This window comes from Brevundimonas sp. ALps5 (assembly GCF_058681645.1).
This window is the reverse complement of the sequence record NZ_CM178744.1, coordinates 1973916-2028274: the sequence shown is the minus strand read 5'-3', so window position 1 is coordinate 2028274 and position 54359 is coordinate 1973916. Positions and strand designations below refer to the sequence as shown.

Here is a 54359-nt window from a genome sequence, read left to right as displayed (position 1 = left end):
ACATCTAAGCGGGGCGCGCTAGCGCTCGTGACGCGGTCACTCGCTGCTTGAGCGCGAGGGCCGCGTTATTGCTTTTGAATGCTCCGCCGGCTTCCGGCGGACACATATCCACCCCGCGCACGGCTCCCCAGTCAGCGCGGGCTCTGGGCGGGGCTGCGGTTATCCGGGTTGACGCAGCCCCATCGCCCCCTTTCAGGCGGGCGCATAGGTCAACAGGACCACATCATCCCCGACCAGCTCGCTCGACACGAGATCCAGCGGCGGCGGCGATTGCGTGAAGAAGAGCACCCCCTTCGCCCCGAGACTGGGGCCCGCCACCACCGGATGCAGATAGATCCGGTATTCGTCGATCATGTCCGGCGCCATCAGCTGGTTCGCCAGACCGGGGCCGGCGATTTCAATCTCGCCCTCCAGCCGGTCCTTCAGCCCGCGCATCGCCGCCCCGAGGTCGCCTTCGACCAGGGTCGCATTGGGTCCGACTTCCTTCAGCGTGCGGGACACGACCCATTTCGGCGTCGCTCTCCAGGCCTCGGCATACTCCCGCTCCGGAGCGTCCCAGCCCTCCTGGTCCTCGTCCCAGTAGCGCATGATCTCGTACATCCGCCCGCCGTAGACGCTCGCCGTCACCCCGCGCATATGGTCGATGAAATGCCGGAACAGCGTCGGACCGGGCCCGAAGGCGTCGTGGTTCACATAGCCGTCGAGCGACTGGTTCAACCCGTAGACAAGCTTCGCCATCGCGACCTCCGTGGGAAACGGAGTTCTACCATCGGTAGGGACCTGACGCAGCCCCGTGCGGCCTGCGGCCTCAGGCGGGCGTCCTGACCTGCCGCCTCAAGCCGCGGTGGCGGGGACGTTGTCGGTGACGAACAGGGCGTGAGCGGCGTCGACCGTATGGGCCCGGCGCAGGCTTTCGCGCAGCTCGGGCGAACGCATGGCGCGCGACACGGCGGCCAGGGCGCGCAGATGGTCGGCGCCGTCACGCGGCGGAGCGAACAGGGCGAACATCAGATCGACGGGGCGATCGTCGACCGAGCCATAGGCCACAGGCGTATCCAGACGCACGAAGACGCCGAAGACGCGCGCCAGACCGTCGATCCGGGCATGCGGAACCGCCACGCCCGAGCCGAGGCCGGTGGCGCCCAGGGCCTCGCGTTCCAGCAGGGCGTCCATGACGCGCGCGGAATCCAGCCCCATGGCCGAGGCGGCGGTTTCGGCGACGACCTGAAGAGCCTGCCGTTTCGAAGACGCGCCGCTGCGCAGGACGATCCCGTCCTCCGCCAGCAATTCAGCGATGTCCATAAACTATCCCCGACTCGATACTCTCTCGTCCCCGATGGGGCGGGCGGGCTTTAGCCGCTCCGCCGCATCAAGGAAAGCCTTCAACTGACAGCTAGCACTAAGGGCTTACGGAAGCGTGCCCATTGGTCTTGGCCTTTCCGTTCAGACCGGGAGAGGTCCGCTCGGGGTCGATCCAGCCCACATTCCCGTCCGGCCGGCGATAGACGACCGACAGGCCGCCGTGGGCCGCATTGCGGAACAGCACCATCGGATAGCCGGTCATGTCGAGTTCCAGCACCGCGCGGCCGACCGTGATGGTGCGGATCTCGGCCTCGGTCTCGGCGATGACCATGCCGACCGGCGGCGGTTCGTCAGAAGTTCCGGTATCGCCGAAGACGTCGTCCTCGACGCTGTCGGGGTTGCGCAGCACGATCGAGCGGGCGACCGAGGCCGCGGCCATTTCGGTCTTTTCGGGCGACAGGCCCTTGGGCCCGATGTGGTGATCCTTGAGACGGCGCTTGTAGCGGCGAACCCGCTTCTCAAGCTTGTCGAGGCTGTCGGTGAATGCCGAATGCGCGTCTCCGCCGTGACCGGTGGTGACCAGCGACTGGCCGGAGGCGAGGCGGACCCAACAGTCCACCTTGAACCCATAGCCGTCCTTGGAGACCACGACCTCGGCGTCCTGACCGCCGCGTTCGAAGTATTTACCGACTCCCTCTTCGAGTTCCTGGGAGATGCGCGAGCCTAACGCTTCGCCGACATCCACTTGCTTGCCGCTGACTTGGACTTGCATACGGATAGAACGCTCCCGACTGATTTTGGTGTCAATCGGGATCACCGTTTTGTGGTCGGATTCCAGACGCCGGTCAGGCGAACTTGAGCATCCTGCGACGCTGGACCGAGGACGGAATCCTCAAGGCTTCCCGATACTTGGCGACCGTTCGCCTGGCGATGTCGATGCCCGCCTCGTTCAGCAGTTCGACGATCCGGTCGTCGGACAAAACGTCGCCCTCCCGCGCCTCGTGGTCGATCATGGATTTGATCCGGTGCCGGACGGCCTCGGCCGAGTGGGCGGCGCCGTCGCCCGTCGAGGCGATGGAGGCGGTGAAGAAGAATTTCAGTTCGAAGACGCCGCGCGGGGTCGAGACATATTTGTTCGAGGTGACCCGGCTGACGGTCGATTCATGCATGCTGATGGCGTCGGCGACGGTCTTCAGATTGAGCGGGCGCAGGAATTCGACGCCGAAGGCAAGGAAGGCATCCTGCTGGCGCACGATTTCGGAGGCGACCTTCAGAATGGTCTTGGCGCGCTGGTCCAGCGACTTGACCAGCCAGTTGGCCTGGGCCGCGCAGTCGGCGACGAAGGCCTTCTCCGTCTCGGTCCGGGCGCCCGCCGAGACCGAGGCGTGATAGCGTTTGTCGACTAGAAGCTTGGGCAGGGTGTCGGTGTTCAGCTCCACCTTCCAGCCGCCGGCCGGGTCGGGGCGGACGTGGACGTCGGGAATGACCGTCTGGGCCGGTTCGCCGCCGAAGCCGGCGCCGGGACGCGGCGTCAGGGCCTTCAGCTCGGAAATCATCTCGGCCAGATCTTCCGCATCGACGCCGCAGGCCTGACGCAGCCCCTGCAGGTCGCGCCGCGCCAGCATCTCCAGATTGTCGAGCAGGGCCGCCATGGCCGGATCGAAGCGGTTGCGCTCGATCAGCTGCAGCTTCAGGCATTCCGGCACCGAACGGGCCATGATCCCGGTCGGCTCGAAGCCGTGGCAGACGGTCAGGACCGCCTCGACCCGCTCCAGGCCGCAGCCCAGACGGTCGGCGATCTCGGCCAGTTCGCCGCGCAGATAACCGCCCTCGTCGACCGCATCGATCAGGCTCAGCGCGATGGCATGGTCGGTGGCGTCCAGGCCGGCGGAGGACGCCTGGGCCTGCAGATGCTCCCACAGGGTGGCTTCGCGCTGGTCCGGGCGCTCGCCGCCCTCGCCGTCATAGGCGGAACCGCCCTTGCCGGCGGTCGACCAGTCGGAGATGCCCGGCTGGGCCGCCTCGTCCGACAGACGGTCGACGGTGCGCTCGCCGGGCGTCGCATCGCCATAGACGTCGTTCTCGCCCGCATCGACGGTCGAACTGCGCTCGGAGGCCCCGGCGTCGGAGAAACTCAGTTCGGAGGTATCGCTGGAAGACGCGGCCGCCGGCTCGGCGTCACCCGCCTCGCGGGCCGGACCGGCCTCGGTCTCGTCGCGCTGGAGCAGCGGGTTCTTCTCGAGCTCGGCCTCGACGTATTCGTCCAGCTCCTGGTTCGACAGTTGCAGCAGCTTGATCGCCTGCTGCAGCTGGGGCGTGATGACGAGCCCCTGCCCCTGCCTGATCTCCAGCCTCTGACCGACCACCGCCGTTCGTCTCCCCTTGGGCGTCTGGCCCGGAACTTGCTGTGCCCAGAATGCAGGCAAGGGGTTAACGCGGGGCGAACGCGGGAAACCGTGGCCGTTTACCCTCTCCGTTTTTCCGGATTTCATCGTTCTGTCCGAAACTGGGCCTCATCCCCCACGGCTCCGGACGCCCGAGATGCTGCTCTTCCGCCCGCTGATGCGCTACGCCGACTTCAAGGGTCGCGCCAGCCGTACAGAATACTGGCTGTTCGCCGTCCTGCAGGGCCTCTGGTACGCCCTGCTGATGGGTCTGGCCGTCGGCGCCATGGGACAGTCCGGCGCGGGCGAGGCGACGACCGGCGTCCTGACCGCCTTCGGCCTGATCGTCGCCAGCCTTCTGGGCCTGATCATTCCAAACTATGCGGTGCTGGTGCGCCGCCTGCACGACAGCGGACGCGGCGCGGTCTGGCTGTGCCTGATGCTGCCCTCGCTGTTAAGCAGCGTCATGGCGGTCGGCACGATCGCGACGGCGATCGGGTCGGTCGGCCTGGGCGCCAGCCGCGAGGCCTTCGTCGGCACGGCCCTGGTGGGGCTTGGCGCGGCCGGTCTGCTGGGCATGCTCGGCTATGTCGGCCAGCTGATCATGTTCATCCTGACCCTGCTGCCCGGAACGCGGGGCGAGAACAGGTTCGGTCCCGATCCGCGCGACCCGAGCCAGCGTTACGGCGGCGGCGGGGAACAGAGGCTGGACGAGGACCGCTGGGACGCCCTGATCGCCGAGGCCAGGCGTGGCGATCCGGATGTGCCCTACAAACCCATCTTCGACTTCGGTCCGGGCCCGATCCAGCCCGAACCGGTTCGCCGTGAAGAGCCCGCGCCCTTCCCGGCCCAGCCGCAACCGTGGAGCAATCCCGCCTGGGATCCCGGCGTCGCCCCCTCACGCCCCTTCGGCCGCAGAGGGTCCTGAAGCGGATCAGCCCCGGCCGGAGCCGTAGAGATCGCCCAGATAGACGCGGCGCACTTCCGGATCGTGGATCACCTGATCGGCGGTGCCCTCGAACAGCACCTCGCCGCCCGACATGATCGAGGCGCGGTCGATGATGTCCAGGGTCTCGCGGACGTTGTGGTCGGTGATCAGCACCCCGATGCCCTCGCCCGCCAGATAGCGGATCACCTGACGGATGTCGGCGATGGCCAGGGGGTCGATGCCCGCGAAGGGTTCGTCCAGCAGCATGAAGCTGGGTCGACCGGCAAGCGACCGGGCGATCTCGACCCGACGCCGCTCGCCGCCCGACAGGCTGGCGGCGGGAGCGTGGCGCAGATGGCCGATGTGCAGCTCTTCCAGCAGGCGGGTCGTCTCCACCTCGATGCCCTTGCCGCTCTCGCGCAGCTCGACCACCGCCTTGACGTTCTGCTCGACCGTCATGCCGCGGAAGATCGAGGCCTCCTGCGCCAGATAGCCCAGCCCCATGCGGGCGCGCTGGTACATCGGCTGTTTGGTGATGTCCTCGCCGTCCAGCCAGATCGAGCCGGTGTCGGCCGGGATCAGGCCGGTGATCATATAGAAGCAGGTGGTCTTGCCGGCGCCGTTGGGGCCCAGCAGACCCGCGACCTCGCCGCGCTGCACGGTCAGGGAGACGTCGCGCACTACCTGGCGGGCGCCGAAGGCCCGGGCGATGTTCTTGACCCGAAGCCCGCGCGCCGCCTCCGGCTCGGGGGCGAGCGTCGGCGCGACCCCGGCTGTGGGGTCGTTGACGTTGAGAGCGGAGAGTTCCTTGCGCGCCAAACCGGGCCTTTCAGTCGAACACGAACCGACGGTTCAGTTCGAACCTTGCGGATAGAAGACGCCCTGAACGCGGCCGCCGCCCATCTCGGCCGTCTCGGTGCGGACGTTATAGGTCAGGCGCGACCCCGTCATGACGCTCTTGCCCTGGGTCAGGATCACGTCGCCGGTCAGGATGATGGTGTCGTTCGACGCCGTATAGACGGCGTGGTCGGCGCGGATCGTCTCGTTCGGCGTCACATAGTAGACGTTGCCCGAGGCCTCGATGCGGGTCAGCTGGTTGCTGTCCGTGGTCGCGGCCGTGACGCTGTCGGCGCGCATCCGGTTGCCGCCCTGGGTCAGCTCGGCCCGGCCGCGCATGCTCAGGCCCGCCGGGGTGCGGGCGATCTGGTCCGCACCATAGGCGATCGGGGCGTCGGCGACATTGCCGCGAGACTGCGCGTGCACCGCCTGGGTGGCGAGGGCGAGACCGGCTGCGGCTACCGCGCCGGCGATCCAGGTGATTTTCGTCTTGGTCATCGTGTCATCCAGCCGACCGGGCGGGCATCAGGGTCCCGCGTACCTTGTTTTCGCCGGCGCCGTTGAAGGTCACCCGCTCGCCCTGATCATAGATGGCATAGGACGAAGCGGAAATCGTTCCAAGGGGTCCCTGCCCCTGAACGCCCTTGTTACCGGTCACCACCCCGGTCGCCGTGTCGACCACGGCCTCGGGCGTGGTCAGGGTGAAGCCCGAACCGCCGTCGGTGATCTTCACGTTCGGACCGATGGTCACCGAGCGTTTGACCTCGTCATAGATGCCCGCGTCGGCGGTCATCTGGGTCACCTTGCGGCCACCGAGGTTCAGCCTCAGGACCGGGCCGTTCAGGCGGAAATGGCCGGTGTTCGGATCGCGCACGGCCCCGGCCGCCCCGATCAGGAACGAGCGCCCCTGCGCGTCCTGGCCGTGGAACATCGGATTGTCGAGCCGGACCTCGCGGCTCTGGGCCGCCTTGCGCTCGACGCCCGAGATGACGGTGCGGAAGACCGTCCAGGTGAAGGCGCCGCCGGCCAGGACGACGATCAGGATCGGCAGCAGACGGCGATAGAGCTGGACCCGGCGCGAGCGCGCGCGCCATTTGGCGCCGGCCTCGGCCAGACGCGCCTCGTCGGCGTCGCGGCGCGCCTCCACGGCGGCCTGATCCTGCCCTTCCGCCTCAGGCATGGGCGAAGATGTCCATCTCTTCCCAGCCTTCGAGGTCCAGACGCGAGCGGACCGGCAGGAAGTCGAAACAGGCCTGGGCCAGTTCGGTACGGCCCTCGCGGGCCAGCATCATGTCCAGCTTGTCCTTGACCGCATGCAGATAGAGGACGTCCGAGGCCGCATAGTCGAGCTGGGCCTGGGTCAGGACGTCGGCGCCCCAGTCGGATGACTGCTGGGCCTTGGACAGGTCCACGCCCGCCAGTTCGCGGGTGACGTCCTTCAGCCCGTGCCGGTCCGTATAGGTGCGGGCCAGCTTGGAGGCGATCTTGGTGCAATAGACCGGCCCGGTGTCCACCTCGAGATAGAGCTGCATCATGGCGATGTCGAAGCGGCCGAAGTGGAAGATCTTGAGCACGCCGCGGTCGGCCATCAGGGCCTTCAGGTTCGGACAGTCATAGGCGGGGCGGCGCAGACGCACGACATGGGCGTCCCCGTCCCCGGCCGACAGCTGGACCACGCAAAGCGGGTCGCGGTGATAGCGCAGCCCCATGGTCTCGGAATCGACCGCCACCGAGGGGCCGAGGTCGAGATCGTCGGGCAGGTCGCCTTCGTGGAAATAAACGGTCATGCACAGCCTCTAGCCCAGCGGGGGCCGCGATGCGAGTAGCGGGCCGGCCCGGAAAGCAAAACGGCGCCGCATCTGTCGATGCGACGCCGTTTCGAGAATTGGTGCCCAGGAGAGGACTCGAACCTCCACGACCTTTCGATCACTGGCACCTGAAGCCAGCGCGTCTACCAATTCCGCCACCTGGGCCCCCTGTCGGTCGCGCCGTGAAGGCGTTTCCGTCGGGAAGGCGCGGACCTCTATGGGAGTTGGACGGGCGGGTCAATATGCTTTTGCGACAAGTTTTGCACATCGCGTTCAAACCCTTTGTGCGCCGCGTTGCGATGCAGCGAGACCTGGTCTATCCCGCCAGTCTGAGATTTCGATTGGAGCTTCCCATGTCCGCGTTCAGCCCGGGTCTGGTCACTGTGTTCGGAGGCTCCGGCTTCGTCGGCGCCCAAGCCGTCCGCGCCCTGGCGAAAGCCGGCTGGCGAGTGCGGGTCGCCGTTCGTGCGCCCAACACCTCCTATGACCTGCGCCCGCTGGGCGATGTCGGCCAGATCCAGCCGGTGCGCTGCGACATCACCTCGCCGGAAGACGTGGCGGCGGCCCTGAAGGGCGCGAACGCGGCGGTCAATCTGGTCGGGGTCCTGCACGAGAGCGGCAAGCGCACCTTCCAGGCCCTGCACGTCGACGGCGCCCGCAATGTCGCCGAAGCCTGCAAGGCGGCCGGGATCGCCCGTCTCGTCCAGATCTCGGCCATCGGCGCCGACGCGAACAGCGCCAGCGCCTACGCCCGCTCCAAGGCCGAGGGCGAGGCCGCCGTGCGCGCCGTCCTGCCCGAGGCGGTCATCGTCCGCCCCTCGATCGTCTTCGGCGCCGGCGACGGCTTCCTGAACCGCTTTGCGTCGCTCGCCGTCATGGCCCCCGCCCTGCCCCTGATCGGCGGCGGCGAGACGAAGCTGCAGCCCGTCTATGTCGGCGACGTCGCCGAGGCCATCGCCCGCGCCACGACCCGCGCCGAGGCCGCCGGCCGCACCTTCGAACTGGGCGGCCCCGCTGTCTGGACCTTCGGCGATGTGCTCAAATACATCGTGCGCGAGACCAAGCGCGAACGCCCCCTGGTCCCCCTGCCCTTCGGCCCGGCCCGGATCATCGGCTCCCTGCTCCAGATCACCGCCGCCTTCGGCATCACGCCCCTCCTCACCAAGGACCAGGTCGTCTCGCTGGAGAGCGACAACGTCGTCGCCCCGGGCGCCGAAGGTCTGGAAGCCCTGGGCGTCGAGGCCACCGGCATGGAAGCCATCGCCCCGGCCTACCTCTGGCGCTACCGCAAGGGCGGCCAGTTCGCCGAAAGCCCGGCGGCGGAGACGCTGGTCCCGGCCTGACCACTCTACCCTCTCCCGGCGGGCGAGGGCTTGAGCGCACGGCGGCGCAGCCGTTGTCCTTGCACGAAAGGGTGAGCGGTTACCGCTCAACCCGGCACGCCTTCGCCAAAAAGCGCGCGCTCAATCAACGTCTTGGCGCTTTCTGACTCCAATCGACCGCGCATGCTCCCGCGCGCGCGTACACTCGCGTCCGCCGGTCTTTGACATCGCAAATCCAGACAGCCGCCGAGTACCTCGCCCTGCACTCGCGTGCACTGAGAGTGCAATTTTCAGCCGCACAAAAAGCCGTTCAGAGTCCGGGCTCTACGCCTAAAACCTGCCGCCCGACTTTCAGCCTTGCACTTTTTGCACCCGCTCTTTTTCGAGTGCAAAACCCCTCAGCTCACGAAGCCCATGGTCAGCAGGAACAGGCCCGTCGCGCCGATGGCGATCCGCCACCAGGCGAAGGGGGCGAAGCCGTGTTTCGACACGAAGCTGAGCATCCATTTGATGACGATCAGTCCACTGACGAACGACACGATAAAGCCGATGGCGATGATCCAGGCGAAGTGAAGGTCGATAGAGTCCTTGGACTTGATCAGGTCGAGACCGAAGGCCGCGACCATGGTCGGGATGGCCAGGAAGAAGGAGAACTCCGCCGCAGCAGGCTTCTCCAGCCCCAGCACCAGACCGCCCGAGATGGTGGCGCCCGACCGGGACACGCCGGGGACCAGGGCCAGACACTGGAACAGGCCGATCAGGAAGGACTGGCGCCAGCTCAGGGCCATGGCGTCGCCGGTGTGCGGCTTGGGCGCCCAGCGCTCCAGCACCAGCAGGATGACCCCGCCGACGATCAGGGCCCAGCAGATGGTCCGCAGGTCCTCGAACAGGACCTTGGTGATGAAGTCGTGCAGGAACAGGCCGGCGATGGCCGAGGGAATGAAGGCGATCAGGACGCTGATGGCGAAGCGCCGCGCCGACGGATCGGTGGGCAGCCGGATCAGCACGCCCCACAGCCGCTGGAAGTAGAGAGCCACCACCGCCAGGATCGCGCCCAGCTGGATCAGCACCACGAAGGCGTTCCAGCGCAGGTCGGTCAGGCCCAGCAGGTGCTGGGTCAGCAAGAGGTGTCCGGTCGAGGAGACGGGCAGGAACTCGGTCAGTCCCTCCACCAGCCCAAGGATGATCGCCGCAATCCAGTCCGCCATATGTATCCCCATTGGCCCGGTGGGAGAGCCTGATCAGGCGCCGGGTCTGGGACCCACATAGCGCAGTCGGGCGGCGATAGGCGAGCCGTCCGTCGCCTGATCCAGCGCATGACCGAGCAGACCGACCAGACGGCCGATCAGAAGCATGTCCGAGGCGCCGTCGCGGGGCAGGTCCAGACGCCGCGCCACGAGGGCCAAAGCCAGGCCCACATTGGCCTTGACGCCCGAAGCGGCCTCGCCCTCGCGCACGATGGCGGCCAGATCGGGCGGCAGGTGGGCGGCCTCCAGCAGGGCCGCCGCGCGCGGATCGCCATCGGGCCAGGCCGCGTCGCCGAAGCCGGGCACCCGGCCGTCGGCCTCCATCCGGCGCTGGGCCGCGCCTCTGGCGTCGCGCCGGGCCTCGATGACCCAGGCGATGGTCCGGGCCAGTTCGAAGGCCTTGGGCGAGGCGGTGAAGGTGGCCAGCCCCGCCAGCGCCGCCCCCGCCGGGGAGGCGCCGCCCCCCGCCGCCGCCCGCGTGGCGATGACCGAGGCGTTCATGGCGTGGTCCATGATCAGGACCAGGGCCTGACGGATGATGACGCTGTCGCGCTCCAGCACCTTCCAGCCGCGCCCCAGACGCTGGTGGAAGAACAGCCGCGGCCCGGGGCCGGCGACGGCGTCGACCACCTCATTGAGGACCGAGGCGGCCTGGGCCTTGACCTGATCGGGCGTCTTGCCGGCGGTGGAGGCGTCCTCCTCGGCCCGGCGGGCCAGGGAGGCGAACAGCCGCGTCCGGGCCGTGACCCCGCCGGCGCTGTCCAGCCGGGGCCCCAGCCCCGCGAAGGGGTTGTGACCGGGCGAGTCCCACAGCAGCCGCGCCGCATCCTCGACCGTCGCCGTCTTCGACAGCTCGACCACGTCCTGCCCGCGATAGAAGAGCCGCCCCTGCGACACCAGGCTCAGCGACGACCGGATCAGGGCCTCGCCCCGCGCCGGGGCGTGTTCGAAGGGCACGAAGGGCGGCGGGGTCTCGCCGGGCGCCAGCGGCGCGCTGAGCCGGGCGATATCCCCGGCGTCGTACTGGCTGCGGCGGGGATTGTCCGGGTCCGGACGCGCGGCGATCCGGCCGCGGCTGACATAGGCGTACAGCGTCTGGGTCTTGACCCCCAGCCGCTCCAGAGCCTCGCTCCGGCCGATCCAGCGTTCCGCCGCCGGTCCTGTCGCCGCCCCAACCCCTGCCATGCGCGATCCACGTCCTGCCTGTGGATGAATGCAGCGCTCACCATGCGGCCATTTCGTGACCGGAGCAATATGGCCAAGCTTGCTGAAACATAAGCCCGCTCTGGATTTGCGGCTCATGATCGGCGACAAGGCGGGATGAGCGAAACGGACGGCGTCACGCCCCAGTCAACTGTGGACAAGGCGGCGGTCACGCGCCGGATCACCCGCCTCTCGGTCGGGGTCGCCGTGGCCCTGATCGCGCTCAAGGCCTTCGCCCTCGGCGCGTCCGGGTCGGTGTCGATCCTGGCCTCCCTGACCGACTCCGTGCTGGACCTGGTCGCGTCCCTGGCCACCTTCTACGCCGTGCGCTGGGCCGCCGCCCCGCCGGACGCGGAGCACCGCTACGGCCACGGCAAGGGCGAGGCCATGGCCGCCCTGGTCCAGGCCGGTCTGATCTTCGCCTCGGCCGTCTTCATCGGCTGGGAGGCGCTGCAGCGGATGGTCGATCCGCGCCCGGTCGGCGCGGGCGGCTGGGCCGTCGCCGTCATCCTCGTCTCCATCGCCCTGACCGCCGGTCTGGTCTGGCTGCAGGGCAGGGCGCTCAAGGAGACCGGGTCCCTCGCCGTCGCCGGCGACCGCAGCCACTACGCCGCCGACCTGGCCGCCAACGGGGTGGTGCTGATCGGCGTGGTCTCCGGCGCCTGGCTCCACGCCCCGGGACTGGACGCCGCCGCCGGCCTGATCGTCGCCATCTGGCTCTTCTGGGGGGCGTTCGGCCTGCTCAAGGAGGCCTCGGGCCATCTGCTCGACCAGTCGGCGGGCGAGGCGGAGCAGCAGGCGGTGACCACGGCCGTCCTCGCCGACCCGCGCATCACCGGCATCCACGCCCTGCGCACCCGCATGGCCGGCTCGACCCTGATGGTCCAGATGCATGTCGACATGGACCCCCACCTGACGCTGGAGGCCGCCCACGCCATCGTGGAGGAAGCCGAAGCCCGCATCCGCGCCGTCCTGCCCGACAGCGACATCCTGATCCACGCCGACCCGGCGGGCCTGCGGCCGACGCAGGCCTCGACGGAACTCCAGGCCCCGGAGGCGGTTGAGACCCCGCCGGCGTCGGGCCAGACCGTCCCCCATACCGGACCCTGGTCATAGTCGGCGGCTGAACCGGGCGCGGTAAACGCCGTCTTAAGATCGAGGGGGGCATGGAGTCGCGCATGACGGCCGTTCTCTTCCACTTCCCCTTCGACCCCGGCTCGCGTTCGGCGCGGCTGGCGCTCGGCGAGGCCCGGATCGAGGTCGAGGAGACCCCGGTCCGCCCGTGGGAGGCCGACTGCCCGGTCCGCGCCCTCAATCCGTCGGGCATGCCCCCCGTGCTGCAGACCGTCCAGCAGGGCCGCCCCCTGACCCTGTGCGAGGCCAATGCCATCCTGGGCTGGGTCGAGGACCAGCAGAAGACGCCGCTGCTGATGCCCGCCGACGCCGGCGAACGCGCCGAGGTGCGCCGCCTGACTACCTGGTTCGACCGCCGCTTCACCGACGAGGTCAACGCCGTCCTGCTGCACGAGCGGATGGAGAAGCCCCTGCTCCGCCTCGGCCCGCCCGAGGCTCAAGGGTTGCGCGAAGGCCGCGCGGCCCTGCGCGAGCATCTGATCATGCTGGAAGGTCTGCTGGGCGAGCGCGACTGGCTGGCCGGCCGCCGCATGAGCCAGGCCGATCTGGTCGCCGCCGCCCATATCTCGGTGCTGGACTACTTCGGCGAGGTGGCCTGGAAGTCCTGGCCCCTGCTCAAGACCTGGTACATGCGGCTCAAGTCCCGCCCCTGCTTCCGCCCACTTCTGGCCGACAAGTTCCAGGGCCTGGCCCCCGCGCCGCACTACGCGGATCTGGACTTCTGACCCCGCTTTGATCGCAGGCCGGTCTGTGAGAGAGCAGGCCGCGATGCCCGATCCCCGCGACATCATCCGCAGCCAGGCCTTGGCCCTGGGCTTCGACGTCTGCCGCTTCGCCTCGGCCAGCGATCCCTGGAGCGCGGGCGAGCGGCTGGCCCACTTCGTCGAGGCCGGACGCCACGGCGAGATGGGCTGGATGGAGACGACGCTCGAGCGCCGCGCCCACCCCACCGCCATGTGGGATGGCGCCCGGACCGCCGTGGTCCTGGGCATGAACTACGGCCCCCGCACCGATCCCCTGCCCGAGATGGCCGACCGATCGGCGGGCTACATCTCGGTCTACGCCCGGGGCGACGACTATCATGAGGTCATCAAGGGCCGGCTGAAGACCCTGGCGGGCCAGATAGCGGCGAAGACGGGTCAGGACGTCAAGGTCTTCGTCGACACCGCCCCCCTGATGGAGAAGCCGCTGGCCCAGCGCGCCGGGCTCGGCTGGCAGGGCAAGCACACCAATCTGCTCAGCCGCGACCACGGCAACTGGCTGTTCCTCGGCGTCATCCTGTCGGCGGCGGAGCTGGAGCCCGACGCGGCCGAGACCGAGCACTGCGGCTCCTGCACCGCCTGTCTGGACGCCTGCCCGACCCGGGCCTTCCCCGCCCCGTTCCAGCTCGACGCCCGCCGCTGCCTCTCCTACCTGACCATCGAGTTCCCGGGGCCATGGCCGGTCGAGTTCCGCACGGCGACGGGCTCGCGCATCTACGGCTGCGACGACTGTCTGGCGGTCTGTCCCTGGAACAAGTTCGCCGCCGCCTCGAAGGAGGCCCGGCTGCAGGCCCGGGGCGCGCTGGAACAGCCGCCCCTGGCCGAACTGGCCGCGCTCGACGACCCCGCCTTCCGCGCCCTGTTCTCCAAGAGCCCGATCAAGCGGATCGGGCGCGACCGGTTCCTGAGGAACGTCCTCTACGCCGTCGGCAACAGCGCGGACGCCTCGCTGGTCGCGACGGCCGAGCGGCTGCTGGACGACGCGTCGCCTCTGGTGCGCGGCGCGGCGGTCTGGGCGCTCGGACGGCTGGACGCCGAGGCCTTCGGACGCGCGAAGGCAGTCCGGCTGACTGGCGAAGAGGACGAAGCGGTCAGATCAGAATGGAGCCGGGTCTAACCCTGCGCCGAGCCGATCGCGCGGCCGGCGCCCGGCACCGGGGCGACGTCCTCGAGCTTGACCCGGAACACCAGCACCGAGTTCGGCGGGATGTCGCCGGCGCGTTGGTCCTTGTAGCCCAGCTCGGGTGGGACGTAGAGCATCCACTCGTCGCCGGCCTTCATCCGCTGCAGGGCCTCGGTCCAGCCGGGCACCACCTCGTCGACGTGGATGGCCAGGGGCACGCCACGCTCGAACGAGCTGTCGAACACCGTGCCGTCGGTCAGGGCGCCCTCATAGTCGACCCGGACCAGATCGTTGCGGTCGGGACTGGCGGCGCCCGACGGCCCCGAGACCAGCACCTTGTACTGCAGACCCGACGGCAGGGTCTGAACCCCTTCGGCGGACTTGTTCTTCTCCATGAAGGCGGCGGCCTCGGCGGCGTTCTTCGCCAGCTCTTCGGGCGTGACCGCGGGGGCGCGATGGCAGGCGGCGACCAGAAGCGTGGCGGCGATACTCGTGACCGTCGCGGCCCTAGCCCATCCGAAGCGCATAACCCTTGTCCTTCAAAGCGTCGCCGATCTCGTCGGCGTGGGCGCTATCGCGCGTTTCGACCATGATGTCGAACTCCGCGCCCTTGGCCGGGACGTCCAGGGCCAGACGGTTGTGGACGACGTCGATGATGTTGCCGCCCAGACCGCCGATCACCGCCGCCATGGCCGACAGCATGCCCGGTCGGTCGTCGCCGAGGATGCGGTAGACGATCAGCCTGCGCTCGCGGACCATCTCGCGGTTCAGGACCACGGCCAGCATCCGGGCGTCGATGTTGCCGCCGGTCAGTTCGATCCCGACCTTCATGCCCTTGAAGCGCTCCGGATAAGCCAGAAGCGCCGCCAGACCGCCGGCGCCGGCGCCCTCGCACACCGTCTTCTCCATCGTGGCCATGAAGGAGACGCCGCGCTCGAAGTCGGCTTCGTCGACCACGAAGACCTCGTCGATCAGGTCATTGGCCAGGTTGAAGGGGATGTCCCCCACGGCCTTGATGGCGATGCCCTCGGCGATGGTCTGGCCGGTGCAGACGGGGGGCTGGCCCGCGCGTTTGGCGGTGAAGGAGGGGTAGCGGGCCGCCTCCACGCCGAAGACCTTGATGTCGGGCTTCATGGCCTTGGCGGCGATGGCGCAGCCGGCGATCAGGCCGCCGCCGCCGATCGGCACGATCAGGGCCTCGAGCCCGGGCGCGTCTTCCAGGAACTCGATGGCGCAGACGCCCTGACCGGCCACGATGCCCTCGTCGTCGAAGGCCGAGACAAAGACATAGCCGTGCTCGACCTCCAGCCGCTTCGCCTCCTCGGTCGAGGCGGTGAAGTCCAGGCCGTGGATGACCACGGTCGCCCCGTGGCTGCGGGTGCCGTTGATCTTGGCGAAGGGGGTGCCCTCCGGCATCACGATGGTCACCGGCACGCCCAGCCGGCCGCCGTGATAGGCCAGGGCCTGGGCATGATTGCCGGCCGAGGCCGCGACCACGCCGCGCCGCCGCTCGTCCGGCGTCAGCAGCAGCAACCGGTTCAGGGCCCCGCGCTCCTTGAAGGAGCCGGTGAAATGCAGGTTGTCGTACTTGACCCAGACCTCGGCGCCGGTCAGCTCGGACAGGCGGCGGGAATGGCGCACGGGGGTCCGGTCCACCTGACCCGCGATGCGGTCTTTGGCGGCCTGGATGTCGGAAAATGTCACGGTCATCGGCGATGTTGTGACTGACGTCATCGACACCCGCAACCTTGACCATAGGACGGGCGTTAGGCGTATGGTTAGGGGCGTCCCGCGAGCCGGGACCACGCAGGAAAGGCTATCCCATGTCGAATCAGATCCGTATCGGACGCATCCGTCCGGCCGCGCTCGCGACCCTGGCCGGCCTTTCCCTGATGTCGGTCGCCGCCTGCGCCCCGACAATGGGCAGCATGATTCCGCCCCCGCCGCCCTCCAACGCCTTCAACGCCGACGCCTTCGGCTGGTCGGCGCTTCAGGGCCAGGGATCGATCGAGGGTCGCATCGCCTACAGCCGTAACGGCGCGGCCTATGCCTGCACCGGCTCGATCGCCCTGACGCCCGACACGCCCTATACCCGCGCCCGGTTCAACACCCTGTACGGCTCGACCGAACAGGCCGCGATCCCCGAAGCCGTGGTCCGCGCCCGCACCGTCGCCGATCCGAACGCGGACTATCGCTCCTTCGTGCGGGCCTCGACCTGCGCCAACAACCGCTTCACCGTCACCGGCCTGCCGGACGGCAGCTGGTTCATCATCGCCCCGGTCAGCGCCGGCGGCGACCGTATCGTGCTCATGCGCCGCGTCGAGACGCGCGGCGGACGAATGATCTCCGTTACCCTGTAAGCGTACCCCATCAACACGGCGGGTCGCCCTGGAGGGGGTAGAGGCCGACTGGAGGCGTTAACCATGTTTTCCGTTTCGTCGCGCCTCGCAGCGCTTTCGCTGGCGGCGACTATCGTCGCCTCCGCCGCCCCCGCCTCGGCCCAGGTGTATGGCTACCAACCCGGCGGGCCGCAGGACTTCTACGGCTATCAGCAGGGCTCGGTCTGCGGCGACCGCTGCGGCGATCGCCGCCACGACCGGCGCTACAGCTCTCGGGACTACAGCTATCAGGGCCAGCGGGACGTCCCTGGTGACTATCGTTGCGACGCCTACTGGGATCGCGGCCGCACCGACTGCGACGCCCGCTGGCGAGACCAGCGCGCGCCCTGGCGGCGCAGCACGGGCTACAGCTATGGCGGCGGCTACAGCTACGGCGGGTCCCAGGCCTACTACGGCGAATACGGCCGCCCCGACGTCGTCTATTCGGGCGGCGGCTACGGCGGCTATGCCTCGGGTCAGGCCTATGCCGACCGCTACGGCCACGACCACAGCGCCTATGCCACAGGCGGCCGGGATCCGCAGCGGATCAACTGGTGCTGCGCCGAGTATCGCTCCTACGACCCGTCGACGGGCTATTACACCGCCTACAGCGGCCGCCCAGTCTTCTGCGGGTAACGTCTTCTGCGGTTGAATCCGGCAACCGCCGGTCGTCCGATCACGGATTGGTGGGTGAGCGGCGTTCGCCTTTGTTTGGCCCTACCGCGACGGCCTGAGTGACCGCGCGCCCCGCGAAGGGCGTATCGGTCAGTCGGGGGGAGCGCGTTCATGTCCCAGCACAACATCAGCGGTTCGGAAGCCTTCGACCGCACGCCCAAGGTCTATATCCGCAAGGTCCGCACCGGCGGCATGCGCCGCCGCCGCAACCGGACGGTCATCGCCTTCCTCGCCGGAGCGGGGATGGCGGTTCTCGCCGGCGCGATCGGCGCCGTCGCCGTGTTCGGACCGAGCCTGGCCGGAGCCTAGGCGATCCAGACCATCCGGCGGGTGTCGACCGGGGCCTGACGCGCCTGGCTGTACGGGCGGCGGGTCTCGCCGGTGTACAGGAAGCCCGCCTTCTCCAGCACGCGGCCCGAGGCCGGGTTGTCGGCGAAGTGGCCGGCGACCAGGGCCCGGCGCCGCCACTTGCGGCTGGCCCAGACCATGGCCCCCTCCAGGGCCTCGGTGGCGAAGCCCCGGCCCCAGAAGTCACGGCCGATCCAGTAGCCCGTCTCGGGCGCCACATCCCCGTCCTCGAACAGGCCGATGACCCCGACGGGGCCCAGGTCCTCATGCTCGATCAGGAAAGTGTTGGCCTTGGCCGGATCCTGACCCGCCACCGCGATGACGAAGTCCTCCGCGTCGCCGGTCCCGAACGGGTGCGGCATGCGGCAGGTCATCCGCGCGATGTCGCGGTCATTGGCCAGGGCGGCGATGCGCGGCGCGTCCTGGGGCGCGGGCGCGCGCAGGACCAGTCGCCGGGTCTCGATGACCGGGGAGGTTTCGATGATGCACATGGTCTTGGCCTCAAATCGGTCCGCCTCCTTGGAGGGCTCGGGCGGACTTCGAGGCGGGGAAACGCAAACGGGGAGCCTGGTGATCCAGACTCCCCGCGGAATATTTTCCCTGGTCCGGATCGGCTGCTTTTGAGAGCAACGCGATCCGAGAAATCGGGCTTCGCGTTACTCGGCGGCCATCGCCTGTTGGTCGTCGTTGGCCGGAATAATCGACACGTAACAACGGCCGTTGGCTTTGGTGGTGAATTTCACCGCGCCATGCTCAAGGGCGAAGAGGGTGTGGTCGCGGCCGAGACCGACGTTGGCGCCCGGGTGGAACTGGGTGCCGCGCTGACGCACGAGGATGTTGCCGGCCAGCACTTGCTCGCTGCCGTACTTCTTGACGCCGAGGCGCTTGGACTGGGAGTCGCGACCGTTACGCGACGAACCACCGGATTTCTTGTGAGCCATGGGTTGCTCCTCTTTCCTTTGCGTCCCCGGCTACGAAGCCGAACCGAACGCGTCTCGTTGGGTCGCGCTGGGTAGCGCGGTTGTTCTTTAGGCTTCGTCGGTCTCGGCGGGCTTGGCAGCCTTCTTCGCCGGGGCCTTCTTGGCGGGTGCGGACTTCTCGACGACCACGGCGTCAACCGAGGCGCCGTCATGCGAGGCGACGACCGTCTCGGTCGAACCCAGGGCCGACGTCGCGTCGCGCTTGGCCAGGCCGCGGGCGCGCAGGTTGATCTCGGCGCGGGTCGTCAGATCGATCTTGCCGTCCCACTTGGCGGTCTCGCCGGCGCCTTCGATGCCGGTGATGCGCAGGACGGTTTCCAGCTGGCGGTGGCCGTTGGTGCGACGGTAGCCCTGGCGGCGGGTCTTCTTGAAGACCTTCACCTTCTCACCCTTGCGGGTTTCGATCAGGGTCGCGCCGACGAAGGCGCCGTCGATCAGCGGAGCGCCCAGGGTCACGCCCTTGTCGCCGCCCAGCATCAGGACGCTGTCGAACTTCAGTTCCTGGCCGGCGTCGCCGAGCAGCTTCTCGACCACGATCGTGTCGCCCGGTTGAACCCGGTACTGCTTGCCGCCGGTTTTGATCACCGCGTACATGTTGGAGCCTCAGCGTAACGCAAAAAAGGATGCGCCCGCCGGATGACCCCGCGGGCGAAGAGCGGCGACATATACGGACCGGCCCCTCGGAGTCAACGCCAAACCGGCCCGAAACCGCGCGAAATGGCCGGTTTCCGGCGCCTGGGCATCAGCGACGCTTCGAATCGCCTCCCCTCTCTAGCCCCACGCGACGCGACCGTGCAATGAACGCGAAAGGGAACAGGATTCACCACCATATGACGACCGACGCCGACAGCCGCATCCTCGCTGCGCGCCGCATCACCGCCCATGTCGCCGAACTGCTTCAGGCCGACCTGTCCTTGCGCCTGTGGAACGGCGAGGTCCTGCCCCTGGGCCCCAATGCCCGCGACGACATCCAGATCGTCGTCGCCCGTCCGTCGGCGATCCGCCGCGTTCTGCTCAAGCCCGGCCTGATGACCCTGTTCGAACTGTTCGGCACGGGCGACCTTCGCATCGAGGGCGGCTCGCCGCTGGAGGCCGCCGACCGCTGGGATCACGGCCGCGCCGTCCACCTGGCGAAACGCGCCGACAAGGGTCTGATCGCCAAGGCGGCCATCCCCTTCCTGCTGGGCGGCTCCGACGCGGGCGCGACCCAGCTGCCCGAATGGGACAAGACCGGCAATGACGGTATCGGCGCCGACAAGGCCGGCCGCAGCGACAAGGACTTCATCCAGTTCCACTATGATGTCGGCAACGACTTCTACCGGCTCTTCCTCGATCCGGAGATGGTCTACTCCAGCGCCTATTTCACCGATCACGACGCCACGCTGGAGGCGGCCCAGGAAGAGAAGCTGGACCGGATCTGCCGCAAGCTGCGCCTTCAGCCCGGGCAGAAGCTGCTGGACGTCGGCTGCGGCTGGGCCGGCCTGTCCTGCTGGGCGGCGAAGAACTACGGCGTCACCGTGCACGGCGTGACCCTGTCGCAGGCCCAGCTCGACTTCGGCCGGGCCAAGGTCAAGGCCATGGGCCTCGAGGACAAGATCACCCTCGAGCTCAAGGACTATCGCCACATCACCGAGAACGGCGCCTTCGACGCCATCTCACAGGTCGAGATGTTCGAGCACGTCGGCTTCGCCAACCACGAGCGCCACTTCCTGGAGATGAAGCGGCTGCTGAAGCCCGGCGGCCTCTATTTCCACCAGGCCTCGGTGCGGCGCGGCGGACGCGACCCGATCAAGCCGACCGCCACCACCAAGGTCATCACCCGCTTCATCTTCCCGGGCGGGGAGCTGGACACCATCGGCATGACGGTGACCAACCTCGGCCGCCTCGGCTTCGAGACCCTCGATGTCGAGGATATGCGCGAGCATTTCGAGTTGACCCTCAAGCACTGGGAAGACCGACTGTATGCGAAGCGCGAAGACGCCTACGCCATGGTCGGCGAGGCCCGCACGCGGCTGTGGCTGATCTATTTTGCCCTGTTCAAGAAGAGCTTCGAGCGCGGTTCGGTGCTGGTCTATCAGACCGTGGCCCAGAAGCGCCGTCCGGGACCGAGCGGCCTGCCGCTGGACCGCAAGTCGCTCTATGCGGAGCGCAAGCCCGGCGTTCCGGCCGTGGTCAAGGCCGCAGCCAAGCCCGCGCGCGGCGTGAAGGCGGCGGTCTCCAAGGCCATCGCCAAGGTCACCGGCGCGAAGAAGGCGGCCCCGAAAAAGGGCTGATCGCAAGAGGGGCGCCGGTCGCGCTTGCAGCGCCCCGCCTCCCGGTGTCTGGTGAGGGCGGAGGACTTCACCATGATCAGACTGTTCGTCGCCCTGGCCGCGGCTGCTTTCGGGCTGGCGCTCGGCGCGCCTGCCGCCCACGCGAGCGCGCCCGTCTATACGGTAAAAGCCTGCCCCGCGAACTGGCCGGCGCAGACGGCGCGTGTGGTCGAGTGCGGGACCCTGACGGTCGATGAGACGCGCGGCGATCCGAACACGCGCCGCATCGACATCGCCGTGGCGACGGTGAAGGCGAGCGATCCCTGGCACGACGCCTCAGGCCGGACCTTGCCGCCGGTCGTGGTCTTCCACGGCGGACCGGGCGGGGCCCTGGTGCAGGGGGTGGGCCGACGTCTGGCCTTTTACGCCGCCAATCCGGACCGGGCCGGACCTCTGGCCGCCGTCGATCAGGACTGGATCTATTTCGACCAGCGCGGCGGCGGACTGGACAATCCCTCCATGGACTGCCCGGGCGCCCAGCTGACCGACGCAGGCCCGCCGTCGAAGGAAGACGCCGACAAGCTGATCGCCTGTATGAAGGGCTGGGCCGATGCGGGCGTGAACCTGTCGCAGTACAACGCCGCCGTCATCGCCGCCGACGTCGCCGACCTGAAGACGGCGATGAAGCTGGACCGGATCGACCTGTTCGGCGGCTCCTACGGCCCGCGCATCGAGGCCGCCGTCATCACCCATGCGCCGCAAGGCGTGCGCGCCGTGGTCATGGACAGCCCCTGGCCGCCCGAGGGCAATTGGGCCGTTCACACGCCGGAGCAGGTCTCGACCGCCGTGAAGATCATCCTCGCCAAATGCGCGGCCCAGACCGACTGCAACGCCCGCCACCCCGACCTCCAGACCCGGTTCGAAGCCAACGCCCGCCTTTGGCTGGCCGGTCCCCAAACCTGGACCAATGGGCCCGGCAAGGACGGCAAGAGCTACACCGTCGAGGACCTGGCCTCCTTCCTGATGGACACCACCTATTCCGGCTCGGGCGTGCGCAGCCTGCCGTCCGATCTGGAGAAGATCATCGCGGGCGACCTGTCGCCCGTCGCCGGGGCCGCCGAGAGCCGCACCTACTATACGGAGGGTCAGCACATGGCTCATCTGTGCAAGGAGGAGCTGCCGTTCGAATCGAAGGAACGGCTGGCCGCCGGCGCCGCGGGCGATCCGGTCGCCGAGGTCTCGGTCCCCAGCCTGTCGCGCCTGTTCGACGTCTGCGCCACCGTCGATGTCGGCCCTGCCGATCCGGTCGAGAACGCCCCCGTCCACACCACCATCCCGACCCTGTTCATCGCGGCCGAGATCGACCCCGGCTGTCCCCCGCCCCTGACCCGCAAGGCGGCCGAGGGCTACAAGGACAGTCAGGTGATGATCGTCACCAACGCCACCCACGGCGTGACCGGCGGCAGCCCCTGCGCCGCCCGCGCAGCCCGCGACTTCCTGAGGGACCCGACCAGGCCGGTGGATCAGAGCTGCCTGCCGGCGGCGGGCACGCCGCTGGTCTTCACCGAATAAAACCGCTCGACTGTTATAAGATAACACGCTACAGGGCGATCAATGACGCCGCCCTCCCCGCTCGAACACGATGTGCTGCTGTCGCTGATCGGCGGCGGCTTCGCGGCGGCGTTCCTGCATGCGGCCCTGCCGACCCACTGGCTGCCGTTCGTCCTCGTCGGACGGGCGCAGAAGTGGAGCCTGCCCCGGGTGCTGGCGGCGGTGACCACGGCGGGTCTGGCCCATATCGTGACCACGGCGGTGGTCGGCGGGCTGATCGTCGCGGCCGGCGTGGCGCTGGAGCAGTGGGTCACGGGCCTGTTGCCCCATCTGTCGGCTATCCTGCTGTTCGCCTTCGGCGGCTTTTATCTGCTCAAGGCCATCATCCGCCGTCCGGCCCCGGTCACCGCCAACGGCGCGACCCTGGAGCTGGCCGAGCCGACCGTGAGCCACGGCGCGGCCTTCTGGGGTCTGGTCGCCATGCTGGCCGTCTCGCCCGGCGAGGTGCTGCTGCCCATCTATATGTCCTCGGCGCAAGAGGGTCTGGCGGCGCTCGGCCTGCTGACCGCGGCCTTCGCGGTCGGGACGGTGTTGGGCATGGGGGTCTTCACGGCCCTCGCCCGCATGGGCGCCTCGGTGCTCAAGCTCGAACGATGGGCCCGCTATGAAGGCGCCGTGCTCGGGGTCGCCCTTCTGGGGCTGGGACTTCTCGTCCTGCTGCATCAGCACTAAGACGGGTCATGGCCTCCCACCATGACCACGCCCATGACGACCACGACCATGCGCATGACCACGCCGGTCATGACCACGGGCATGCGCACCACGCCCATTCCCATGGGCATTCTCACGGCCATGCCGGCCACCACCACGGCCCCGTAGACACCGGCGACTGGCGCTACGGCGTCGGGCTGATCGTCAACCTGGCCTTCGTGGCATGCGAGTTCGGGGCCGGGATCGTCAGCGGTTCGACCGCCCTGATGGCCGACGCGGGCCACAACCTGTCCGACGTGCTCGGTCTGGCCATGGCCGGGGGCGCGGCGGTGCTGGCCCGGCGCGCGGCGGGCAAGCAGCTGACCTACGGCTTCGGCAAGGCGACGGTGCTGGCGGCCCTGGCCAATGCGCTTCTGCTGATCTTCGCCTGCGGGGCCATCGCCTTCGAGGCGGTGCAGCGGCTGACCGATCCGGCGCCGGTCCAGTCGGTGATGATCATGATCGTCGCCGGCATCGGCTTCGTCATCAATCTCGGCACCGCCCTGCTGTTCATGCGCGACCAGCATTCGGACCTGAACGCCAAGGGCGCCTATCTGCACATGATGTCCGACGCCGCCGTCTCCGTCGGGGTCGTGCTGTCGGGCGGGATCATCATGGTGACGGGCTGGTCGATCCTCGATCCGCTGGTGTCGATCGCCATCGTGGCGGTGATCCTGATCGGAACCTGGGGCCTGTTGAAGGACTCGGTCAATCTGGCGCTGGACGCCGCCCCGCCGTCGGTCGATGTGGCGGCCGTGAAAACGGCCTTCCTGGCCCTGCCCGGGGTCTCGGCGGTGCACGACCTGCATGTCTGGGGCCTGTCGACGACCGAGACGGCCCTGACCGCCCATCTGGTTCACGACCGGGAGGACGGCGCGGCGCTGCTGGCCGAGGCCCAGACCCTGGCCCGCAGCCGCTTCGCCATCGGCCATACGACGCTGCAGCTCGAGAGCGGCGTCCTGCCGGACTGCCCCAACTGCTAGATCGGCGCCCGGATCACCGTTGGGTGCGGTTGCGCGCCACCATATTGCCGGTCGCATGGTCGCCGTCGTCGAGGCTGGAGCCGAACGGCCAGCCCCGGTCGTCCGCGCAGTAGCGCCGCCCGCCCTCGCGCGCCCCGACCACCACCGTGCGGGGCCTGAAGGCGGAGGCGCCGCTGAAGACATTGTCGGTGATGATGTTGTCCGACGGCGTCTGGTGCCGGATCACCCCGTCCTCGCCGCAGTTGCGATAGAGGAAGATCCCGCCCTGCCCACCGAGAGCGAAGCGGTTGCCCGTGATCGTGTTCCGGGCCGAGCCGTCCACGGCGATGATCTCGCGCGGGGTGCGGATGGCGAAGGTGAGATTGCGCAGGCTGTTGTCCGCGCTCTCGGCGTCCAGATAGACGGCAGTGGAGTCCGAACGCCCGCTGAAGCGTCCGCCCTCGACCGTCACCGCGGTCACCCCCGGCCCGACGTAGAGGGGGATGGACCCCGTCGCGGCGAAGGTCAGGTTGGTCAGGGCGATGTGCGACGGCGCCGCCCCCTGCGCCGCCGCCGTATGGCCGGGGGTACGCGAGGAGGTTCTCAGGTCGTCGATGCGGCCGCCGGCGCCCATGCCCCAGATGCGGATGGCGCCGTGGACGGTGCAGTTGCGGATGAAGACGTCGGTCGGGCGGCTCCAGCGGGGCTCGGCGCCGTCGAGGCGGCGCGACCAGACGGCGACCGTGGGCGTCCGGGTCGTGGTGCGCGCGCCCGGTCGGCCGATCCCGCCGCCGCCGCAGTCGACCCCCGCGCCTGAGGCCTCCGCGCCCTCGATCAGGACGCGGCGCAGGATGGGGCGGCCGTTCAGCGTGGCGCGGCAAGTCAGGCGAAAGGGCGTGTCGGCGGCGTCGGGCGCGGCGGTCAGTTCGCGGACCTCGTCGGCCGAACAGGCGCGGGTGGCGGGGAGGTCCCAGCTTCCCGGGAGAGAGGGGGCCGACTGCAGCAGCAGGGCCGCGAACGCCCCGATCATTCCTGCGGCAGAGGCATGGCCAGGGCGGCGCGTTCGGCGACGCAGCCGGGATTGGTCAGGCCCGTGCGACGAACCTCGGCCAGTTCGGCGCGCAGCGCGTCCAGCTCGGCCTGGAAGGCCGGTGTGGCGGCGGCCTCGGCGAAGACGGCCTTGCCGAGCGCCTCGCCTGCGGCGACGTCGGCGGGATAGTGCATGGCGCAGACGGTGCGGCTGACGCCGATCTGATGGCCGATCTCGCGCGCGGCGGCGGCATGAGCCGGGTCGACATTGGCCATGAGCTCGCCATAGGCGGCCCCGACCGAGGCGCTTCCGGACGGATAGGACGGACTGCGGCGGCCGGCCTCGCTGATCCGCGTGCAGGCCGGGCGGGTCATGTCGACTCCGACAGGGCGAGGACGGAACTGGCGGGCCTTGGCGCCTTCCGCCGCCTCATTGGCGTCGTGCAAGATCTTCGCGAGGACCGCATTCAGGCGCGGCGTCTCCACGCTGGTGAAGCGGACACCCAGAGCGCAGTCGAAATGCTGGCGCGCCAGCTCGGGGCTGAGCTCGGCGTGGGCGGTGGCCAGCAGCCAGCGGTCCGATCCTTCCAGCGGACGATAGCGGTCCGACAGGGCGCGATCGGCGATCTGGTCCGCCGAGCCGTCGGCGGAGGGGGCGGGCACGCCATCGGCCAGACCCTTGATTTGAGCGTCGGTCAGATAGCCGGCGAGGACGGGCTCGGAAATCGGCGCCGCCGTCGTCGGGGCGCCGACGGGTTCGCCATAGGGGGTGACCGCACAGGCGGCGACGAGCGGAGCGGCCAGAAGGACGGCGGTCAGGACCGACGTCAGGACCGCCCCCCTCACTGACCCGCGCTCCAGGTCAGCTGGACGGAAGTCGGCGCCTTCTCCACGGCGGTGGCCACGACCTGGACCATGGCGCCGTTGGCGGGCTCGGCCGCGCCATAGGCGACCGTGTCGCCGCGATTCAGCGACATGACCGGCGCCAGGCCCGCGGCCTCGGCGCGTTGCTTGTAGAAGCCGATCACCGCCTCGGGCTTGGCATCCGTCGTGAAGGTGACCAGCCCGCCAGGACCGGCAGGGCCGCCCGCGACGGTCGGCGGGGTCTCGACCACTCCGCCCGGATAGACGGCGGCGAAATCGGGGGCATTGGCGACACGGACGGCGCCCTCGGCAGGGGCCGTCGTTCCGGCGGGCGGCGGGATAAGGTCCACGGAGACACCGGCGTCAGCAGTGGACGATTCAGCGCCGGCCTTGGCCGCAGGGTCGGAGGGGCTGCCGGAGGACTTGTGTTCATTGCCCTTCGGATCACAGCCCGAGAGGCTCACCGCCAACAGGGGCGCCACCGTCAGAAGGGCGACCACCGCCGCCAGACTGCGCTTCATTCCGGTCTCGTCCCTGGGCACGTTTCTCTACTGACGCCACCGTGGCCCATCGTTGCGGCGGCGGCAAGGCGCTACGGCGCCGCTCGGACGACCGATGATGACGCGAGGGTCAGTCTTCGGAGGCTTCGGTCTTGTCGACCATGCCCTCGCTGGCGAGGGTTTCATTGATCAGCTCCTGATCCGGATCGTCGTCCGAACCCGAGGCCGAGCCGCCCCGTAGTGAGCCCGCCCGGGTGTCGGAGCCGGAATCGGTGCCGTTCAGGACGTCGATCAGGGTGTCGGCGGTCCGGCCCAGATCGGGCTTCTCGCCGATGTCGTCGGCTTCGCGGGCGTCCTCGGTGACATGGGGGTCTGACATGGCGGGCTCCTTCTCGAGACAAAAGCCCACGAGCGAGGCCCCGGTTCCGATCTTGCAAAAGATATATCTCAAGACCCTTGCGTAACGCTCTTAAAGATATATCATGGCGACATGAAAACGAAGGAACACACGATGTTTGGATTTTACGAGGACCGCGAAGGACGCGGTGAGAACGAACGCGGCGGCCGTCATGAAGGTCGAGGGGGCCGCCACTCCTGCGGCGAAGGCATGCGCCACGGCGGGGGCCGCTTCGGCGGTCATCACGCCGGCCCGTTCGGCGGCCGCCATGCTGGCCCGTTCGGCCGCATGGGTCGCGGCGAAGGCCGCGGAATGGGAGAGCGCGGTGAAGGCCGCGGCCCGGGACGCGGGCGCCGCATGTTCGGCCCCGGCGATCTGAGGCTGGTGCTTCTGGCCCTGATCGAACAGGAGCCGCGCCACGGCTATGACCTGATCAAGGCCATCGAGACGGCCTTCGGCGGCGGCTACGCCCCCTCGCCCGGCGTGGTCTATCCGACCCTGTCGCTGCTGGCCGACGAAGGCCTGATCGCGGGGGTCGAAGACGCCAGCGGCAAGCGGGTCTTCTCCCTGACCGACGCCGGCAAGACCTGGCTGGACGAGAACCGCGCGGCGGTCGACGGCGTCATGCAGCGCATGGCCCTGGCGGCGAAATTCGTCGCCGGCGAGCAAACCCCCGAAGTGGTGCGCGAGGCCTTCCACACCCTGCGCCAGGCCGTGACGATGAAGTCGGGCGGCTGGTCCGAAACGGAGACCGCCAAGGTCGTCGAGGCCCTGATGAAAGCCGTGCGCGAAGTCAGTGGGGAATAGGAAACCCCTCCGTCTCTCCGCTTCGCTGCGAGCCATCTCACCATCGCGATGGTGAGGAAAAAAGAAGGGGCCGCGATCGCTCGCGGCCCCTTTCCGTATCCAGAGATCAGCCTCGCCTCAGCGGCGGGCCTTCTTGCGTTGGCCGGCCTTGCCCTTGGGCCGCGACAGGCGAACGACCTTGCGGGCGTTTTCCTCGGCCGTGGTGCGCACGGTCGGGATGGAGCGCGGCGCCAGGCCGTAGAGCGAGGCCATCGGGGCATCCTCGACCGCGGCGATCTCGTGATCTCCATAGCCGTTGAAGCCCGTCGACATGGCTACGCCGTAAGCGCCCAGCATGCCGATCTCGATGAAGTCGCCTTCACGGATGTCGGCCGGCAGCCAGAACGGACCCGGCATGTGGTCGATCGAGTCGCAGGTCGGGCCGTAGAACTGGAACGGCTTCAGCTCGTCCGAGGACGCGCCGTCGCGGACCAGCTTGGTCGGGAAGGGCCAGCGCGAGTGGGTCGCGTCGAACAGGGCGCCGTAGGAGCCGTCGTTCAGATACAGGGCGTCGCCCTTGCGCAGGTCCACGCGGCACAGCACCGACGAGGACTCGGCGACCAGCGCCCGGCCGGGCTCGCACCACAGCTCGGTCGTTTCCGACACCGGCATCTCGTTGAAGCCGCGATGGATGGCGTCGGCGTATTCGCTCATGTCAGGCGGAACCATGCCCGGATAGACCGAGGGGAAGCCGCCGCCGACGTCGACGATGTCCACGATGACGCCCGCACGGCTGATCGACCGGCCGACCTGGGCCATGGCGGCCTGGAAGGCGGTCGGGCGCATGCATTGCGAACCGACGTGGAAGGAGACGCCCATCAGGCCGTCCTTGACCGCACGGCGCACCGACAGCAGCAGGGCCGGGGCCTGATCCGGCGAGACGCCGAACTTGCCCGACAGCGTATAGGCCGCGCCCTCGGCCGAGACGGCCATGCGCACGATCAGGTTCAGATCGTCAGCGCCGCCGGTGCAGTCGAGGATCTTCTGCAGCTCCTCCTCGCAGTCGAGCGAGAAGGTGCGAACGCCGTGATCGAAATAGGCCTTGGTGATCGCCGTCCGGCTCTTGACCGGGTGCATGAAGGCGATGCGCGCGTCGGGATCGACGGAGCGCACGAGTTCGATCTCGGCGATCGAAGCCGCATCGTAGCCTTTAACGCCGGCGTCCTTCAGGGCCTCAATGACCCAGCGCGAAGGGTTCGCCTTCACTGCATAGAAGACGTCGGCTTTCAGATTGTCCTGGAACCAGCGCGCCGCTACGGAAACCGTCGCCGGCCGCACGAGTGCGACAGGACGTTCGGGGGACCGCTCGCGGACCAGGTCCAGGGGGAAATGATACGTGCGCAATTCACGTAAACCCCTGTAATTGTTAAACCCAGACCGGCGTTAGCAGCGCAACGTTAGACCTACGGGGTCCGCCGGAGAGGGCGATGTAGGGTCACGGGACTGTCATGTAAAGAGGTTTTTTCAAGGCGTGGCCTGGCGGAAGGCCGCTTTGGTCCGCCTGCGGAAGATTCAGGGTTTTCAACGGGAAGCCCCCAAAGCCCCTCCAGGGTGTCGCCCTTTGTCCACAGCACTGGACGCCCTATCGGGCCGCGTGGCATTAAGACTTGCCGGAACGCCTCTCTCGCGTCATTCGGCGCCCCCGTTTCAGCCGCCGTCAGCGAGCCCGATGAGTTCCACCGCCCCAGCCGTCGCATCCGTTCGCGGTGTGTCGAAGACCTACGGCGCCCGCAAGGCGCTGGACGGCGTATCGGTGGAGGTCGCCGCCGGAGAAATGGTCGCCCTGATCGGTCCGTCCGGATCGGGCAAGTCGACCCTGCTGCGCTCCATCACCGGCATGCACACCATCGACCGCGGTCCGGGCGTCATCCAGGTCTTCGGCCAGACGGTGCAGAAGGACGGCCGCCTGACCGGCCAGACGCGCGCCGCCCGCGCCAAGCTCGGCATGATCTTCCAGCAGTTCAACCTGGTCGGTCGTCTGTCGCTGTTTTCCAACGTCATGCTGGGCGCGCTCGGTCGCCTGCCCGGCTGGCGCGGCATCCTCGGCGCGTGGCCGAAGGCGGACAAGGACAAGGCCATGGCGGCCCTGCACCGCGTCGGCGTCGCCGACTACGCCGCCCAGCGCGCCAACACCCTTTCGGGCGGTCAGCAGCAGCGCGGCGCCATCGCCCGCGCCATCGTCCAGGGCGCCCAGGCCGTCCTCGCCGACGAGCCCGTCGCCTCCCTCGACCCCGTCTCGGCCCGAAAGGTCATGGAGCTGCTGGTCGAGCTGAACCAGCGCGACGGCCTCGGCGTCATCGTCACCCTGCACCAGGTCGACTACGCCATCCGCTATTGCGAGCGCGTCATCGCGCTGAAGTCCGGCAAGATCGTCTACGACGGTCCCTCGACGGGCCTGGACACCAAGACCCTCATCGACATCTACGGTCCCGAGTTCGAGGACGCGTTCTGGGAAGCCAAGGCATGACCCGCACCCTTCTGTCCCGCCGCCTGCTCGGCCTCGCGGCGGTCGCCGCCATCGCGCTCGGCGTCGCCTCCTGCGGCGGCGGCGAGAAGAAGGCCTCGGGCGCCATGCCGACCGAGATCACCTTCTCCATCCTGTCCGCCGAAGGCCAGGCCTCGGCCGGTCCGCTGTGGCAGCCGCTGCTCGACGACATGGCCAAGGCCACGGGCGTGAAGATCAAGCCCTTCTTCGGCTCCAACTACACCGTCCTGGTCGAGGCCATGCGCGGCGAACAGACCCAGGTCGGCTGGTTCTCGGCCAAGCCGGCGCTGGAAGCCGTCGACCGCGCCAATGCCGAGGTCATCGCCCGCACCGTCAACAAGGAAGGGCTGGACAGCTACCAGGCCACACTGATCGCCCGCAAGGATTCGGGCATCACGCTCGACATGGTCCTGGCCTGCGGCAAGAAGTACAATTTCGGCATCGGCGACGCCCAGTCGACCTCGGGCACCCTCGCCCCCATGTCCTTCCTGTTCAATCCGCGCGGGATCGTTCCCGCGTCCTGCTTCAAGACCGTGCGCTCGGCCAACCACCAGTCGAACGCGCTCGGCGTCGCCTCGGGCGTGCTGGACGTAGCGACCTCGAACAGCGTCAACACCGTCTTCATGAACCGCGAAAACCCGGTCATGGCCGCCCAGATCCACGACATCTGGCAATCCCCGCCGATCCCGGAATCGGGCATCGTCGTCGCTGAAACCCTGCCGCCGGCCCTGAAGGAGAAGATCCGCTCCTTCTTCCTGTCCTACGGCAAGGGCACGGGTCCCGACGCCGACCGTCAGCGTCAGGTCCTGGCCGCGCTTGAGTATTCCGAATTCCGCGCCGCCGACGACGGCTATCTGGATCCCATCCGCGTCATGGTCGCCGACCAGAAGCTGACGGAGGCGAAGGCCAAGGGCGACGCCGCGGGCGTCACCGCCGCCGAGGCCGAGCTGCAACGTCTTCGCGCCCGCGCCGAGGTCCAGCCTTGACCACCGCTCCCCTCGACCTGAACGTCATCCCCAAGGCGCCGTCCAAGCCCCTGGGGGCCATCCTGCTGGACCTGCTGATCTGGGGCGGCGTCGCCGTGGTGCTGGTCTACAGCATCAAGGCCGTCAATCTGGGCGACATCACCAAGCTGTTCGAGCGCAACGAACACACCCAGGACTTCATCGCCGAACTGCTCCGGCCCGACTTCGCCGACTGGAAGATCTATGTCGCCAAGATGTGGGAAACCGTCCAGATCGCCCTCTGGGGCACCTTCCTGGCGATCTTCGCGGCCATCCCGCTGGGCCTCGCCGCCGCGCGCAACATCGCCCCGATCTGGGTGGTGACGCCTGTGCGCTGGGTGATGAACCTGCTGCGCTCGATCCCCGACCTGGTCATCGGCCTGCTGTTCGTCGTCGCCGTGGGTCTGGGGCCCCTGCCCGGCGTCCTGGCCATCGCCCTGAACACCGCCGGCGTCCTGGCCAAGCTGTTTTCCGAGGCGGTCGAGTCGATCGACAAGGGTCCGGTCGAGGGCGTGCGCGCCACCGGCGCCTCGCCCCTGCACGAGATTTTCTGGGGCGTCATTCCCCAGGTCGCGCCCCTGTGGACCTCCTTCGCCCTCTATCGCTTCGAGTCCAACAGCCGTTCGGCTACGGTGCTCGGCCTGATCGGCGCGGGCGGCATCGGCCAGGTCCTGTTCGACCGTATGAACGCCTTCGACTTCCGCTCGGTGTCGGCGGTGGTGCTGATCATCATCGTGGCGGTCACCCTGATCGACATGCTGTCCCAGACCATGCGCAAGCGCCTGCTCTGACGGGCGAAGGCCGCTCGCGAAAACGGTTGTCCAATCGTCACAAAAGCCTGCTCTAAGCGCGGCGGAAACGCCGCCCGGAGAAGGTCCGATGACCCGCAAGCAACTCGCCGCATCGGCCGCCCTGATGGCGGTGACCATGGTCGCCGTCGCCGCCTGCGGTCAGGGTGCCGGCGGCCCCCAGGCCCAGCGTTCGGGCATCTGGGCCGCCGGGTCCTCGACGGTCTTCCCCTTCGCCACCCGCGTCGCCGAGAATTTCGGCCGCAACAATCCCGGCGTCGCCGCGCCCCGCGTCGAATCCCTGGGCACCGGCGGCGGCATCCAGGCCTTCTGCCAGGGCGTCGGCCCCTCGACCCCGGACATCGCCAACGCCTCGCGCCCGCTGAAGAAGTCGGAGTACGAACTGTGCCGCAAGAACGGCGTCACCGAGATCGTCGAGATCAAGATCGGCTTCGACGGTATCGTCATCGCCACGGCGCGCAACGGCAACGGCTTCAACTTCGAGCTCAACGACCTTTATGAGGGTCTGGCCAAGACTGTACCCGGCGCCGGAGGGGCTCTCGTCGACAATCCGGCGACAACATGGAACCAGGTCAACCCGGGCCTGCCCAACCAGCGCATCCAGGTCTATGGCCCGCCGCCGACCTCGGGCACCCGCGACGCCTTCCTCGAGCTCGGCATGGCCCCCGGCGGGATGCTGGTCCCCGCCGTCGCCGCCTTCAAGGACGACAAGACCAGGTTCGAGACCCTCACCCACACCCTGCGCGAGGATGGCGCCTGGATCGACGCCGGCGAGAACGACAACGCCATCGTCCAGACCCTGACCCGCACGCCCGGCTCGCTGGGCGTCTTCGGCTTCTCTTTCCTGGAGCAGAACCTCGACACGGTGAAGGCCGAGACCATCGACGGCGTCGCCCCGACCGCCGAGACCATCGCCGACGGCTCCTATCCGCTGGCCCGCAGCCTCTACATCTACGTCAAGAAGGCGCACATCGGGGTCACCCCCGGGCTGCAGCAGTTCATCTCCGAGTTCATGTCGGATTCCGCGACCGGCAAGGGCGGCTATCTGCAGGACCGGGGCCTGGTGCCCCTGCCCGAAGACCAGCTTCAGGCCCAGCGCGCGATCGCCGCCAATCTGACCCCCATGGCGGCGCCGGCCAAATAGGGTCAGCGACCTCGGCCGGGCTCAGGCCGCAGCGAGGACCCCGGAACGGGCCGCGTCGACGTCATTGTCTTCCAGCACCCGGGCCATGGCGCGCATGAGTTCGTCCATCTGGATGGGCTTGCCGACCACGGCGTCCATGCCGATGCTGCGGTAGTCCTCGATCTGATGGGTCATGACATTGGCCGTCAGGGCGATGATCGGGGTGTGGTCGCGACCTTCCGAGAACTCCTCGGCGCGAATGGCCGCGGTCGCCGACGGTCCGTCCATGACCGGCATCTGGACGTCCATCAGGATCAGGTCCCACTGCCCTTCGCGCCAGGCGTCGACGGCCAGGGCGCCGTTCTCGACGATGGTCGGGACGATCCCGGCCTGGGCCAGGAGCACCGTCAGCACCTGACGATTCACCGGATGGTCCTCGGCGGCCAGGACGCGCAAGGCGCGCCCTTCATCGGCGGCCTCAGCGGCGGCGACGGCGGCGATCGCCTCGCCCTTCTCGCTCAGACGCTCGAGCGGCAGGCGGGTCACGAAGCGCAAGCCATGCGGCTCGACGGCCTCGGCGACGATCGATCCGCCCATCAGGGCGCTCAGCTCGCTGCAGATCGACAGGCCCAGACCCGTGCCGCCGAACCGGCGCGTGGTCGAGACGTCGGCCTGTTCGAACTTCTTGAACAGCCGGCCCATATGCTCGGGCGTGCAGCCCGGACCGGTGTCCTGAACGATCAGGATCAGGTCGCCGCCGTCGCGGCGCGCCGAGACGGTGATGCCGCCCGCGTCGGTGAACTTGACCGCGTTGGAGATCAGATTGGCCAGGATCTGCCGCAGCCGGAGCGCGTCGCCCATGTAGCGGCCCTCGGCCGAGGGATCGACGACCGAGGTGAAGCTCAGACCCTTGGACAGGGCGATGGCCTCGAAGCTGGCCTCGGCCTGACGGATCGTCGGCTCCAGATCGAACGGACGGTTCTCCAGCTCGATCTTGCCGGCCTCGACCTTGGCCAGGTCCAGAACGTCGTTGACGATGGCCAGGAGCGCTTGCCCCGACTGGCTGACGACCTCCAGTCGCTCGCGTTGGCGGCCCGACAGCTCATCGGCGCCCATGGCCTGGGCCATGCCCAGCACCCCGTTGAGAGGGGTGCGGATCTCATGGCTCATCACGGTCAGGAATTCCGACTTGGCCTTGTTGGCCTCGACGGCCTCGGCCTGGGCGCGTCGCACCTCGATCATGGTCACGGCCAGCTGCCGCCAGGTCATCAGGCTGGCGACGACCAGCATCATGATGGCCACCAACACCTGGAAGGATTCGAGTAGCGGCGCCCCGCGCAGGGCCATGGCCACGGGCAGGACCAGGGCGAAGGCCAGGTGCGGCGCCACCGACGCCAGCACCAGCGGACGCGAGGTGGTGGAAATCATGATGGCGTTCAGGATCGAACCGCCGAACAGCATGGCCGAACAGGAGATGGCCAGCCCCGAGCCGCTACGCAGTTCCGCCAGGCCGATGCTGGCGAAGGCCAGGTTGTTGACCAGAATCATGACCACGGCCGCGCGGGCCCAGTCCTTGCGGTTCAGCCGGGTGCTCCAGGCTCCGTTCGGGCCGAAATCGAGTTCGATCCACTGCAGGGCGCAATAGACGCCGAACCAGGCGAAGGCGAAGCCCAGGCCGGTGAAGGAGTGGAAGACCAGGGCGATCAGGCCGGCGATGGCCACGCGCAGGCGCCATTGCCCGGCGCGCGCATTCATTGCTGCCTTGATCTCGTCGGTCCAGTCGGACGGCATGTGTAATTTCCCCGATGGGGAACTACACTCCAGTTTGGTTCACAGAGTGTAAACTCGACGAACCCCGTTCTGTATTTTCCGCCTGAAAACTCAACCGTCTGTGGACGGCGTCCAGTCGGGCTGCCAGGTCAGGCCGGGGCGTCAGGCGGCGGCGCGGCGGCGCACCCGGGCGATGCGTCGAAGACGGCGCCAGAAGCGGCCGCGCTCGGGCTCGGGATAGGGTTCGAGGTTCTCGACGAACTGCTCGGCCGAGGCGCGCCAGCTGAATTTCTCGGCATAGGCACGGACCGACTTGCGGTCGCACTCCAGGGCCTTGAGGCAGGCGGCCTTCAGATCCTCGTCGATGGCGCCGGCGTTGGAGCCCGGGATGATGTCGATGGGGCCGTGGGCCGGGTAGGCGGCGACCGGAGTCCCCGCCGCCATGGCCTCCAGGATCACCAGGCCGAAGGTGTCGGTCCAGCTGGGGAAGACGAAGACGTCGGCGTCGCGGAAGCAGCGGGCCAGCTCCTGGCCGAAGCGGGCGCCGAGGAATTTGGCGTTGGGATAGCGCTCTTCCAGATCGGCGCGGGCCGGGCCGTCGCCGACCACGATCTTGGTGCCCGGCAGGTCGGTCTCGAGGAAGGCCTCGATGTTCTTCTCGACGGCGACGCGGCCGACGTTCAGCCAGAAGGGCCGCGGCCAGTCTTTCCCACCGAGTTCGTCGAAGATGCGTTCGAGCTCGGGGTTGAACTGTTCGGTATCGACGCCGCGCGTCCAGGGCGAGACGTTCTTGAAGCCGTGCGCCTGCAGCTCGTCACGCAGGGTCGGGGTGGCCACCATCAGCCGTCCCGACGGCTTGTGGAACCACTTCATATAGGCGTAGCCGACCTGGACCGGGATCGGGAAACGGGCCGAGACGTACTCGGGGAATTTGGTGTGATAGCTGGTCGTGAACGGCAGCTTCCACTCCACGCAGATGCGCCGCATGGCGATGCCGATCGGCCCCTCGGTGGCGATGTGCACCGCCTCGGGCTCGAAGGCGCGCAGGCGTTCGCGGATCTCTTCCTCGGCACCGAGCGCCAGCCGGATTTCAGGATAGGTCGGGCAGGGAATGGTCTTGAACTGGCTGGGCTCGATGACCTCGACCTCATGGCCCATGGCGCGGCATTCCGCGACCGTGCGGGTCAGGGTGCGGACGACGCCGTTGACCTGGGGCTCCCAGGCGTCGGTGGCCAGAACGATACGCATGTGGGCCGAGTGGCTCCCGCCGTTGTCGAGCAGGAAGCCATAGCGGGTCACGGCGACGATTGCGAGACGCGTTTAGAGCGGAAGCGCCGTCGTCGATTTCACCTCTTCGAGAACGGCGTAGGTGCGGGTCTCGCGCACCCCCGGCATCCGCGTCAGCACATCGCCGAGGAAGGCGCGGTAGGCATCCATGTCCCCGACCCGGGCCTTGATCAGGTAGTCGAAGCCGCCGGCGACCATGTGGCACTCCAGCACCTCCGGCTGGCGACGCACCATCCCGGCGAAGGCCTCGAACTGGTCGCCCGTGGTGCGGTCCAGCAGGACCTCGACGAAGATCATCAGCCCGCGCCCGACCTTGGCCGGATCGATCAGGGCCGCATAGCCGGTGATGACGCCGCGCTCCCTCAGCCGCCGGACCCGCTCGAAACAGGCGGCGGGCGACAGATTGCACCGCCGGGCCAGTTCCGCGTTGGACATGCGGCCGTCTTCCTGCAGGGCCTTGAGCAGGCGGCGGTCGACCGGATCGAGATTTTCAACGGCCAAAGGCGGCTTTCTCCAAACGATCTTCGGCTTGAGCGGCGATCATACGATGCACATTCGGACAGGCCCGCCATATACGCAAGACAGTCGGGCCGGAAGGCCGAGAGGACGCCGCATGACCACGCCCGCCCCCTTCAACGCTTCCGCCTATGCCCATTGGGACACGCTGGACCACGGCAAGTTCGCCGATGAGCGTGAGGCCGTCGCCGCCAACCTGGGCCGCATTCCGCTGGACGCCGCCGGGCGTCGCGCCGTCGTGGACGAGGCCACCGCCCTGGTCGAACACGCCCGCCAGAGCCAGAAGAAGCAGGGCGTCGTCGAAAGCTTCCTGCAGGAGTTCTCGCTCGGCACCCGCGAAGGTCTGGCCTTGATGTGCCTGGCCGAGGCCCTGCTGCGCACCCCCGACGAAGACACCCGCGACCGGCTGATCGCCGAGAAGATCGGTTCGGCCGACTGGGCGTCCCACCTCGGCCAGTCCGACAGCCTGTTCGTCAACGCCTCGACCTGGGGCCTGATGCTGACCGGCAAGCTGGTCGACGCCGACGAAGAGGCCAAGACCGACCTGCCGGGCTTCCTGAAGCGCGTCGCGGGCCGTCTGGGCGAGCCGGTCATCCGTCAGGCCGTCGCCGCCGCCGTGCGCATCATGGGCGAGCAGTTCGTGGTCGGCCGCACCATCGAGGCGGCGCTGAAGCGGTCGAACAAGGAGGGCTGGCTCTGCTCCTTCGACATGCTGGGCGAGGGCGCCCGCACCGCCGCCGACGCCGAACGCTATGAGCGCATCTACGCCGACGCCATCACCGCCGTCGGCAAGACGGCGAAAGGTCAGGGCCCCGAGGTCGGCCACGGCGTCTCGGTCAAGCTCTCGGCCCTGTCGCCCCGCTACGAGGCGACGCACGAGGACCGGGTCTGGTCCGAGCTCTATCCGCGCATCAAGCGGCTGGCCCTGATCGCGGCCTCCTACGACATCAACTTCACCATGGACGCGGAGGAGGCCGACCGTCTGGCCCTGTCGCTGAAGCTGCTGGACCGGCTGGCCAATGAGCCGGAGCTGGGATCATGGACCGGCCTCGGCCTCGCCGTTCAGGCCTATCAAAAGCGCGGTCCCGAGGCGATCGCCCGCATCGCCGAACTGGCCAAGACATCTGGCCGCCGCCTGATGGTCCGTCTGGTCAAGGGCGCCTATTGGGACACGGAGATCAAACGCGCCCAAGTGTTCGGCCGCACCGACTATCCGGTCTTCACCACCAAGGCCGCGACCGACCTGAACTACCTCGTCTGCGCCCGCGCCATGATCGACGCGGCGCCGCATCTCTATTCCCAGTTCGCGACCCACAACGCCCATTCCCTGGCGGCCGTCCACCGGATGGCGGTCGAGGCTTCGGTCAAGATCGAGTTCCAGCGCCTGCATGGCATGGGCGAAGCCCTGTATGACGCCGCCGCCGACACCTTCGGCCCGGTCACGGTGCGCGCCTATGCGCCCGTCGGCGGGCATGAGGACCTGTTGCCCTATCTGGTGCGTCGCCTGCTCGAGAACGGCGCCAACTCCTCCTTCGTCCATGCCCTGCTGGACGAGCGGGTGCCGGCCTCCGCCGTCGCCGCCGACCCCATCCTTTCGGTCGAACAACACCCCGACCGCCACGCCAAGATCCCCACGCCCCAGGAGATGTACATGGACCGCCAGAACTCCCTCGGGCGCGACTATTCGCAAGCCGTCGTCCGCGAACAGCACGCCGCGGCCCTCGAAAAGGTCGACAGCGAGAAGCTGACCTCCGGCCCGCTGATCGGCGGCAAGCTGAAGGCCGGGATCAATCCGACCGATGTCACCAATCCCTTCGACCGGTCGCAGGTCCTGGGTCATGTCTCCGAGGCCTCGGAAGCCGACATCGACGCCGCCGCCGACCTCGCCGCCCGCGCCCAGATCGGCTGGGACCGTCAGGGCGGCGCCAAACGCGCCCTGACCTTGCGCGCCATGGCCGATGCGCTGGAGGCCGACATGGATCGCCTGGTGGCGCTGCTCTCGCGTGAAGCCGGCAAGACCCTGAACGACGGGGTAGCCGAGGTGCGCGAGGCCGCGGACTTCCTGCGCTACTATGCGATGCTGGCCGAGCGCGACTTCGGCGGGGCCGAGACGCTCAAGGGTCCGGTCGGGGAGGTGAACCAGCTGGTCCTGCATGGTCGCGGTGTCTTCGCCTGCATCAGCCCGTGGAACTTCCCGCTGGCCATCTTCACCGGTCAGGTCGCTGCCGCGCTGGCCGCCGGCAATGCGGTGCTGGCCAAGCCCGCCGAACAGACGCCCCTGATCGCCGCCGAGGCCGTGCGCCTGTATCACAAGGCCGGTCTGAGCCCCGACCTGCTGGCCCTCGTCCCCGGGCGTGGCGAGACGGTGGGCGCGAAGCTGGTCTCGCACCCCGGCATCGATGGCGTCGCCTTCACCGGCGGCACGGACACGGCTTCGGCCATCAACCGGTCGCTGGCCGCCCGCCCCGGCGCTATCATCCCCTTCATCGCCGAGACCGGCGGCCTGAACGCCATGTTCGTGGACACCACGGCCCTGCGTGAACAGGTCATCGACGACGTCATCCTGTCCGCTTTCGGCAGCGCCGGTCAGCGCTGCTCGGCCCTGCGCATCCTCTATGCCCCGAAGGATTCGGCCGACAGCCTGATCGAGGGGCTGAAGGGCGCGCTGGCCGCCCAGGTCGTCGCCGACCCGACCGACCCGGCCACCGACATCGGCCCGGTCATCGACGCCGAGAGCCATGCGGCGCTGGAAGCCCACGTCGAGCGGCTGTCGAAGGAGGCGAAGATCGTCGCCCGCGCCGCCCTGCCGGAGGGCGCCACGAAGGGCGATCTGTTCGCCCCGACCATCGCCGAAATCCCGACCGCCGACTTCCTCGAGCGCGAGGTCTTCGGTCCGGTCCTGCACGTCTATCGCTATGACCCGAAGGACCTGAAGACCGTCGCCGGCAAGCTGGCCGCGCGCGGCTACGGCCTGACGCTGGGCGTCCACTCGCGCATCGAGGCCTTCGCCGAGGAGGTCGTGCGTCTGGTCCCGGCGGGCAACGTCTATATCAACCGCTCGATCACCGGCGCGGTCGTCGGCGTGCAGCCGTTCGGCGGCGAGGGCCTCAGCGGCACCGGCCCCAAGGCCGGCGGCCCCAACAGCCTGATCCGCTTCGCCTCGGAAAAGGCCATCTCGAACAACATCTCCGCCCAAGGCGGCGACCCGGCGCTGCTGAATCTGTAGACGGCAGGCGGCTTGCCCGCCTCCTGTCACGGGCCTAGCCTCCCCGCATGAACCACCCCGTCAGACACACCGGCGGCTGCCTCTGCGGGGCGCTGCGTTATGAGGCGGAGGGCGAGCCTCTCTATGCCGGCTATTGCTTCTGTACGGATTGCAGGAAGGCGTCGGGCTCGGGCTTCATTCCGTTTCTGGGGCTGGCGGCGGCGGGGGTGCGGCTGATCGGACCGGTTCAGTCCCATACCTCGACCGGCGCCCACGGCGGCCCGGCGACGCGCAACATGTGCCCGACGTGCGGAGGTCTGGTCTTCGGCGGAGAGGTCGGGGTCAGCGACAGCTACACCGTCTATGCCGGATCGCTGGACGATCCTTCCAGCTTCAAGCCGACGGTGGCCATCTTCAACGCCCGCCGTCCCGCCTGGGTCCCCCTGCCCGAGGGGCTGGAGGTGCATCAGGGCAATCCGTTCCGGGGCGTGGAGCTGTAATCAGCCCTTCGGCCAGCCGCCTGCGCGGCTAAGCGCCGATGGCGCCGGACGGCCGATCTGCTCGCCGATCCATTTCGCCGTTTCGATCAGGCCGTCGAGGTCGTAGCCGGTCGAATAGCCGCCCCGCTCCAGCATATAGACGAGGTCCTCGGTCGCGATATTGCCGGTGGCGCCGGGTGCGAACGGACAGCCGCCGATGCCGCCGACCGAGGCGTCGAGGATATCGATCCCGGCCTCGACGCCCGCGTAAGCATTGGCCAGTCCGGTATTGCGCGTGTCGTGGAAATGCAGGCGCAGGGTCGCCTCGGGCGCCGCCCGCCGGGCCGCCTCGACCTTCTTCGTCACGCTCCACGGATCGCCGACGCCGATGGTGTCGGCCAGGGCGATCTCGTCGACGCCGAGTTCGGCAATCTTGCCGACCAGATCCTGAACCTGATCCGTAGAGACCTCGCCGTCGAAGGGGCAACCCCAGACGCAGGAGAGCGTTGCGGACAGGAACGGCGTGGCGCCCGGCTCGCCCTCGGCATTGGCGCGGCCCGCGATGATGCCGGCCAGCATCTCGACCTGCTGGACCACCGACAGGCCCTGGTTCTTGAGGCCGAAGCCATCGGTGACGCTCATGGCCACATTGACCTCGTCCACCGCCGTGCCCAGCGCCCGATCATAGCCCTTGCCGTTGAGGACGAGGCCGATGCGACTGCGGCCCGCCTCTTTCGGGAGTGCGGCCATCACCTCTTCGGCGCCGGCCATCTGGGGCACGTATTTGGGATGGACGAAGCTGACCGCCTCGATCCGTTTCGCCCCGGCCGCCTCAAGCCGGCGCACCAGTTCGGCGCGGACGGTGGGCTCAAGAACAGCCTTTTCGTTCTGCAGCCCGTCGCGGGGACCGACCTCGACGATCTGGATGGGCCGGCTCACCGGGCATCGCCTTCGGCGGGAGCGCTCGGCGCCGCAGGCGCGCCCGTCGGCGCATAGACGGTCAGGACGACGTCGTCGCCACTGGAATAGTTGTGACCTCGCACCGTGCCGACGGCCCGACCTGAGGCGCCGGTCTGGGCCAGGGCCTGACGGAAGGCCTCGGCGTCGTGGCCCTCGACGATGGCCGGACGGCCCTCGGCCAGGGCCTTGGCGGCGCCCGCCGCATCGGTCAGTTCGGTGTCCCGGCCGGTCAGGAAGACGAAGCTGGGCTCATGGAAGGTGGTGATGGCCACCGGCCCGGGGATCAGCCCCTGATCCGGAGCGATACCGGCCTTCTCCATGGTTTCCACCAGCAGGGGGGCGACCGACAGGGGCCGTAACTGGCGCAGGGTCCCAGCGAGGGCCGCATGGGCCGTGACCCCGAAGGCGATCGAGACCAGCAGGGCCGAGATCGCCGCCCCCTTCAGAAGGATGAAGGCCCCGCCGATGCCCGCCACCGCCGCGCACAGGATGGTGATGGCCGCCCAGGTCTGGGCCGTCGAGGTGCCCCAGACCGTCAGGCCATAGACGGTGACCGCGCAGATCAGCATCGCCGCGAACACCGCCAGGCCCGCGCCGATCCGGCGGCTGACCGTTCCAATCGGCCGGGTCAGGGCCGCGGCCATCAGCAGGGCGATCGCCCCGAAGGTCGGCAGGGTGTAGTGCCACAGCTTGGTCGGGGCGGCCTCGAAGATCAGCCAGGCCGGGACCAGCCAGCAGACCATGAAGCGCACGGCCGGCTCGGCCCGGCGATGCCAGCCGGTCGACAGGGCGGCGGGCCAGAGCAGGGTCGCCGGGAACAGCAGCAGCGGCGACAGGACCAGATACATGCCGGGGAAGCCGCCGTGGCTTTCCGCCGCGCCGCTGATCTTGCCGCCGAGGTCGTGGCCTACGGCCTCACGCCAGAAGCCGCCGTCAGTGGCGATGGTGATGGCGATGGCCCAGGGCCCGACCAGCAGGGCCACCAGCGGCAGACCCCAGCCCCAGCCCAGCCGCTTCATCCATTTGACGTCGCGGTCCCAGACCGACAGGGCGATCATGGCGGGGGCCACCACGATCAGGCCGATGGGCCCCTTGATCAGAATCGACAGGCCGAGCCCCAGCCAGAACAGGAATTTATGCGGTCGTCGTGGGTCTTCGCCGGCCCGTGTCGCCAGATAGATTCGCGCCAGCCCGGCCATGGCCACGGTGACGCAGGCGCACAGCATGGCGTCGGTCTTGGCGATCCCCGCCTCGGTCGACAGCAACAGGGAGGTCCCGAGGATGGCGCCCGCGAGGAAGCCCGCCCTCTGGCCGAGCAGGGCCGCGCCCGCCCAGGCGATGGCGAATGCAGCGATCATAGAGGCCAGCAGTGACGGCAGGCGATAGGCGGCGATGTCGCGGTTCTCGACCTTGGAGGTCAGGCCGACGGCCGCCGCCTGCATCCAGTAGATGCCGACCGGCTTCTTCCAACGTGGTTCGTCCTGGAAGCGGATGTCGACATAGTCGCCGCTCTCCAGCATCTGGGAGGTGGCCTGGGCGTAGCGGCTCTCGTCGCGGTCCAGCGGCGGAAGCAGCAACAGGCCGGGCAGGCCCGCGATCAGGGCCAGCAGGGCCGCCAGCACGGGTCCGCGCCAGCCGGCGATATGGCGATCCAGGTCAGGGCGCGTCATTCCGCCCTCCTAGCACGGGTTCGGCCGTCGGCGTCAGGCCCCCCCGATACCGGAAAGTTCACCCGACGGCCGAAAGCCTGATCAGTTCGGCGCGCCCGAGGTCATGCCGAGCTTGTATCCCGCCACACCCTCGACTGCCGCGGGCCGCGCCGTCGGGATCAGGGGCTGGGCGTTCTCCAGCCCCCGCCCGGTGACGTTGTCCATGGCCAGAAGCGGGCCGGAGAAGACGTTGACCCGCACATTCTCGATGGAGACGTTCTTCATATTGGCCAGGGTCATGCCCCGGCCGCTGGTGCCGGTGATGTCCTTGAGCACGAAGCCGTCCAGCGGCTTGTCGGGATGGATCAGCACGGCCTCGACCAGCACCGGGACCTCGGTCACCTTGATCCGCTCGAAGGCGAAGTTCCTCACCGTCGGGATGCCGTCCGGCCCGCCGACCGGGAACTGGTCCTGCTTGCCGCTGTCGAGGATGTTGAGGCGCAGGAAGCCGTAGCCCGCGCCCGAGACGTCGAGGTCGCGCATGACGATATCCTCGATGAAGGCGCCGCGGCCCGGGCGGGTCTTGATGTAGATGGCGAAGGTGCGGGCGGCCAGACACTGGCAGCGCTCGACCAGGACGCGACGCACCCCGCCCGACGTCTCCGAGCCGATGCCGATACAGGCCCAGTGCTTGTCGCGGAAACTGCAGTCGAGAATGGTCACATCCTCGGTCGGCCGGGCGATAACGTTGCCCTCCATGCCGCGCCCGGATTTCAGGGAGATACAGTCGTCGGTGGTGTCGAAGTCGCAGTGGTCGAACAGGACGCGGCGGCAGGAATCGACGTCGACGCCGTCTGCGCCGCCCTTCACCGTCACCCCCCTGAAGGTCAGGTCCTCGCAATAGACCGGGTGGATCGACCACATGTCGTTCTGCTCGGTATAGACCTCGGTGATCAGGATATTGTGGCAGTTGACCAGCTCGATCAGGGCCGGATGGCGAAGGCCCGAGGCGCGGTCGACGCGGCCCGGGATGGCGGTATTGCCGAGGATCTTCCCCTTGCCCGCGATGGTGATGTTCCGGGCGTCCTGGGCCCAGACCAGGCCGATATAGCCGGGGATCCAGCGGCCCTCCCAGCGGACCTGGGTGATCGGATAGTCGGCCACGTCGGGCGAGCCCAGCAGGGTCGCCCCCTCTTCAAGCCTCAGTGTCGTATTGGAGCCGATGCGGATCGCCCCGACGACATAGGTCCCGGCCGGGACCACCACCTCGCCTCCGCCGAGCACGGCGCAACGGTCCAGCACGGTCTGGACGGCGACCGTGTCCCTGGTCGCGCCGTCCCCCTTGGCCCCGAAGTCGCGCGGGTTCAGCCGCACCCCGTTGTCGGCCCAATCGGAATGGGCCGGAAGCGCCGGCGGCGGGGTCAGGAGCCCGGTTCCGTTCTGGCCCTCGGAGGCCTGTGCGACGGCCGGCGCGGCGGCCAAGGTAACCGGTGTCATTGTCGCGCAAAAAGCGCCGAGCCCGGCGGTCGTGATGAAGTGGCGGCGATTCGCTTTCATGGTGGTTTCCTTCCCCGGAAAATGGCTTCGCGTTTTCTCGTTTTCGCCACCATGGCACACAGCCGCCCCGACAAAAACCACCAGAATGTCGCTGCACTCGCGCCCGGGCTCAGGCTCGGCTAAACAGCGGCGATGAGCGCAGACCAAATCCCCGACGTTTCCCCAGAGGTTTCAATCGTCGTCCCCGTGCATGACGAGGCCGGCGCCGCCGGACAGCTGGCGAAAGATATCGCCGCCGCCTTCCAGGGCCGCTCCTATGAGATGATCTTCGTCGACGACGCGAGCCGCGACACGACCCTGGCCGAGCTGCGCGCCCTGATGCCCGAGATGCCGACCCTGCGCGTGCTGGCCCATGCGACCAATGCCGGCCAGAGCCGGGCGGTGCGCACCGGGGTGCTGGCGGCCCGCGCGCCGATCGTGGTGACCCTGGACGGCGACGGCCAGAACCCGCCCCACGACGCTCCGCGTCTGGCCGACGCCCTGATGGCGGCGCCCGCCAATGTCGGACTGGTCGGCGGCGTCCGCGCCCGGCGTCAGGATTCGGGCGCCAAGCGTCAGGCCTCGCTGTGGGCCAACCGCATCCGCAAGAAGTTGCTCAATGACGACGCCGACGACACCGGCTGCGGGCTCAAGGCCTTCCGGCGCGACCTCTTCCTGCGCCTGCCCTACTTCGATCACATCCACCGGTATCTGCCGGCCCTGATGATCCGCGAGGGGTTCGAGAACCGCTACCTCGACGTCGACCACCGCCACCGCGAGACGGGCCGGTCGAAGTACACCAACTGGGGCCGGCTGGTGGCCTCCTTCTCGGACCTGCTGGGCGTGATGTGGCTGAAGACCCGCTCAAGGCAGCCGGGGCCGGTCAGCGAGTTCTGAGCTTCTTTTTTGGGCGCTATCGCTCGCCGCGCGGCGGCTCGCTGCTTGAGCGCGGAGGGCGAGCCCGGCCTCAAGTAGCGCAAAGCGCGATAGGCCAAAAAGAAAGCCTGCTCGCCCGCTGGGCGAGCAGGCGTGGCGGTATGGAGCGTTCCGGGATATGTATCGTTAAGAAGCGCGGCCGTTAGAGCGGCCTTCGCTCGCGAGGACCGCTGTCATGCTGATCGCCCTGCCCCTGCTGCTGATCCCGGTGGTGCTCTACAACATCGTCATCCTGTTCAGCGCCACGGGCGGGGGCGGCATGGCCGAGGCCGACGCCATCCTGCGCGATCCGCTGTTTTCGGTGCCTATGACCTCGGGCGCCAACTGGAACGTCGGCGTGGGCGACCTGATCCTGTTCCTGTCGCTGATCCTGCTGTTCTTCGAACTGCTCAAGTCGACCTCCAGCCAGAAGGTCGCCATCGTCAATCACGCCTTGTCGCTGATCGTCTTCGTGGTCTGCCTGGTCGAGTTCCTGCTGATCCGCGGCTTCGCGACCTCGACCTTCTTCCTGATCCTGACCATGGTCATGCTGGACGTGCTGGCCGGGTTCATCGTGACCATCATCGCGGCGCGGAAAGACCTCGACTTCGGCGGGGCCTGAGCCTGAACGTGAATCGTGAGTGCTCACGATTCACGAGTCACGCCTCACGACCCCAGGGTCTCCACGGTAAGATTGCCGTTGGTGTAGACGCAGATGCTGGCCGCGATGGCCATGGATTTGCGCGCGATGGCCTCGGCGTCGAGGTCGGAGTTCTCCAGAAGGGCCAGGGCCGCCGACAGGGCGTAGTTGCCGCCCGAGCCGACCGCCGCCGCCCCATGCTCCGGCTCCAGCACATCGCCGACGCCGGTGACGGTGAAGATGGAATTGGCGTCCGCCACCAGCAGCATGGCCTCCAGACGGCGCAGATAGCGGTCGGTGCGCCAGTCCTTGGCCAGATCAACGCAGGCCCGGGCCAGCTGGTCCGGATACTGCTCCAGCTTGGCCTCCAGCCGCTCGATCAGGGTGAAGGCGTCGGCCGTGGCCCCGGCGAAGCCCGCCAGCACCTTGCCGCCGGCCAGAACCCGAACCTTGCGCGCCGCGCCCTTGACGATGGTCGGTCCCATGGAGACCTGGCCGTCGCCTGCGATGACGGTTTTGCCGTTCTTGCGGACCGCGAGGATGGTGGTGCCGTGCCAGCCGGGACCGGTTTCGGAGGGAGAAGCCTTGAAATCGTTCATGGACATCAGATGGCGTGGCTGGGGCCCGCCATCAAGCTTGGGTATAAGATTCCAACATTATCGACGTTAAGTCATAATTTCGACCCATGTTATCGTTACCAGCCAAGCTTGTAGTGCCGTAGCGTCCCCCGATAGCGTCCCCAAGCGTCCTCGCCGTGTTCCCCCGCGCGGCCTCCCCCGCACCCCAGACGAAAGGCCTCGCCGTGTTGCAGCGCGCGATCTATGTCAGCGACGCCGTCGGTTCGGCCGGTCAGTCCATTCTGTCGATCGCCCAGATCCTGGGCGCCTCGGACATCAACAACCGCCGCGATGAACTGCGCGGCCTGCTGATCTTCCATCGCGGCCAGTTCCTGCAACTGGTTGAAGGCCGCCGCGCCGATCTGGACCGGCTTTTCACCCGCCTGCGCGCCGATCCACGCCACGAGAACATCCGCATGCTCATCGATGAGACCGTGATGGGCGAACCTGTGGGCGCCCATCCGATGGCCCCGGTCCGGGTGGCCGGCAAGGTCGAGGCCATGATCGGCGACCGCCCCCTGGACCGCCTGTCCCTGCCCCAGGTCGAGGCCCTGTTCACCACCGCCGCCGAAACCCTCGATCTCGCGGCCTGATCGGCCTGAGATTCCGGGCCTGACAACAGGCTGGGCGAGGCCTAGATGTCGGCCGTGGCCCAGTTTTCCGAAGATGAAGTCGAGCGGTATGCCCGCCACCTGATCCTCTCCGAGGTCGGGGGGCCCGGGCAGCAGAAACTCGCGCGCGCCCGCATCCTGATCGTCGGCGCCGGGGGCGTCGGCGGACCGGCGGCCCTCTATCTGGCGGCGGCGGGAGTCGGGACCCTCGGCATCGTCGACGCCGACACCGTGTCGCTCTCCAACCTGCAGCGCCAGATTCAGTTCGCCACCGCCGACATCGGCCGCCCCAAGGTCGAGGCCGCCGCCGAGCGGCTGAGCGGGATCAATCCGCACATCGCGGTCCGGACCCACGCCGAAATGCTGACCGCCGACACCGCCGCGCGCCTGATCGCCGACTATGACCTGGTTCTGGACGGCACCGACGATTTCCCGACCCGGTTCGCGGTCAATGCGGCCTGCGTCGCCGCGGGCGTTTCGCTGGTGTCCGGCGCGCTCGGCCGCTGGGACGGTCAGGTCGCGGTGTTCGAAGGCCGCCCCTGCTATCAATGTCTGGTCCCCGAGACGCCCCCGGACGCCGAGACCTGCGCACGCGTCGGCGTCGTCGGCGCCCTCGCGGGCGTGATCGGCGCCATGGCGGCGCTGGAGGCGATCAAGCGGATCACCGGCGCGGGCGAGCCCCTGACCGGCCGGCTGATGCTCTATGACGGGCTGAACGCCACGGCCCGGACGGTGAGGATCGCCGCAGACCCCCACTGTCCGGTGTGCTCCGCCCCCCGCTAATCCGTCAGGCGAAGACGCGGTTCAGCAGGGCGATGTAGCGCCCCATCAGACCCTGCTCGACGTCATCCTCCCAATCGCCGTGCCCGGCATCCGGGACCTCGACATAGTCGACCGTCTTGCCCGCGCCGCGTAGGGCCGCGTTCATCTGGCGGGATTGATAGACCGGAACGACGGGGTCATTCGCCCCGTGCACGAGGATCACCGGGCATCTGATCTCCGAGACGCGGCGGCGGGGCGATCCCGCCTCGATGGCGGCCCGATCCACGGTCGGATCCCCGATCCGCTTGACCCAGAATCCGTAGACCTCGTCATTGGGGGTGTCGTCGTTGCGGCGTTCCCAGGCCAGTATGTCCGGAAGATCCCCGACGCCGCAGATCGAAATGGCCGCCTTGTAGAGATCCGGCCGACGCACGGCCCCCATCAGGGCTGCATAGCCGCCGTAGCTGGAACCCATGATGGCGATCCGGTTGCGGTCCAGCCCCTTGGCGGCGACGACCTGATCGACGGCGTCCTCGATATCCTCCTGCATCCGGTCGCCCCAGCGCTTCCAGCCCTGCCCGGCGAAGCCCAGACCGTAGCCCCCTGAGCCACGGAAATTCGGCTGCAGCACCCACCAGCCCTGGCTGGCCAGAATCTGGACCTGACGATCCCAGTCCAGCACGTCGCGAAGTTCCGGCCCGCCGTGCGGCAGGACCACCAGCGGCCCCGGGGTCCCGCCCGGAGGAGCCGTCAGATATGCGCGGATTTCGGCGCCGTCGCGGGTCCGCACTGAAACAGCCTCGGCCTTGCCGAGCCGTTCTGCGACCAGAGTGGTGCGCGGCGCCAGATTGACGAAGCTGCGCGCCGCCCGGTCATAGAGGTACCAGGCGCCCGGCTCCCGGGGGCCGGTGACATAGGTCAGGATGCGGTTCTTGGCGGCATCGATATCCGCAAACGCCACATTGCATTCGTCGGCGAAGAACCGGTTCATGGCCCGGTGGTGCGGCGCCAGCTCCGGCGTCGCGAAATCATACTCCAGACGGTCCCTGAAATAGGCGGCGCCCAGATAGTGTTCGCGGCGGTCCAGCACCCCGCCGGTAACATCCGCGCCCGGCCGCGACGCGATCGGCGGCCCCACGCTGAGCGTGGCCAGATCGAGTTCGCGGATCGACATGACATCCTCGCCGTCCTCGCGTGAGGCCACCAGAACGGCGCCGGCCCGGCCGGCTTCGCCGATATAGGCAAAGTCCGGGGCCTCCTCGACCCGCACTCGCCGCGCGAACTTCCAGTTCCTGTCTCCCGGCATGCGAACATAGATGCTGATCACACTGCCGATCGAATTGATGTCGTAGCGCAGGACCGGGACCCCGCCCGCCGTGGCCCACCAGTAGGTGTTGTTGGATCCCCGCTCGATCTGTTCGGCGGCGCCGGTGAGCACATTGACCTTGTGCAGGGCCAGAACGCCGATCGCCGTCGGCGCGATCATCAGAACATGGTCGGGATCGTCGTGCAGGAAATCGATGAGCCCGCCCAGATTGCGCGTCGCCCGCAGGCGCTGGCGCTGGTTCTCGAACAGCACCACGGCGGCGCCGGTCGAGGGATTGATCGAAATCACGCGCCGCGAGGTGATCTCGCCTCCGCCCGTGGCGATCAGGGACTGGGCCGAACTGTTGTTCGGCTTGATCGTGACCTTCAACGCAACCCAGACCAGCAGGCTGTCGGGCTTGGCCCATACCATGGCCTCGCAGTCGATGTCGCCGATGGGGCGGCGCGTCGGCGGGGCGGACGGATTGGCGGCGTCGATGATGTCCACCACGGCGCGGCGCGATCCGGCCTCGTTCAGCTCACGCAGGATGGCGACCTTGTCGCCCGAAGGCGAAAGGCAGACATGACGCACCCCCGACCGTTCGAAGAAATCCGCAAGGGTGTGGGCGTTCGGCGCGGTTCGCGCCATCACCGGCCCCGCCACAGCCGCCAGCCCCGCGACCGCCGCACCGGCCGTCAGCACAGCGCGCCGCGTCAGGCGCGGCACGCCGTTATTCATCTCGATCATACGCCAGTCCCCCGTTACCCGCACACCTTCGCCGTGCGGACAGGATCGCGTCAAGCGCGTAACCTCAGGTGGGAAGCGGCCTTTCCCAGAACTGCGCCTGACCGGTTTCCGGATCGAGCGCATAGCCGGCGAAACCGAGCGAGCGGTAAAGCGCCCTGGCCGGGGAATTGCCCTCCAGCACCTCCAGAGTCAGCTTGCAGCAGCCGCGCTCGACCGCGAGGACTTCCACGAGCGCGAGCATCCGCCGGGCGAGGCCGAGACCCCGGTATTCCGGCAGGACAGCGACGTCATGGATGTTGAACAGGGGCGCGCATTTGAAGGTTGAGAAGCCCTCGAAGACATTGACCAGCCCGGCGGGAACGCCATCGACGAAGGCCAGAACCGAAAGCGCGTCCGGACGCGCCGCCAGCGCCGGGATCAACCCCTCGCGCACGGCCAGGCTCAATGGATGATTACCGCCCATCGGGTCGCGGGCATAGGCGTCCAGCAGATCGACGACCGCCGACGCATGGACCGGATCGGCATAGTCGGCGCGAAAGACCTCGACCGCCATCTTCAGAGCATGGCCGGGATGACCCGGTCCGGCGGGCGGTGGCCGTTCTGGTAGGTCATGACGTTCAGGATGACCCGGTCGCCCATGTCCTGACGCGCTTCCAGCGTCGCCGAGCCGAGGTGGGGCAACAGGACGACGTGAGGATTGCCGATCAGGCCGGGGTGGATGGCCGGCTCGTTTTCGAACACGTCCAGACCCACGCCGTAGAGGCTGCGCCGGGCCACGGCGTCGGAGAGGGCCGCCTCGTCGATCAGCTCGCCCCGGGCGGTGTTGATCAGGATGGCGTGGGGCTGCAAGCGCGCCAGCCGCTCGGCCGAGAGCAGGTGGTGGGTGTCCTTCGTCGCCGGGCAGTTCAGCGATATGACGTCCATGCGGGCGATCATCTCGTCCAGATCGTCCCACCAGGTCGCGCCCAGCTCCTCCTCGATGCGGGGACTGACAGCCTTTCGGTTATGGTAGTGGACCTGCATCCCGAAGGCCTTTGCGCGGCGGGCCAGGGCCTGGCCGATCCGGCCCATGCCGACAATGCCGAGACGCTTGCCCCAGAGCTTGCGGCCGCACATCCAGGTCGGGGTCCAGCCCTCGAACCTGCCTTCCGCCACCACCTGCGCACCTTCGACGATGCGGCGGCTGACGGCCAGGATCAGGCTCATGGCCAGGTCGGCGGTGTCCTCGGTCAGGACGCCGGGCGTGTTGGTGACGATGATCCCGCGCGCCACGGCCGCGTCGATGTCGATATGATCCACGCCCGCGCCGAAATTGGCGATCATCTTCAGCTGCTCACCGGCGCCGTTGATCAGGGCCGCGTCGATCTCGTCGGTGATGGTGGGGACCAGGACGTCGGCGCGTTGCACTGCGGCCTCCAGCCCCGCCCGGTCCATCGGACGGTCCTTCAGATTCAGCTCGGCGTCGAAAAGCTCGCGCATCCGCGTCTCGACCGCGTCCGGCAGGCGTCTGGTTAATACGACCTTAAGCTTGGAGGACGACATGAGAGCCTTGAGGTTTCACCATGCGCCGATCCCTAGCGGACGGCGCCGGACGCGACGGGTCGACAAGAGTGTCTAGCAAAGCTCAGTCCGGGTTCCAAAGCCCCTTCCTGCGCCGGGCGGTTCCGGTCGCGTGCGCCATCGCCCTGTCGCTGGGTCTCGGCGGGTCGCTGGGCGCGGCGTCCGAGCCGACCGCGACCATGCCCGACGGCCGTCCGACCCCGACCCGCCAGCCCGTGCCGCGCTGGCTGACCCTCAAGGCGTCCGAAGTCCGCGCCCGCTCGGGTCCCGGCCTCGACTACCATATCCTGTGGGAATACCACGCCGCCGGTCTGCCGGTTCAGGTGATCGCCGAGACCTTTGAGTGGCGCAAAATCTGCGACCCGGACGGGTCGATCGTCTGGGTCCACCGCAGCGTCGTCCGGTCGCGCCGGAACGTCTTCAACGCCTCGGCCCAGGAAATCCCGATCCGCTCCGGCCGGTCGGACACCGCCTCGGTCCGCGCCCGGCTGTCGCCGCACGCCATCGTGTCTCTGGATGAGTGCCAAGACGGCTGGTGCCATGTCGGCGGCCGCAAGGTGCACGGCTGGGTGCCGCAGGCCGCCGTCTTCGGCGGCGCGACACAACCTCTGTGCGATGCGCGCCGCCCGGCGGGTCCCCGCCCCTGAGAGACTGGCCGTAAACTTCGCGGATAATTGGACGGTTGAGCCCGCCTCCCGGCTCGTGTAACCCCGGCGCCACATCTTCGGAGTTCCACCTTGAGCCAATATCCGTCGTCTTTCGATCATGCCGCCCTGCTGGCCTCGGGCCGCGGCGAGCTGTTCGGACCCGGCAACGCCCAGCTGCCGGCCCCGCCGATGCTGATGTTCGACCGGATCGTCACGATCAACGACAACGGCGGCGAGCACGGCAAGGGCTATGTCGAGGCTGAACTCGACATCCATCCGGACCTCTGGTTCTTCCAGTGCCACTTCATCGGCGACCCGGTCATGCCGGGCTGCCTGGGTCTGGACGCCATGTGGCAGCTGGTCGGCTTCTACCTCGGCTGGATCGGCGGCCCGGGTCGCGGCCGCGCGCTCGGCGTCGGCGAAGTCAAGTTCACCGGTCAGGTGACCCCGGACGTCAAGCGCGTCGTCTACAAGATCACGCTCAAGCGGGTCATCAACCGCAAACTGGTCATGGGCATCGCCGACGGGGTTCTCGAAGCCGATGGCGTCCCCATCTATACGGCCACGGACATGCGGGTCGGCCTGTTCGGCGCTACCGAAGCCCCCAAGGGCTGAGTTCAAGACTAAGGTCGTCTGACGGACATAACCGCGACAAACGCGGAGCCCACTCCGATCCGGAGCGGGTGAAAGACAAGAGGAAATACAGCATGCGGCGTGTCGTCGTTACAGGGCTGGGCATCGTCTCCTCCATCGGCGACGGCGCCGCGGAGGTCACCGAATCGCTCCGCAACGCCAAATCCGGCGTCGTGGCGGCCCCCGACCACATCAAATACGGCTTCCGGTCCCAGGTCTGGGCGCCGCCGTCGCTGGGCGTGACGGCCGAGGACTGGGCCCCGCGCGTGGATCGCCGCGCCGCCCGCTTCCTGGCCAACGGCACCGCCTGGGCCCAGATCGCCTTCGAGGAGGCCCTGGCCGATTCCGGCATGACGCCCGAGGAAATCCGCGACGACCGCATCGGCGTCATCGTCGGCGAGGGCGGCCCCTCGACCCAGATCATCCTGCAGGCGGCCCAGACCACCATCGAGAAGATGTCGCCCAAGCGGGTCGGCCCCTTCGCCGTGCCCAAGGCCATGGCGTCCGGCCCCTCGGCCGTGCTCTCGACCTGGTTCCAGATGCGCGGGATCAACTATTCGATCTCCTCGGCCTGCGCGACCTCGGCCCACTGCATCGGCGCGGCCATGGAGCAGATCCAGCTGGGCAAGCAGGACGTCGTCTTCGCCGGCGGCTGCGAGGACATCGACTGGTCGATGTCCAACATGTTCGACGCCATGGGCGCCATGTCGTCCGACTACAACGAGACCCCGTCGGTCGCCTCGCGCGCCTATGACGCGGCCCGCGACGGCTTCGTCATCGCCGGCGGCGCCGGCATCGTGGTGGTCGAGGAATACGAACGCGCCAAGGCGCGCGGCGCCAGGATCTACGCCGAGATCGTCGGCTACGGCGCCAACTCCGATGGCTACGACATGGTCGCCCCGTCGGGCGAGGGCGCCGAGCGCTGCATGAAGATCGCCCTCGACATGGCCGGCAATCCGAAGATCGACTACCTGAACCCGCACGGCACCTCGACTCCGGTCGGCGACGCCAAGGAGATGGCGGCGGTCCGCAACGTCTTCGGCGACAACCTGCCGATGATCTCCTCGACCAAGTCGCTAACGGGCCACTCCCTCGGCGCGGCGGGGGCCCAGGAGGCGATCTACTGCCTGCTGATGATGGCCAACGACTTCGCCGCCGAGAGCGCCCACATCGAGAACCTCGACCCCGAGTTCGAGGGCATGCCGATCCTGCGCCAGCGCCACGACGGTCCGCTGACGCACGTCATGTCCAACAGCTTCGGCTTCGGCGGCACCAACGGGACCCTGATCTTCTCCAAGGTCTGAGGCCCGTCCCTCTCTCGCGAGAGGGTTCCGTCACGGTGCCCCGCCTGCTAACCCTCGGGCAAATCACGAGGAGACTTTCCCATGGCCGCTGAATCCGCCTGGAACATGCCGACCGGCGAACTGATGAAGGGCAAGAAGGGCCTGGTCATGGGGGTGGCGAACGCCAACTCCATCGCCTGGGGCATCGCCTCCCAGCTGGCCGCCCAGGGCGCC

59 protein-coding genes and 1 tRNA gene (2 of these 60 cut by a window edge) are annotated in these 54359 nt (G+C 68.5%); 29 read left to right on the top strand and 31 right to left on the bottom strand.

Translation table 11 applies throughout. From position 1 onward, the window contains the following. Nucleotides 1–8: the final stretch of a cell cycle sigma 70 cofactor GcrA gene (gcrA, locus tag ACW172_RS09835; protein ID WP_492034866.1), read on the top strand. It extends 529 nt beyond the left edge of the window; only the last 8 of its 537 coding nucleotides appear in the window; its start codon lies off the left edge, out of view; it ends in the stop codon at nucleotides 6–8. Nucleotides 9–192: 184 nt separating this feature from the next. Here the strand turns inward: gcrA and ACW172_RS09830 are convergent, their stop codons facing one another. The 4 genes from ACW172_RS09830 to rpoN all read right to left on the bottom strand — a co-directional run bounded on the left by ACW172_RS09830 (nucleotide 193) and on the right by rpoN (nucleotide 3668). After that, complete coding sequence (locus ACW172_RS09830; protein ID WP_492034865.1) at nucleotides 193–738, bottom strand: dihydrofolate reductase family protein; 546 nt, start codon at nucleotides 736–738, stop codon at nucleotides 193–195. A 96-nt stretch (nucleotides 739–834) separates the two neighbouring features. Beyond that, nucleotides 835–1302 (bottom strand): PTS sugar transporter subunit IIA, encoded by a 468-nt coding sequence (locus tag ACW172_RS09825; protein ID WP_492034864.1) that lies wholly within the window; start codon nucleotides 1300–1302, stop codon nucleotides 835–837. A gap of 97 nt (nucleotides 1303–1399) precedes the next feature. Continuing rightward, the gene (gene hpf, locus ACW172_RS09820; RefSeq protein WP_492034863.1) at nucleotides 1400–2074 is read right to left on the bottom strand and encodes a ribosome hibernation-promoting factor, HPF/YfiA family; all 675 of its coding nucleotides are present in this window, start codon (nucleotides 2072–2074) and stop codon (nucleotides 1400–1402) included. Between the two features lie 73 nt (nucleotides 2075–2147). After that, a complete protein-coding gene (gene rpoN / locus ACW172_RS09815; RefSeq protein WP_492034862.1) occupies nucleotides 2148–3668 on the bottom strand; it encodes an RNA polymerase factor sigma-54 in 1521 nt (506 codons plus the stop codon). 175 nt (nucleotides 3669–3843) lie between these two features. Between rpoN and ACW172_RS09810 the strand changes: the two genes are divergently transcribed. Beyond that, nucleotides 3844–4614 carry a DUF805 domain-containing protein gene (locus ACW172_RS09810; protein ID WP_492034861.1) on the top strand — a complete coding sequence of 257 codons (771 nt, stop codon included), beginning with the start codon at nucleotides 3844–3846 and terminating at the stop codon, nucleotides 4612–4614. A 6-nt stretch (nucleotides 4615–4620) separates the two neighbouring features. On the opposite strand, the gene lptB is transcribed toward ACW172_RS09810, so the two are convergent. The 5 genes from lptB to ACW172_RS09785 form a co-directional block, all read right to left on the bottom strand. After that, complete coding sequence (gene lptB / locus ACW172_RS09805) at nucleotides 4621–5433, bottom strand: LPS export ABC transporter ATP-binding protein (protein WP_492034860.1); 813 nt, start codon at nucleotides 5431–5433, stop codon at nucleotides 4621–4623. 33 nt (nucleotides 5434–5466) lie between these two features. After that, nucleotides 5467–5949: an LptA/OstA family protein gene (locus ACW172_RS09800; protein WP_492034859.1), complete on the bottom strand. Its 483-nt coding sequence runs from the start codon at nucleotides 5947–5949 to the stop codon at nucleotides 5467–5469. A gap of 4 nt (nucleotides 5950–5953) precedes the next feature. Further along, a complete protein-coding gene (lptC, locus tag ACW172_RS09795; RefSeq protein WP_492034858.1) occupies nucleotides 5954–6631 on the bottom strand; it encodes an LPS export ABC transporter periplasmic protein LptC in 678 nt (225 codons plus the stop codon). Beyond that, on the bottom strand, nucleotides 6624–7238 hold the full coding sequence (locus ACW172_RS09790) for a ribonuclease D (RefSeq protein WP_492034857.1): 615 nt from the start codon (nucleotides 7236–7238) through the stop codon (nucleotides 6624–6626). Before ACW172_RS09790 ends, lptC begins: the two co-directional genes overlap by 8 nt. 99 nt (nucleotides 7239–7337) lie before the next feature. Further along, nucleotides 7338–7424: transfer RNA gene (locus ACW172_RS09785), tRNA-Leu, on the bottom strand. A 188-nt stretch (nucleotides 7425–7612) separates the two neighbouring features. Here ACW172_RS09785 and ACW172_RS09780 point away from each other — a divergent pair. Continuing rightward, nucleotides 7613–8602, top strand: coding sequence for a complex I NDUFA9 subunit family protein (locus tag ACW172_RS09780; protein ID WP_492034856.1), 990 nt, complete (start codon nucleotides 7613–7615; stop codon nucleotides 8600–8602). 377 nt (nucleotides 8603–8979) lie between these two features. Here the strand turns inward: ACW172_RS09780 and ACW172_RS09775 are convergent, their stop codons facing one another. Both ACW172_RS09775 and ACW172_RS09770 read right to left on the bottom strand, forming a co-directional pair. Further along, nucleotides 8980–9789 (bottom strand): undecaprenyl-diphosphate phosphatase, encoded by an 810-nt coding sequence (locus ACW172_RS09775; RefSeq protein WP_492034855.1) that lies wholly within the window; start codon nucleotides 9787–9789, stop codon nucleotides 8980–8982. Nucleotides 9790–9822: 33 nt separating this feature from the next. Continuing rightward, nucleotides 9823–11013: a citrate/2-methylcitrate synthase gene (locus tag ACW172_RS09770; RefSeq protein WP_492034854.1), complete on the bottom strand. Its 1191-nt coding sequence runs from the start codon at nucleotides 11011–11013 to the stop codon at nucleotides 9823–9825. A 135-nt stretch (nucleotides 11014–11148) separates the two neighbouring features. Here ACW172_RS09770 and ACW172_RS09765 point away from each other — a divergent pair, with 135 nt between their 5' ends. From ACW172_RS09765 to queG, 3 genes are all read left to right on the top strand, one after another. Then, the gene (locus tag ACW172_RS09765) at nucleotides 11149–12147 is read left to right on the top strand and encodes a cation diffusion facilitator family transporter (RefSeq protein WP_492034853.1); all 999 of its coding nucleotides are present in this window, start codon (nucleotides 11149–11151) and stop codon (nucleotides 12145–12147) included. A gap of 62 nt (nucleotides 12148–12209) precedes the next feature. Then, on the top strand, nucleotides 12210–12890 hold the full coding sequence (fzlA, locus tag ACW172_RS09760; protein WP_492034852.1) for an FtsZ-binding protein FzlA: 681 nt from the start codon (nucleotides 12210–12212) through the stop codon (nucleotides 12888–12890). 43 nt (nucleotides 12891–12933) lie between these two features. Next, nucleotides 12934–14043, top strand: coding sequence for a tRNA epoxyqueuosine(34) reductase QueG (gene queG / locus ACW172_RS09755; RefSeq protein WP_492034851.1), 1110 nt, complete (start codon nucleotides 12934–12936; stop codon nucleotides 14041–14043). Here the strand turns inward: queG and bamJ are convergent. Together bamJ and ACW172_RS09745 are read right to left on the bottom strand one after the other, a co-directional pair. Next, nucleotides 14040–14576: a BamJ family beta-barrel-assembly machinery protein gene (gene bamJ, locus ACW172_RS09750; protein ID WP_492034850.1), complete on the bottom strand. Its 537-nt coding sequence runs from the start codon at nucleotides 14574–14576 to the stop codon at nucleotides 14040–14042. The genes queG and bamJ overlap by 4 nt on opposite strands. Then, a complete protein-coding gene (locus ACW172_RS09745; RefSeq protein ID WP_492034849.1) occupies nucleotides 14557–15759 on the bottom strand; it encodes a threonine ammonia-lyase in 1203 nt (400 codons plus the stop codon). The genes bamJ and ACW172_RS09745 overlap by 20 nt, the downstream gene beginning before the upstream one ends. Before the next feature lie 113 nt (nucleotides 15760–15872). Between ACW172_RS09745 and ACW172_RS09740 the strand changes: the two genes are divergently transcribed. From ACW172_RS09740 to ACW172_RS09730, 3 genes are all read left to right on the top strand, one after another. After that, complete coding sequence (locus ACW172_RS09740; protein WP_492034848.1) at nucleotides 15873–16409, top strand: hypothetical protein; 537 nt, start codon at nucleotides 15873–15875, stop codon at nucleotides 16407–16409. 63 nt (nucleotides 16410–16472) lie between these two features. Continuing rightward, entirely contained in the window at nucleotides 16473–17063 is a 591-nt protein-coding gene (locus tag ACW172_RS09735) for a BA14K family protein (protein ID WP_492034847.1), read from the top strand. A gap of 150 nt (nucleotides 17064–17213) precedes the next feature. After that, the gene (locus ACW172_RS09730) at nucleotides 17214–17411 is read left to right on the top strand and encodes a hypothetical protein (RefSeq protein WP_492034846.1); all 198 of its coding nucleotides are present in this window, start codon (nucleotides 17214–17216) and stop codon (nucleotides 17409–17411) included. On the opposite strand, the gene ACW172_RS09725 is transcribed toward ACW172_RS09730, so the two are convergent. The 3 genes from ACW172_RS09725 to rplU form a co-directional block, all read right to left on the bottom strand. Next, nucleotides 17408–17941 (bottom strand): GNAT family N-acetyltransferase, encoded by a 534-nt coding sequence (locus ACW172_RS09725; protein WP_492034845.1) that lies wholly within the window; start codon nucleotides 17939–17941, stop codon nucleotides 17408–17410. The two genes, ACW172_RS09730 and ACW172_RS09725, sit on opposite strands and share 4 nt — an antisense overlap. A 165-nt stretch (nucleotides 17942–18106) precedes the next feature. Then, nucleotides 18107–18391, bottom strand: a complete 285-nt coding sequence (gene rpmA, locus ACW172_RS09720; RefSeq protein ID WP_492034844.1) for a 50S ribosomal protein L27 — start codon at nucleotides 18389–18391, stop codon at nucleotides 18107–18109. 87 nt (nucleotides 18392–18478) lie between these two features. Further along, on the bottom strand, nucleotides 18479–19024 hold the full coding sequence (rplU, locus tag ACW172_RS09715; RefSeq protein ID WP_492034843.1) for a 50S ribosomal protein L21: 546 nt from the start codon (nucleotides 19022–19024) through the stop codon (nucleotides 18479–18481). Nucleotides 19025–19260: 236 nt separating this feature from the next. Between rplU and ACW172_RS09710 the strand changes: the two genes are divergently transcribed. From ACW172_RS09710 to ACW172_RS09695, 4 genes are all read left to right on the top strand, one after another. After that, nucleotides 19261–20703, top strand: coding sequence for a class I SAM-dependent methyltransferase (locus ACW172_RS09710; protein ID WP_492034842.1), 1443 nt, complete (start codon nucleotides 19261–19263; stop codon nucleotides 20701–20703). A gap of 72 nt (nucleotides 20704–20775) precedes the next feature. After that, the gene (locus ACW172_RS09705) at nucleotides 20776–22254 is read left to right on the top strand and encodes an alpha/beta hydrolase (RefSeq protein WP_492034841.1); all 1479 of its coding nucleotides are present in this window, start codon (nucleotides 20776–20778) and stop codon (nucleotides 22252–22254) included. A gap of 42 nt (nucleotides 22255–22296) precedes the next feature. Beyond that, nucleotides 22297–22965 carry a hypothetical protein gene (locus tag ACW172_RS09700; RefSeq protein ID WP_492034840.1) on the top strand — a complete coding sequence of 223 codons (669 nt, stop codon included), beginning with the start codon at nucleotides 22297–22299 and terminating at the stop codon, nucleotides 22963–22965. Nucleotides 22966–22973: 8 nt separating this feature from the next. Next, on the top strand, nucleotides 22974–23966 hold the full coding sequence (locus ACW172_RS09695) for a cation diffusion facilitator family transporter (protein WP_492034839.1): 993 nt from the start codon (nucleotides 22974–22976) through the stop codon (nucleotides 23964–23966). A gap of 13 nt (nucleotides 23967–23979) precedes the next feature. Here the strand turns inward: ACW172_RS09695 and ACW172_RS09690 are convergent, their stop codons facing one another. The 4 genes from ACW172_RS09690 to ACW172_RS09675 form a co-directional block, all read right to left on the bottom strand. After that, entirely contained in the window at nucleotides 23980–24975 is a 996-nt protein-coding gene (locus tag ACW172_RS09690; RefSeq protein ID WP_492034838.1) for a right-handed parallel beta-helix repeat-containing protein, read from the bottom strand. After that, nucleotides 24972–25820: a phosphatase PAP2 family protein gene (locus ACW172_RS09685; protein WP_492034837.1), complete on the bottom strand. Its 849-nt coding sequence runs from the start codon at nucleotides 25818–25820 to the stop codon at nucleotides 24972–24974. Before ACW172_RS09685 ends, ACW172_RS09690 begins: the two co-directional genes overlap by 4 nt. Next, nucleotides 25817–26359, bottom strand: a complete 543-nt coding sequence (locus tag ACW172_RS09680) for a hypothetical protein (RefSeq protein WP_492034836.1) — start codon at nucleotides 26357–26359, stop codon at nucleotides 25817–25819. The genes ACW172_RS09685 and ACW172_RS09680 overlap by 4 nt, the downstream gene beginning before the upstream one ends. A 109-nt stretch (nucleotides 26360–26468) precedes the next feature. After that, on the bottom strand, nucleotides 26469–26717 hold the full coding sequence (locus tag ACW172_RS09675) for a ribonuclease (RefSeq protein ID WP_492034835.1): 249 nt from the start codon (nucleotides 26715–26717) through the stop codon (nucleotides 26469–26471). Nucleotides 26718–26883: 166 nt separating this feature from the next. On the opposite strand from ACW172_RS09675, the gene ACW172_RS09670 reads away from it, so the two are divergent. Then, nucleotides 26884–27114, top strand: a complete 231-nt coding sequence (locus tag ACW172_RS09670; protein WP_492034834.1) for a hypothetical protein — start codon at nucleotides 26884–26886, stop codon at nucleotides 27112–27114. Further along, nucleotides 27093–27542 carry a PadR family transcriptional regulator gene (locus ACW172_RS09665; RefSeq protein WP_492034833.1) on the top strand — a complete coding sequence of 150 codons (450 nt, stop codon included), beginning with the start codon at nucleotides 27093–27095 and terminating at the stop codon, nucleotides 27540–27542. The genes ACW172_RS09670 and ACW172_RS09665 overlap by 22 nt, the downstream gene beginning before the upstream one ends. A 117-nt stretch (nucleotides 27543–27659) precedes the next feature. On the opposite strand, the gene ACW172_RS09660 is transcribed toward ACW172_RS09665, so the two are convergent. Next, on the bottom strand, nucleotides 27660–28925 hold the full coding sequence (locus tag ACW172_RS09660; protein WP_492034832.1) for a type III PLP-dependent enzyme: 1266 nt from the start codon (nucleotides 28923–28925) through the stop codon (nucleotides 27660–27662). A 325-nt stretch (nucleotides 28926–29250) separates the two neighbouring features. Between ACW172_RS09660 and phnC the strand changes: the two genes are divergently transcribed. The 4 genes from phnC to ACW172_RS09640 all read left to right on the top strand — a co-directional run bounded on the left by phnC (nucleotide 29251) and on the right by ACW172_RS09640 (nucleotide 33023). Beyond that, nucleotides 29251–30048 (top strand): phosphonate ABC transporter ATP-binding protein, encoded by a 798-nt coding sequence (gene phnC, locus ACW172_RS09655; RefSeq protein WP_492034831.1) that lies wholly within the window; start codon nucleotides 29251–29253, stop codon nucleotides 30046–30048. Next, nucleotides 30045–31052, top strand: coding sequence for a phosphate/phosphite/phosphonate ABC transporter substrate-binding protein (phnD, locus tag ACW172_RS09650; protein ID WP_492034830.1), 1008 nt, complete (start codon nucleotides 30045–30047; stop codon nucleotides 31050–31052). Before phnC ends, phnD begins: the two co-directional genes overlap by 4 nt. Continuing rightward, nucleotides 31049–31861 (top strand): phosphonate ABC transporter, permease protein PhnE, encoded by an 813-nt coding sequence (gene phnE / locus ACW172_RS09645; protein ID WP_492034829.1) that lies wholly within the window; start codon nucleotides 31049–31051, stop codon nucleotides 31859–31861. Before phnD ends, phnE begins: the two co-directional genes overlap by 4 nt. A gap of 88 nt (nucleotides 31862–31949) precedes the next feature. Further along, nucleotides 31950–33023, top strand: coding sequence for a substrate-binding domain-containing protein (locus ACW172_RS09640; RefSeq protein WP_492034828.1), 1074 nt, complete (start codon nucleotides 31950–31952; stop codon nucleotides 33021–33023). Between the two features lie 21 nt (nucleotides 33024–33044). On the opposite strand, the gene ACW172_RS09635 is transcribed toward ACW172_RS09640, so the two are convergent. The 3 genes from ACW172_RS09635 to ACW172_RS09625 all read right to left on the bottom strand — a co-directional run bounded on the left by ACW172_RS09635 (nucleotide 33045) and on the right by ACW172_RS09625 (nucleotide 36494). Then, nucleotides 33045–34793 (bottom strand): ATP-binding protein, encoded by a 1749-nt coding sequence (locus ACW172_RS09635; RefSeq protein WP_492034827.1) that lies wholly within the window; start codon nucleotides 34791–34793, stop codon nucleotides 33045–33047. Between the two features lie 141 nt (nucleotides 34794–34934). Next, entirely contained in the window at nucleotides 34935–36020 is a 1086-nt protein-coding gene (locus tag ACW172_RS09630; RefSeq protein WP_492034967.1) for a glycosyltransferase family 4 protein, read from the bottom strand. Between the two features lie 72 nt (nucleotides 36021–36092). Next, nucleotides 36093–36494, bottom strand: coding sequence for an Lrp/AsnC ligand binding domain-containing protein (locus ACW172_RS09625; RefSeq protein ID WP_492034966.1), 402 nt, complete (start codon nucleotides 36492–36494; stop codon nucleotides 36093–36095). A 178-nt stretch (nucleotides 36495–36672) separates the two neighbouring features. Here ACW172_RS09625 and putA point away from each other — a divergent pair, with 178 nt between their 5' ends. After that, entirely contained in the window at nucleotides 36673–39801 is a 3129-nt protein-coding gene (putA, locus tag ACW172_RS09620; protein ID WP_492034826.1) for a bifunctional proline dehydrogenase/L-glutamate gamma-semialdehyde dehydrogenase PutA, read from the top strand. Between the two features lie 47 nt (nucleotides 39802–39848). Next, a complete protein-coding gene (locus tag ACW172_RS09615) occupies nucleotides 39849–40280 on the top strand; it encodes a GFA family protein (RefSeq protein WP_492034825.1) in 432 nt (143 codons plus the stop codon). Here the strand turns inward: ACW172_RS09615 and ACW172_RS09610 are convergent, their stop codons facing one another. The 3 genes from ACW172_RS09610 to ACW172_RS09600 all read right to left on the bottom strand — a co-directional run bounded on the left by ACW172_RS09610 (nucleotide 40281) and on the right by ACW172_RS09600 (nucleotide 44425). Then, nucleotides 40281–41198: a hydroxymethylglutaryl-CoA lyase gene (locus ACW172_RS09610; protein ID WP_492034824.1), complete on the bottom strand. Its 918-nt coding sequence runs from the start codon at nucleotides 41196–41198 to the stop codon at nucleotides 40281–40283. Next, nucleotides 41195–42889: an ArnT family glycosyltransferase gene (locus ACW172_RS09605; RefSeq protein ID WP_492034823.1), complete on the bottom strand. Its 1695-nt coding sequence runs from the start codon at nucleotides 42887–42889 to the stop codon at nucleotides 41195–41197. Before ACW172_RS09605 ends, ACW172_RS09610 begins: the two co-directional genes overlap by 4 nt. Before the next feature lie 81 nt (nucleotides 42890–42970). After that, nucleotides 42971–44425, bottom strand: coding sequence for a glycoside hydrolase family 28 protein (locus ACW172_RS09600; protein WP_492034822.1), 1455 nt, complete (start codon nucleotides 44423–44425; stop codon nucleotides 42971–42973). 132 nt (nucleotides 44426–44557) lie between these two features. On the opposite strand from ACW172_RS09600, the gene ACW172_RS09595 reads away from it, so the two are divergent. Both ACW172_RS09595 and ACW172_RS09590 read left to right on the top strand, forming a co-directional pair. Beyond that, nucleotides 44558–45301 (top strand): glycosyltransferase family 2 protein, encoded by a 744-nt coding sequence (locus ACW172_RS09595; RefSeq protein WP_492034821.1) that lies wholly within the window; start codon nucleotides 44558–44560, stop codon nucleotides 45299–45301. 214 nt (nucleotides 45302–45515) lie between these two features. Beyond that, nucleotides 45516–45941 carry a hypothetical protein gene (locus tag ACW172_RS09590; RefSeq protein ID WP_492034820.1) on the top strand — a complete coding sequence of 142 codons (426 nt, stop codon included), beginning with the start codon at nucleotides 45516–45518 and terminating at the stop codon, nucleotides 45939–45941. A gap of 44 nt (nucleotides 45942–45985) precedes the next feature. Here ACW172_RS09590 and hslV read toward each other — a convergent pair whose 3' ends face one another. Next, nucleotides 45986–46558, bottom strand: a complete 573-nt coding sequence (gene hslV / locus ACW172_RS09585; RefSeq protein WP_492034819.1) for an ATP-dependent protease subunit HslV — start codon at nucleotides 46556–46558, stop codon at nucleotides 45986–45988. A 155-nt stretch (nucleotides 46559–46713) separates the two neighbouring features. On the opposite strand from hslV, the gene ACW172_RS09580 reads away from it, so the two are divergent. Next, nucleotides 46714–47169, top strand: a complete 456-nt coding sequence (locus ACW172_RS09580) for a BLUF domain-containing protein (RefSeq protein ID WP_492034818.1) — start codon at nucleotides 46714–46716, stop codon at nucleotides 47167–47169. 45 nt (nucleotides 47170–47214) lie between these two features. Beyond that, nucleotides 47215–47970, top strand: coding sequence for a HesA/MoeB/ThiF family protein (locus tag ACW172_RS09575; RefSeq protein ID WP_492034817.1), 756 nt, complete (start codon nucleotides 47215–47217; stop codon nucleotides 47968–47970). Between the two features lie 4 nt (nucleotides 47971–47974). Here ACW172_RS09575 and ACW172_RS09570 read toward each other — a convergent pair whose 3' ends face one another. From ACW172_RS09570 to ACW172_RS09560, 3 genes are all read right to left on the bottom strand, one after another. Next, on the bottom strand, nucleotides 47975–50002 hold the full coding sequence (locus ACW172_RS09570) for an alpha/beta hydrolase family protein (RefSeq protein ID WP_492034816.1): 2028 nt from the start codon (nucleotides 50000–50002) through the stop codon (nucleotides 47975–47977). 64 nt (nucleotides 50003–50066) lie between these two features. Beyond that, the gene (locus ACW172_RS09565; RefSeq protein ID WP_492034815.1) at nucleotides 50067–50555 is read right to left on the bottom strand and encodes a GNAT family N-acetyltransferase; all 489 of its coding nucleotides are present in this window, start codon (nucleotides 50553–50555) and stop codon (nucleotides 50067–50069) included. Between the two features lie 2 nt (nucleotides 50556–50557). After that, the gene (locus tag ACW172_RS09560) at nucleotides 50558–51544 is read right to left on the bottom strand and encodes a 2-hydroxyacid dehydrogenase (RefSeq protein ID WP_492034814.1); all 987 of its coding nucleotides are present in this window, start codon (nucleotides 51542–51544) and stop codon (nucleotides 50558–50560) included. 68 nt (nucleotides 51545–51612) lie between these two features. Between ACW172_RS09560 and ACW172_RS09555 the strand changes: the two genes are divergently transcribed. From ACW172_RS09555 to ACW172_RS09540, 4 genes are all read left to right on the top strand, one after another. Beyond that, the gene (locus ACW172_RS09555; RefSeq protein ID WP_492034813.1) at nucleotides 51613–52209 is read left to right on the top strand and encodes an SH3 domain-containing protein; all 597 of its coding nucleotides are present in this window, start codon (nucleotides 51613–51615) and stop codon (nucleotides 52207–52209) included. A 90-nt stretch (nucleotides 52210–52299) separates the two neighbouring features. Continuing rightward, the gene (fabA, locus tag ACW172_RS09550; RefSeq protein ID WP_492034812.1) at nucleotides 52300–52824 is read left to right on the top strand and encodes a 3-hydroxyacyl-[acyl-carrier-protein] dehydratase FabA; all 525 of its coding nucleotides are present in this window, start codon (nucleotides 52300–52302) and stop codon (nucleotides 52822–52824) included. A 92-nt stretch (nucleotides 52825–52916) separates the two neighbouring features. Beyond that, nucleotides 52917–54146: a beta-ketoacyl-ACP synthase I gene (fabB, locus tag ACW172_RS09545; protein WP_492034811.1), complete on the top strand. Its 1230-nt coding sequence runs from the start codon at nucleotides 52917–52919 to the stop codon at nucleotides 54144–54146. Between the two features lie 105 nt (nucleotides 54147–54251). Then, nucleotides 54252–54359, top strand: the start of a protein-coding gene (locus ACW172_RS09540; RefSeq protein WP_492034965.1) for an enoyl-ACP reductase FabI. The gene runs 690 nt beyond the window's last position; only the first 108 of its 798 coding nucleotides appear in the window; the start codon lies at nucleotides 54252–54254; the stop codon falls past the right edge of the window.

Coding starts and splice junctions, on each gene's coding strand:
- putA (WP_492034826.1), top strand. CDS start 36,673: ATGACCACGCCCGCCCCCTTCAACGCTTCCGCCTATGCCCATTGGGAC.
- ACW172_RS09725 (WP_492034845.1), bottom strand. CDS start 17,941: ATGTGCATCATCGAAACCTCCCCGGTCATCGAGACCCGGCGACTGGTC.
- ACW172_RS09700 (WP_492034840.1), top strand. CDS start 22,297: ATGACGCCGCCCTCCCCGCTCGAACACGATGTGCTGCTGTCGCTGATC.
- ACW172_RS09560 (WP_492034814.1), bottom strand. CDS start 51,544: ATGTCGTCCTCCAAGCTTAAGGTCGTATTAACCAGACGCCTGCCGGAC.
- ACW172_RS09635 (WP_492034827.1), bottom strand. CDS start 34,793: ATGCCGTCCGACTGGACCGACGAGATCAAGGCAGCAATGAATGCGCGC.
- ACW172_RS09775 (WP_492034855.1), bottom strand. CDS start 9,789: ATGGCGGACTGGATTGCGGCGATCATCCTTGGGCTGGTGGAGGGACTG.
- ACW172_RS09565 (WP_492034815.1), bottom strand. CDS start 50,555: ATGGCGGTCGAGGTCTTTCGCGCCGACTATGCCGATCCGGTCCATGCG.
- ACW172_RS09740 (WP_492034848.1), top strand. CDS start 15,873: ATGTCGAATCAGATCCGTATCGGACGCATCCGTCCGGCCGCGCTCGCG.
- phnD (WP_492034830.1), top strand. CDS start 30,045: ATGACCCGCACCCTTCTGTCCCGCCGCCTGCTCGGCCTCGCGGCGGTC.
- ACW172_RS09680 (WP_492034836.1), bottom strand. CDS start 26,359: ATGAAGCGCAGTCTGGCGGCGGTGGTCGCCCTTCTGACGGTGGCGCCC.
- bamJ (WP_492034850.1), bottom strand. CDS start 14,576: ATGCGCTTCGGATGGGCTAGGGCCGCGACGGTCACGAGTATCGCCGCC.
- fabB (WP_492034811.1), top strand. CDS start 52,917: ATGCGGCGTGTCGTCGTTACAGGGCTGGGCATCGTCTCCTCCATCGGC.
- hpf (WP_492034863.1), bottom strand. CDS start 2,074: ATGCAAGTCCAAGTCAGCGGCAAGCAAGTGGATGTCGGCGAAGCGTTA.
- ACW172_RS09810 (WP_492034861.1), top strand. CDS start 3,844: ATGCTGCTCTTCCGCCCGCTGATGCGCTACGCCGACTTCAAGGGTCGC.
- fzlA (WP_492034852.1), top strand. CDS start 12,210: ATGACGGCCGTTCTCTTCCACTTCCCCTTCGACCCCGGCTCGCGTTCG.
- ACW172_RS09825 (WP_492034864.1), bottom strand. CDS start 1,302: ATGGACATCGCTGAATTGCTGGCGGAGGACGGGATCGTCCTGCGCAGC.
- rpmA (WP_492034844.1), bottom strand. CDS start 18,391: ATGGCTCACAAGAAATCCGGTGGTTCGTCGCGTAACGGTCGCGACTCC.
- ACW172_RS09625 (WP_492034966.1), bottom strand. CDS start 36,494: ATGTCCAACGCGGAACTGGCCCGGCGGTGCAATCTGTCGCCCGCCGCC.
- ACW172_RS09675 (WP_492034835.1), bottom strand. CDS start 26,717: ATGTCAGACCCCCATGTCACCGAGGACGCCCGCGAAGCCGACGACATC.
- ACW172_RS09600 (WP_492034822.1), bottom strand. CDS start 44,425: ATGAAAGCGAATCGCCGCCACTTCATCACGACCGCCGGGCTCGGCGCT.
- rplU (WP_492034843.1), bottom strand. CDS start 19,024: ATGTACGCGGTGATCAAAACCGGCGGCAAGCAGTACCGGGTTCAACCG.
- phnC (WP_492034831.1), top strand. CDS start 29,251: ATGAGTTCCACCGCCCCAGCCGTCGCATCCGTTCGCGGTGTGTCGAAG.
- ACW172_RS09790 (WP_492034857.1), bottom strand. CDS start 7,238: ATGACCGTTTATTTCCACGAAGGCGACCTGCCCGACGATCTCGACCTC.
- ACW172_RS09570 (WP_492034816.1), bottom strand. CDS start 50,002: ATGATCGAGATGAATAACGGCGTGCCGCGCCTGACGCGGCGCGCTGTG.
- ACW172_RS09780 (WP_492034856.1), top strand. CDS start 7,613: ATGTCCGCGTTCAGCCCGGGTCTGGTCACTGTGTTCGGAGGCTCCGGC.
- ACW172_RS09745 (WP_492034849.1), bottom strand. CDS start 15,759: ATGACCGTGACATTTTCCGACATCCAGGCCGCCAAAGACCGCATCGCG.
- ACW172_RS09770 (WP_492034854.1), bottom strand. CDS start 11,013: ATGGCAGGGGTTGGGGCGGCGACAGGACCGGCGGCGGAACGCTGGATC.
- ACW172_RS09730 (WP_492034846.1), top strand. CDS start 17,214: ATGTCCCAGCACAACATCAGCGGTTCGGAAGCCTTCGACCGCACGCCC.
- ACW172_RS09575 (WP_492034817.1), top strand. CDS start 47,215: ATGTCGGCCGTGGCCCAGTTTTCCGAAGATGAAGTCGAGCGGTATGCC.
- ACW172_RS09690 (WP_492034838.1), bottom strand. CDS start 24,975: ATGATCGGGGCGTTCGCGGCCCTGCTGCTGCAGTCGGCCCCCTCTCTC.
- ACW172_RS09665 (WP_492034833.1), top strand. CDS start 27,093: ATGTTCGGCCCCGGCGATCTGAGGCTGGTGCTTCTGGCCCTGATCGAA.
- ACW172_RS09830 (WP_492034865.1), bottom strand. CDS start 738: ATGGCGAAGCTTGTCTACGGGTTGAACCAGTCGCTCGACGGCTATGTG.
- ACW172_RS09605 (WP_492034823.1), bottom strand. CDS start 42,889: ATGACGCGCCCTGACCTGGATCGCCATATCGCCGGCTGGCGCGGACCC.
- hslV (WP_492034819.1), bottom strand. CDS start 46,558: ATGAACGATTTCAAGGCTTCTCCCTCCGAAACCGGTCCCGGCTGGCAC.
- ACW172_RS09615 (WP_492034825.1), top strand. CDS start 39,849: ATGAACCACCCCGTCAGACACACCGGCGGCTGCCTCTGCGGGGCGCTG.
- ACW172_RS09705 (WP_492034841.1), top strand. CDS start 20,776: ATGATCAGACTGTTCGTCGCCCTGGCCGCGGCTGCTTTCGGGCTGGCG.
- ACW172_RS09765 (WP_492034853.1), top strand. CDS start 11,149: ATGAGCGAAACGGACGGCGTCACGCCCCAGTCAACTGTGGACAAGGCG.
- lptC (WP_492034858.1), bottom strand. CDS start 6,631: ATGCCTGAGGCGGAAGGGCAGGATCAGGCCGCCGTGGAGGCGCGCCGC.
- ACW172_RS09695 (WP_492034839.1), top strand. CDS start 22,974: ATGGCCTCCCACCATGACCACGCCCATGACGACCACGACCATGCGCAT.
- ACW172_RS09590 (WP_492034820.1), top strand. CDS start 45,516: ATGCTGATCGCCCTGCCCCTGCTGCTGATCCCGGTGGTGCTCTACAAC.
- ACW172_RS09800 (WP_492034859.1), bottom strand. CDS start 5,949: ATGACCAAGACGAAAATCACCTGGATCGCCGGCGCGGTAGCCGCAGCC.
- ACW172_RS09710 (WP_492034842.1), top strand. CDS start 19,261: ATGACGACCGACGCCGACAGCCGCATCCTCGCTGCGCGCCGCATCACC.
- ACW172_RS09735 (WP_492034847.1), top strand. CDS start 16,473: ATGTTTTCCGTTTCGTCGCGCCTCGCAGCGCTTTCGCTGGCGGCGACT.
- ACW172_RS09640 (WP_492034828.1), top strand. CDS start 31,950: ATGACCCGCAAGCAACTCGCCGCATCGGCCGCCCTGATGGCGGTGACC.
- ACW172_RS09630 (WP_492034967.1), bottom strand. CDS start 36,020: ATGCGTATCGTTCTGGCCACCGACGCCTGGGAGCCCCAGGTCAACGGC.
- queG (WP_492034851.1), top strand. CDS start 12,934: ATGCCCGATCCCCGCGACATCATCCGCAGCCAGGCCTTGGCCCTGGGC.
- ACW172_RS09595 (WP_492034821.1), top strand. CDS start 44,558: ATGAGCGCAGACCAAATCCCCGACGTTTCCCCAGAGGTTTCAATCGTC.